Origin of the sequence: Fundicoccus sp. Sow4_F4, from assembly GCF_052116145.1 — a bacterium.
In the GTDB taxonomy this organism is placed as follows: domain Bacteria; phylum Bacillota; class Bacilli; order Lactobacillales; family Aerococcaceae; genus Fundicoccus.
The window spans coordinates 1-44259 of the sequence record NZ_JBQKLQ010000012.1; the positions used below are offsets into that span (position 1 = coordinate 1).

General features: G+C 39.5%; 39 protein-coding genes and 1 pseudogene. 14 read left to right on the forward strand and 26 right to left on the reverse strand.

All coding sequences use genetic code 11. The features are described from left to right. Positions 1-1345: 1345 nt before the first annotated feature. From tuf to ACTQ5J_RS12920, 11 genes are all read right to left on the reverse strand, one after another. Entirely contained in the window at positions 1346-2539 is a 1194-nt protein-coding gene (gene tuf / locus ACTQ5J_RS12870) for an elongation factor Tu (RefSeq protein WP_441753560.1), read from the reverse strand. A 153-nt stretch (positions 2540-2692) separates the two neighbouring features. Then, positions 2693-4783, reverse strand: a complete 2091-nt coding sequence (fusA, locus tag ACTQ5J_RS12875) for an elongation factor G (RefSeq protein ID WP_441753562.1) — start codon at positions 4781-4783, stop codon at positions 2693-2695. Positions 4784-4872: 89 nt separating this feature from the next. Next, positions 4873-5343 (reverse strand): 30S ribosomal protein S7, encoded by a 471-nt coding sequence (rpsG, locus tag ACTQ5J_RS12880; protein WP_441753563.1) that lies wholly within the window; start codon positions 5341-5343, stop codon positions 4873-4875. A gap of 64 nt (positions 5344-5407) precedes the next feature. Further along, complete coding sequence (gene rpsL, locus ACTQ5J_RS12885; RefSeq protein ID WP_441753565.1) at positions 5408-5821, reverse strand: 30S ribosomal protein S12; 414 nt, start codon at positions 5819-5821, stop codon at positions 5408-5410. Between the two features lie 301 nt (positions 5822-6122). Further along, positions 6123-6407, reverse strand: a complete 285-nt coding sequence (locus tag ACTQ5J_RS12890; RefSeq protein WP_441753567.1) for a GNAT family N-acetyltransferase — start codon at positions 6405-6407, stop codon at positions 6123-6125. A gap of 92 nt (positions 6408-6499) precedes the next feature. Further along, entirely contained in the window at positions 6500-8011 is a 1512-nt protein-coding gene (lysS, locus tag ACTQ5J_RS12895) for a lysine--tRNA ligase (RefSeq protein WP_441753569.1), read from the reverse strand. Between the two features lie 119 nt (positions 8012-8130). After that, positions 8131-9018: an Hsp33 family molecular chaperone HslO gene (gene hslO / locus ACTQ5J_RS12900; protein WP_441753571.1), complete on the reverse strand. Its 888-nt coding sequence runs from the start codon at positions 9016-9018 to the stop codon at positions 8131-8133. A gap of 161 nt (positions 9019-9179) precedes the next feature. Continuing rightward, on the reverse strand, positions 9180-11231 hold the full coding sequence (ftsH, locus tag ACTQ5J_RS12905) for an ATP-dependent zinc metalloprotease FtsH (protein WP_441753573.1): 2052 nt from the start codon (positions 11229-11231) through the stop codon (positions 9180-9182). Between the two features lie 69 nt (positions 11232-11300). Beyond that, positions 11301-11855, reverse strand: a complete 555-nt coding sequence (gene hpt, locus ACTQ5J_RS12910; RefSeq protein ID WP_441753575.1) for a hypoxanthine phosphoribosyltransferase — start codon at positions 11853-11855, stop codon at positions 11301-11303. Between the two features lie 64 nt (positions 11856-11919). Next, on the reverse strand, positions 11920-13380 hold the full coding sequence (tilS, locus tag ACTQ5J_RS12915; RefSeq protein ID WP_441753576.1) for a tRNA lysidine(34) synthetase TilS: 1461 nt from the start codon (positions 13378-13380) through the stop codon (positions 11920-11922). 45 nt (positions 13381-13425) lie between these two features. Continuing rightward, positions 13426-15765, reverse strand: coding sequence for an ABC transporter ATP-binding protein/permease (locus tag ACTQ5J_RS12920; protein WP_441753578.1), 2340 nt, complete (start codon positions 15763-15765; stop codon positions 13426-13428). 201 nt (positions 15766-15966) lie between these two features. Here ACTQ5J_RS12920 and ACTQ5J_RS12925 point away from each other — a divergent pair, with 201 nt between their 5' ends. Both ACTQ5J_RS12925 and ACTQ5J_RS12930 read left to right on the forward strand, forming a co-directional pair. After that, the gene (locus ACTQ5J_RS12925) at positions 15967-16638 is read left to right on the forward strand and encodes a response regulator transcription factor (RefSeq protein ID WP_441753579.1); all 672 of its coding nucleotides are present in this window, start codon (positions 15967-15969) and stop codon (positions 16636-16638) included. Further along, on the forward strand, positions 16638-17681 hold the full coding sequence (locus ACTQ5J_RS12930) for a sensor histidine kinase (RefSeq protein ID WP_441753580.1): 1044 nt from the start codon (positions 16638-16640) through the stop codon (positions 17679-17681). The genes ACTQ5J_RS12925 and ACTQ5J_RS12930 overlap by 1 nt, the downstream gene beginning before the upstream one ends. Positions 17682-18179: 498 nt before the next feature. Here the strand turns inward: ACTQ5J_RS12930 and ACTQ5J_RS12935 are convergent, their stop codons facing one another. The 6 genes from ACTQ5J_RS12935 to pth form a co-directional block, all read right to left on the reverse strand. Further along, a complete protein-coding gene (locus ACTQ5J_RS12935) occupies positions 18180-19595 on the reverse strand; it encodes an N-acetylmuramoyl-L-alanine amidase (RefSeq protein WP_441753581.1) in 1416 nt (471 codons plus the stop codon). Between the two features lie 347 nt (positions 19596-19942). Beyond that, positions 19943-20461, reverse strand: a complete 519-nt coding sequence (locus tag ACTQ5J_RS12940) for a S1 domain-containing RNA-binding protein (RefSeq protein WP_441753583.1) — start codon at positions 20459-20461, stop codon at positions 19943-19945. Positions 20462-20561: 100 nt separating this feature from the next. Next, positions 20562-21059, reverse strand: a complete 498-nt coding sequence (locus tag ACTQ5J_RS12945) for an FtsB family cell division protein (protein WP_441753585.1) — start codon at positions 21057-21059, stop codon at positions 20562-20564. A 176-nt stretch (positions 21060-21235) separates the two neighbouring features. Beyond that, on the reverse strand, positions 21236-21520 hold the full coding sequence (locus ACTQ5J_RS12950) for an RNA-binding S4 domain-containing protein (protein WP_441753587.1): 285 nt from the start codon (positions 21518-21520) through the stop codon (positions 21236-21238). After that, positions 21520-25083 (reverse strand): transcription-repair coupling factor, encoded by a 3564-nt coding sequence (mfd, locus tag ACTQ5J_RS12955; protein ID WP_441753588.1) that lies wholly within the window; start codon positions 25081-25083, stop codon positions 21520-21522. The genes ACTQ5J_RS12950 and mfd overlap by 1 nt, the downstream gene beginning before the upstream one ends. Before the next feature lie 102 nt (positions 25084-25185). Further along, entirely contained in the window at positions 25186-25755 is a 570-nt protein-coding gene (gene pth / locus ACTQ5J_RS12960) for an aminoacyl-tRNA hydrolase (RefSeq protein ID WP_441753590.1), read from the reverse strand. Positions 25756-25923: 168 nt separating this feature from the next. Between pth and ACTQ5J_RS12965 the strand changes: the two genes are divergently transcribed. Beyond that, a complete protein-coding gene (locus ACTQ5J_RS12965; protein WP_441753592.1) occupies positions 25924-26892 on the forward strand; it encodes an L-lactate dehydrogenase in 969 nt (322 codons plus the stop codon). A gap of 178 nt (positions 26893-27070) precedes the next feature. Here the strand turns inward: ACTQ5J_RS12965 and ACTQ5J_RS12970 are convergent, their stop codons facing one another. The 4 genes from ACTQ5J_RS12970 to ACTQ5J_RS12985 all read right to left on the reverse strand — a co-directional run bounded on the left by ACTQ5J_RS12970 (position 27071) and on the right by ACTQ5J_RS12985 (position 29680). After that, complete coding sequence (locus ACTQ5J_RS12970) at positions 27071-27304, reverse strand: Veg family protein (RefSeq protein ID WP_441753594.1); 234 nt, start codon at positions 27302-27304, stop codon at positions 27071-27073. A gap of 102 nt (positions 27305-27406) precedes the next feature. Next, the gene (gene rsmA / locus ACTQ5J_RS12975) at positions 27407-28288 is read right to left on the reverse strand and encodes a 16S rRNA (adenine(1518)-N(6)/adenine(1519)-N(6))-dimethyltransferase RsmA (RefSeq protein WP_441753596.1); all 882 of its coding nucleotides are present in this window, start codon (positions 28286-28288) and stop codon (positions 27407-27409) included. Continuing rightward, entirely contained in the window at positions 28275-28886 is a 612-nt protein-coding gene (rnmV, locus tag ACTQ5J_RS12980) for a ribonuclease M5 (RefSeq protein ID WP_441753598.1), read from the reverse strand. Before rnmV ends, rsmA begins: the two co-directional genes overlap by 14 nt. Positions 28887-28900: 14 nt before the next feature. Next, on the reverse strand, positions 28901-29680 hold the full coding sequence (locus ACTQ5J_RS12985; protein ID WP_441753600.1) for a TatD family hydrolase: 780 nt from the start codon (positions 29678-29680) through the stop codon (positions 28901-28903). 287 nt (positions 29681-29967) lie between these two features. Between ACTQ5J_RS12985 and ACTQ5J_RS12990 the strand changes: the two genes are divergently transcribed. After that, the gene (locus ACTQ5J_RS12990; RefSeq protein WP_441753601.1) at positions 29968-30735 is read left to right on the forward strand and encodes a superoxide dismutase family protein; all 768 of its coding nucleotides are present in this window, start codon (positions 29968-29970) and stop codon (positions 30733-30735) included. 157 nt (positions 30736-30892) lie between these two features. On the opposite strand, the gene ACTQ5J_RS12995 is transcribed toward ACTQ5J_RS12990, so the two are convergent. Together ACTQ5J_RS12995 and ACTQ5J_RS13000 are read right to left on the reverse strand one after the other, a co-directional pair. Next, on the reverse strand, positions 30893-31138 hold the full coding sequence (locus tag ACTQ5J_RS12995) for a MazG-like family protein (protein WP_441753619.1): 246 nt from the start codon (positions 31136-31138) through the stop codon (positions 30893-30895). A 108-nt stretch (positions 31139-31246) separates the two neighbouring features. Beyond that, positions 31247-31540: pseudogene (locus tag ACTQ5J_RS13000) on the reverse strand (nucleotide pyrophosphohydrolase); the annotation flags it as partial. Between the two features lie 262 nt (positions 31541-31802). Between ACTQ5J_RS13000 and ACTQ5J_RS13005 the strand changes: the two are divergent. The 7 genes from ACTQ5J_RS13005 to ACTQ5J_RS13035 all read left to right on the forward strand — a co-directional run bounded on the left by ACTQ5J_RS13005 (position 31803) and on the right by ACTQ5J_RS13035 (position 37623). Then, positions 31803-32264, forward strand: a complete 462-nt coding sequence (locus ACTQ5J_RS13005) for a hypothetical protein (RefSeq protein ID WP_441753603.1) — start codon at positions 31803-31805, stop codon at positions 32262-32264. 749 nt (positions 32265-33013) lie between these two features. After that, positions 33014-33937, forward strand: coding sequence for a phosphate/phosphite/phosphonate ABC transporter substrate-binding protein (locus ACTQ5J_RS13010; RefSeq protein WP_441753621.1), 924 nt, complete (start codon positions 33014-33016; stop codon positions 33935-33937). 94 nt (positions 33938-34031) lie between these two features. After that, positions 34032-34880, forward strand: a complete 849-nt coding sequence (gene phnC / locus ACTQ5J_RS13015; protein ID WP_441753604.1) for a phosphonate ABC transporter ATP-binding protein — start codon at positions 34032-34034, stop codon at positions 34878-34880. 20 nt (positions 34881-34900) lie between these two features. Then, positions 34901-35680, forward strand: a complete 780-nt coding sequence (gene phnE / locus ACTQ5J_RS13020; RefSeq protein WP_441753623.1) for a phosphonate ABC transporter, permease protein PhnE — start codon at positions 34901-34903, stop codon at positions 35678-35680. Then, positions 35680-36456 carry a phosphonate ABC transporter, permease protein PhnE gene (gene phnE, locus ACTQ5J_RS13025; RefSeq protein WP_441753606.1) on the forward strand — a complete coding sequence of 259 codons (777 nt, stop codon included), beginning with the start codon at positions 35680-35682 and terminating at the stop codon, positions 36454-36456. The genes phnE (ACTQ5J_RS13020) and phnE (ACTQ5J_RS13025) overlap by 1 nt, the downstream gene beginning before the upstream one ends. Positions 36457-36469: 13 nt before the next feature. After that, a complete protein-coding gene (locus ACTQ5J_RS13030; protein WP_441753608.1) occupies positions 36470-37249 on the forward strand; it encodes a metallophosphoesterase in 780 nt (259 codons plus the stop codon). Next, positions 37243-37623 carry a hypothetical protein gene (locus ACTQ5J_RS13035; RefSeq protein ID WP_441753609.1) on the forward strand — a complete coding sequence of 127 codons (381 nt, stop codon included), beginning with the start codon at positions 37243-37245 and terminating at the stop codon, positions 37621-37623. The genes ACTQ5J_RS13030 and ACTQ5J_RS13035 overlap by 7 nt, the downstream gene beginning before the upstream one ends. 262 nt (positions 37624-37885) lie before the next feature. Here the strand turns inward: ACTQ5J_RS13035 and metG are convergent, their stop codons facing one another. After that, on the reverse strand, positions 37886-39934 hold the full coding sequence (gene metG, locus ACTQ5J_RS13040) for a methionine--tRNA ligase (RefSeq protein ID WP_441753611.1): 2049 nt from the start codon (positions 39932-39934) through the stop codon (positions 37886-37888). A 325-nt stretch (positions 39935-40259) separates the two neighbouring features. Between metG and ACTQ5J_RS13045 the strand changes: the two genes are divergently transcribed. Beyond that, positions 40260-41270, forward strand: coding sequence for an ornithine cyclodeaminase family protein (locus ACTQ5J_RS13045; RefSeq protein ID WP_441753613.1), 1011 nt, complete (start codon positions 40260-40262; stop codon positions 41268-41270). A gap of 70 nt (positions 41271-41340) precedes the next feature. Here the strand turns inward: ACTQ5J_RS13045 and ACTQ5J_RS13050 are convergent, their stop codons facing one another. Next, positions 41341-42543: an MFS transporter gene (locus ACTQ5J_RS13050; protein WP_441753615.1), complete on the reverse strand. Its 1203-nt coding sequence runs from the start codon at positions 42541-42543 to the stop codon at positions 41341-41343. Between the two features lie 112 nt (positions 42544-42655). Here ACTQ5J_RS13050 and ACTQ5J_RS13055 point away from each other — a divergent pair, with 112 nt between their 5' ends. After that, entirely contained in the window at positions 42656-43081 is a 426-nt protein-coding gene (locus ACTQ5J_RS13055; protein WP_441753616.1) for a cupin domain-containing protein, read from the forward strand. 49 nt (positions 43082-43130) lie between these two features. Next, positions 43131-43325 (forward strand): helix-turn-helix transcriptional regulator, encoded by a 195-nt coding sequence (locus ACTQ5J_RS13060; RefSeq protein WP_441753625.1) that lies wholly within the window; start codon positions 43131-43133, stop codon positions 43323-43325. A 195-nt stretch (positions 43326-43520) separates the two neighbouring features. Here ACTQ5J_RS13060 and ACTQ5J_RS13065 read toward each other — a convergent pair. Continuing rightward, on the reverse strand, positions 43521-44259 hold a 739-nt coding region (locus tag ACTQ5J_RS13065; RefSeq protein WP_441753617.1), incomplete at its 5' end, for a C40 family peptidase.

Here is a 44259-nt window from a genome sequence, read left to right on the forward strand (position 1 = left end):
ATCAGCCGTAGCCAATAAACTCTTACACATCTTGGTGTTTATCTTTGTTTAGTTTTCAATGAGCTTTGTGTCAGTTGCGAATGTTTTGTTTCGCTGTGACAACTTTTATATTGTATCACGTTTCGATTAGGCTTGTCAACCACATTTCAAAAGATTATTTAAATTCTTTTTCTGTGACTGGATGGCTGTGAAGCGCATCGCCTTAACGGAACTTTTATATAATACCATGATTCTCTGTCGCTTGTCAACCACTTAATTAAATTTCTTTTAAGTTATTTACAGAAAGGTTTTGTTCTTGTAAAGACTTCTTTACGTTTTGTACGACCTCTTAACGACAAGAACTAATATACCATGGTTTCAAACATTCTGTCAACAACTTTTTCAAATTTCTTTGAAATATTATGACACTTCTATTTCTTGTTTTATCGACAGTTTTAAAAGCCTTTTAAATCAACAATACTACTCTCAAACATGGATGCTGAATTAATGGATTATTCTACTACCGATTCAGTTCTAAGTTAGTTTTGAATTTAATTATTTCTCTTTAACTTTACGAATTCAGATTTTCATTTTAAACATGGCAATAAAATTTATAGATCCGTTCAATTTTATTTAATTTAGTGATTTTTATTTACCAAAGAAAGAGTTTCGCATTTATACTATAAACCTTTGGGTCTTTTAATTACCTGCCTCAATGATAAAGTTTATTCTTTTATCTAATACTATGGTTTTAATATCCATTTAATATAACTTTACTCCTTTGTATTTTCTTATTCTTTTTTTTTAAGAATTCTTTATTAGTTACTAGCTATACACACATCAATAGACATTTATTTCTATCATGCGTTTACTTTATTATTAATACCGTCAGTCATTCATGATCATTAAAATTATATCCAAGTTATCAAGTCTTACTTTCACACAAGGCACGTTAACACGTTTGTAGTCCAAAGTAATATTTACACATCTACAAAGAGCTGTTACTAAATTCTTGTGACAGAGTTATTCCTTTTTTTAGCAGAGCGTTTACATCATCTCTTCTATAGAAAGAACAATTAACTGCTTCTACAGAACACTCTCTTAAACTCAAACTGCTTATTTTTGATTGAGTTTTCATAAATGACTTAGAATAGAGGCGCCATTCCATTTTGAGCTATTCTTGAAGCATTTATACGCTCATCTCTTTAGGTCTAGTTCTCTTTCAGTGGCAGCAGTTATCATTTAACCCCTTTTCCAAGTGTTACACCACTGCCTAAGCCATATTAATCATTTACACCTGTAGATTCTTCTATAAATAGCAAAAAAACGCCCCAAAAGGGGCGTTATATTTGTAGAGTATATTGGATTAAGCGTTGATTTTTGAAACAACACCAGCACCAACAGTACGTCCACCTTCACGGATTGAGAATTTAGTTCCATCTTCAATCGCGATTGGGTGAATTAATTCTACTGTCATTGCTACGTTATCACCAGGCATAACCATTTCAGTTCCTTCTGGTAATTCTACAACACCTGTAACGTCTGTTGTACGGAAGTAGAATTGAGGACGGTAGTTAGTAAAGAATGGAGTATGACGTCCACCCTCTTCTTTTGATAATACATAAACTTCAGCTTCGAATTTAGTATGAGGTGTGATTGTACCAGGTTTAGCTAATACTTGACCACGTTGGATTTGATCACGTGTAACACCACGTAATAATGCACCAATGTTGTCTCCAGCTTCAGCGTAGTCTAATAACTTACGGAACATTTCTACACCTGTAACAATTGTTTTGCTAGTAGCTTCAGCGATACCAACGATATCAACTTCGTCACCAACTTTAACTTGTCCACGCTCAACACGTCCTGTAGCTACAGTTCCACGACCTGTAATTGAGAATACGTCCTCAATTGGCATCATGAATGGCTTGTCAGTTTGACGTTCTGGTTCTGGAATGTAAGTATCTACAGCTTCCATTAATTCTAAAATTTTAGCTTCGTATTCTTCTACGCCTTCTAAAGCTTTTAGAGCTGAACCAGCGATTACTGGAATGTCGTCACCAGGATAGTCGTATTCTGTTAATAAGTCACGAACTTCCATTTCAACTAATTCTAATAATTCTTCGTCGTCAACCATATCTACTTTGTTTAAGAACACTACGAAGTAAGGAACACCTACTTGACGTGATAATAAGATATGCTCACGAGTTTGTGGCATTGGACCATCAGCTGATGATACTACTAAGATCGCGCCGTCCATTTGAGCAGCACCTGTGATCATGTTTTTAACGTAGTCCGCGTGACCTGGACAGTCCACGTGTGCGTAGTGACGGTTAGCTGTTTCATATTCGATATGAGAAGTGTTGATCGTGATTCCACGCTCTTTCTCTTCTGGTGCGTTATCGATTTCTGCATATGATTGTGCCGCTTGGCCACCAAAGCCTTGTTTAGCTAATACAGTTGCGATTGCAGCTGATAAAGTTGTTTTACCGTGGTCAACGTGTCCTAAAGTACCAATGTTAACGTGCGGTTTTGAACGGTCAAATTTTTCTTTTCCCATTTTAGTTATATCCTCCTAAGATTTAAATTCTTCTGTTATAGATTTAAAAGTAAACCTATCAAATTAATTATACCGAGTTACTAAACTAATTTCAATCCTTAGCTTACCAACTCGGTAAAAGTGAAGCTTGTGCTTTTAGCTTGATGCTAAAAATTAAGCGTCTGTTTTACCACCGTATTGTTTGATGATATCTTCAGCGATTGATTTTGGCACATCTTCATAGTGATCAAATTGCATTGAGAAAGTTCCGCGTCCTTGAGTAGATGAACGCAATGTTGTTGCGTATCCAAACATTTCTGATAACGGAATTAATGACTTAACAATTTGTGCGTTACCACGTGCTTGCGTACCTTCGATACGTCCACGACGTGAGCTAACGTGTCCCATAACATCTCCTAAATATTCTTCAGGAACTGTTACTTCTACAGCCATCATTGGCTCTAAGATAGTTGGGTTAGCTTTTTTAGCAGCGTTACGTAAAGCTAGTGATGCAGCAACCTTGAAGGCTGTCTCAGATGAATCGACATCGTGATATGATCCATCAAACAATCTAGCTTTAATGTCTACTAATGGGAATCCAGCTAATACACCATTTGCTAAAGAGTCTTTTAGACCTGCTTCAACTGCTGGGATGTATTCACGAGGAACCACACCACCGACAATAGCGTTTTCGAATTCGAAGCCTTTTCCTTCTTCGTTTGGTGAGAACTCAATCCAAACGTGTCCGTATTGACCTTTACCACCAGATTGACGAACGAATTTACCTTCAGCTTCAGTTGACGCACGGAATGTTTCACGGTATGAAACTTGTGGTGCACCTACAGTAGCAGAAACTTTAAATTCACGTTTTAAACGGTCAACGATGATATCTAAGTGTAATTCACCCATACCAGCGATGATTGTTTGTCCAGTTTCGTGATCAGTTGATGCACGGAAAGTTGGATCTTCTTCTGCAAGTTTTTGTAATGCAATACCCATTTTATCTTGGTCAGCTTTTGAATCTGGTTCAATAGCGACTTCAATAACTGGTTCTGGGAATTCCATTGACTCTAAGATTACAGAATCTTTTTCGTCACATAAAGTATCACCAGTTGTCGTGTTTTTCAAACCTACAGCTGCAGCGATATCACCAGAGAATACTTCTGGAATCTCTTTACGAGAGTTCGCATGCATTTGTAAGATACGTCCAACACGTTCACGGTTATCTTTAGTTGCGTTTTTAATGTATGATCCAGCTTTTAAAGTACCAGAATATACACGGAAGAACGTTAAACGTCCTACGAATGGGTCAGTCATCACTTTAAATGCTAAAGCCGAGAACGGCTCGTTATCATCAGCGTGACGTTCGATTGCTTCACCAGTAGATGCATCGATACCTTTAATAGATTCGATATCAGTAGGTGCTGGTAAGTAATCGACAACTCCGTTTAATAGAAGTTGAACACCTTTGTTTTTGAATGAAGATCCACAGAATACTGGGAACATTTCTACAGCTAAAGTCGCTTTACGGATTCCAGCAGTCAGTGTTTCAGCATCTACTTCTTCACCTTCAAGGTAAGCCATCATAATGTCTTCATCAGTATCCGCTACTGCTTCAACTAATTTCATACGCCATTCTTCAGCTAACTCTTGCATGTCTTCAGGGATTGAAATTTCTTCAATATCTGTCCCTTCGTCATTGTTATATTTGTAAGCTTTCATTTCAACTAAGTCAATGATACCGTTGAATTGATCTTCAGCACCGATTGGTAATTGAACTGGGTGAGCATTTGCTTGTAAACGTTCGTGTAATGTACCAACTGAGTACAAGAAGTTCGCACCGACTTTATCCATCTTGTTAATGAAAACAATACGAGGTACACCATAAGTAGTTGCTTGACGCCAAACTGTTTCAGTTTGTGGTTCAACACCAGACTGAGCGTCAAGTAATGTTACCGCACCGTCAAGTACACGTAATGAACGTTCTACTTCTACAGTAAAGTCCACGTGACCTGGTGTATCGATGATGTTTACGCGGTGGTTATCCCATTCTGCAGTTGTTGCTGCTGATGTGATTGTAATCCCACGTTCTTGTTCTTGTTCCATCCAGTCCATTTGTGACGCACCTTCGTGAGTTTCACCAATTTTATGGATACGACCTGTATAATATAAGATACGTTCTGTTGTCGTTGTCTTACCAGCGTCGATATGGGCCATGATACCGATATTACGAGTTTTCTCAAGAGAAAATTCTCTTTTTGCCATCTATGTTTCCCCTCTTTCATATAGTGAATAGATGTTTAGCAACGATATATGTCAGCTGGTCAAACCAACTGACATAACCATTATAAATCTTACCAACGGTAATGAGCAAATGCTTTGTTAGCTTCTGCCATTTTATGCATATCTTCACGTTTCTTAACAGATGCTCCAGTGTTGTTAGCAGCATCCATAATTTCGCGAGCTAAACGAGTTTCCATTGTTTTTTCTCCACGAAGACGTGAGTAGCTTACTAACCAACGAGTAGCTAGTGTAGTACGACGCTCTGGACGAACTTCAACAGGAACTTGGTAGTTAGAACCCCCTACACGGCGAGCTTTAACTTCTAATAGTGGCATAATGTTTTCAATTGCTTGTTCAAAGACTTCAATTGGTTCGTTACCAGTTTGTTCTTTGATAATGTCAAATGCTGAATATAAAATCGTAGCAGCTTTACCACGTTTACCATCAACCATTAAACGGTTAATTGTACGTGTTACTAACTTCGAATTGTAAAGTGGATCTGGCAAAACTTCACGTTTTGTTACGGGACCTTTACGAGGCATTCAAATTCCTCCTTTCATGTTTATAATAGAATTATTTATTTTATATAATATATTGAACCTGAGCTTAAGCTTTAGGTTTCTTAGTACCGTATTTAGAACGGCTTTGTTTACGTTCGTTAACTCCAGCTGTATCTAAAGCACCACGTACGATATGGTAACGTACCCCTGGTAAGTCTTTCACACGTCCACCACGAATTAAAACAACACTATGTTCTTGTAGGTTGTGTCCAATTCCTGGGATATATGCAGTTACTTCCATTAAGTTCGATAAACGAACACGTGCATATTTACGTAAAGCAGAGTTAGGTTTTTTAGGTGTCATAGTTCCCACACGAGTACATACCCCACGTTTTTGTGGAGACATTGTGTTTGTTTGGGCTCTCTTGAAGCTGTTATAACCTTTGTTTAAAGCTGGTGAATTCGATTTAGTCAATTTTGACTTACGCGGTTTGTTCACTAGTTGGTTAATAGTAGGCATTAAATGTCCTCCTCCCTTGTATTCAATCTTAGTCCACACATCCAAGTGTGTCATTTTTGTATAAAATCCAACCGCGATGCATAAGCATCACGATTCTGGGTGAGTCTATAGCAGTCAGCACGACTGTGAAACAGGAATCTGTCAATAAAAAACACCTTAGTCATAATAGCACGCACTTTTGCTAACGTCAACCTTTGATAATGCATTTTATGAATTCTAATTAAATTATCATTTATCCCCATAAAATTAAAGGAGATAGCTACAAAACATCGCCATCTCCTCAGTATTATTTGTTTGCGTCTTATGCGTCCGCGTTGATATGATCAAATTTTTCTGGTTCTTCTTCAAATTTTTTCACAACGTAAGAACAGCTCGCTTTAATTTTCTTGCCTTGTGCTTCCATCTCTTCGACTAAGCGATCTAATAACTTACCTGCAGCTCCTTGGCCGCGTAAAGCTGGAGACACAAAAGTGTGATCAGCAACAACTACCTTTGGATCATCTGTTAAACTAAATGTTATTTCAGCTAACTTTTCACCATTCGCGTCACGATGGACAAACGCATTGTTTTCTCTAATTAATTCCACGTTATCTCCTCCTTATAATACATACGACACTTCATAAAGAGTATAACATAGATGATATCTATTCAAAAAAAATATGATTGAACGCACTTATTCTAGTGATTACGCATTGTTGGGAATAATAAAACATCACGAATTGATTGAGAGTCTGTTAACAACATAACCAATCGGTCAATTCCAATACCTAGTCCACCTGTTGGCGGCAATCCATATTCTAAAGCCTCAATAAAGTCTTCGTCTAATGGATGTGCTTCATCGTTTCCTGCATCTTTTTCACTTAACTGCGCTTCGAAACGTTCACGTTGATCAATCGGATCTGTCAACTCTGTAAATGCGTTCGCATACTCATGACCTACAATAAATAATTCGAATCGGTCAGTAAAGCGAGGGTCTTGGTCATTTTTACGTGCTAATGGAGAAATTTCAACTGGATGTCCATAAACAAACGTTGGTTGAACAATTGAATCTTCACATTTTTCTTCAAAGAAATTATTAATCACATGACCTACAGTGTTATCGTGAGGATTTAAGTAAACACCATGGTCTTTGGCTAATGCTTTAGCTATTTCAAAGTCCATTTCTGGCCAGAAATCTACACCAGTTTCTTCTTTAATAATGTCTACCATGTGAACACGACGCCATGGAGAACCTAAATCCACAACTTTATCAGCATAATTAACTTGACTTGTGCCTAATGCTCTTTCAGCTACAGTACGGATCATTTCTTCAATTAAATCCATAACGTCTGTATACACCGAGTAAGCAGTATAGGCTTCTAACATCGTAAATTCTGGGTTATGCGTTGTATCAATCCCTTCATTACGGAAGACACGGCCAATTTCATAAACTTTTTCCATGCCACCTACTACTAATCGTTTTAAGTGTAGCTCTAAAGCGATTCGCATATAAAGCTCCATATCTAGAGCATTATGATGGGTAATGAAAGGACGAGCAGATGCGCCACCTGCTAAGTTATGCAAAGTAGGGGTTTCTACTTCTAAATACCCTTTATCATCTAAAAACTTACGGATTTCACGGATGATTTTCGAACGATTGACAAAACGATCAAAACTTTCACCGTTACTGATCAAATCTAAGTAACGTTGACGGTAACGTTGCTCAACATTCGTTAGACCATGATATTTATCCGGTAATGGGCGCAATGCTTTGGTCAATGGTTTGAAGTCACTTGCCCAAATTGAAAGTTCTCCAGTATTTGTTTTGAACAATTTACCTGTCATTCCAACGATATCGCCTAAGTCAGCGGTTGTCCACCAACTATATTGTTCTTCGCCAATGCCATCTTTACGAACATACAGTTGAATACGGCCCTTCATATCTTGAATGTGAGCAAAGCCGGCTTTGCCTTTACCTCGTTTTGATACGATACGTCCCGCTACCGAAACGATAATTGGCTCTGCCGCTTCTAACTCCGCCTTATCCATCGAGTCATACTCAGCAAGCAAATCAGCTGACAAATGGCTTTTTTCAAAGCCAATGTCGAATGGGTTTATATTGGCCTCAGCCATCGCTTGCATCTTCTCGCGACGCACGATCAACTGATCATTTAGTTCTTGTTCAGTTTCATGTTGATGATTATCTGTCATCCATTTCACTCCTCACTTAATCTTTACACATTGCATATTTTAACTGAAAACATCATAAAAGTCATTGAAAGAAAGAATTTATCTCCAGACTTCAATTGTTTACTCTATCTACCTTAAAATTAGTCAGCGATCTCTTTATCCACTAAGATCGCTTCTAGATCTTCTTCAGAAAATTGATAATGGTTATTACAATAGTGACATACCGTTTCAGCACCATGATCCTCGATAATCATCTCTTCAATTTCCTTACGGCCAATTAACTTTAATCCTTCAGTAAAACGTTCTTTACTACATGAACATAAAAATTTAACATCTTGGTAGGCAAGTATTTCTGAATTATTCTCTCCTACTAGGAGATCTAATAATGATTCAATGCTTTCGGCTTCTTCTAATTTATCAGAAAAACGCCCAAGTGATCCGATACGCTCTTCAATAGCAGTAATCGTTTCTTCTGTTGCACCTGGCATTACTTGAATCATAAAACCGCCTGCTGCAGCTACCGATTCATCGGGATTTACTAACACACTTAAACCAATCGCTGATGGCGTTTGCTCAGAGACTGCCATATAGTAGGTAAAATCTTCTGCTAACTCACCACTAATTAAAGGCACTTGTCCTGAAAAGGGTTCGCTATCGCCGATGTATTTACGAACAATCAATGAACCTGGCAAGCCAACAGCAGCAGCTACGTCTAGTTTACCTTGATCATTTAATTCTAAAGCAACTTCTGGATTGGTTACATAACCACGAACATGACCATACGCATCACCATCTGTCACAACGCGACCAACCGGCCCTTCCCCAATAATTTCAACACTTAAACGATCTGTCCCTTTTAAGTTTGCTGATAGTAACGCAGTCGCCGCTAATGTACGACCTAAGACAGCCGTTGCTGTATGCCAAGTTTGATGTCTTTCGCGTGCTTCGTTCACTGTTTTAGTTGCATCTAATACAAATACTCTTACTTGACCATCATAGGCTAATGCTTTTAATAATTGATCTGTCATTTTATATACTCTCCTTTAACATTCCAAAGTCTTATATATCTTACTCAAAAACTCCTTTGATTGAAAGACTACAGTCTCAATCAAGGATATATTTAGCAAAATAAAATCGAACAACATCTAAGCAAATTACTCAGCTTGGATGTAGTTCGATTTAAAATATCTTATGCTTGTGAATCAGAATCGCTTTCAGTCAATCCTTCTGACTCTTCACGTTTGGCTAGCTCTTCATCCGTTGATTTCTCTAATGCTTCTTCAAAAGTATCAGCTTTTTCAACTGGTTCATCAACTTTTTCTACGTCAGTCGGCATTTGGCCTGTTTCAAATAAAGCTTTGATTTGGCGTTTGTCCAACGTTTCGATTTCTAATAATTTTTCAGCAATGATTTCTAGCTGGTCACGATGTTGATTGATAATGTCATGTGCTTCTGTATGAGCTTTCTCAATGATTTTACGAACTTCCTTATCAATTTCATAAGCAACCTGTTCTGAATAAGCTGGACGTTGTCCATAATCACGTCCAATAAACACCTTGCCGTTACCTTCGTATTGGATTGGCCCAAGTAAGTCAGACATTCCATATTCAGTTACCATGCTACGTGCAATTTGAGTTGCTTGTTGGAAGTCATTACTTGCCCCAGTAGACTGAGAACCAAAGACTATTTCTTCCGCCACTCGCCCACCAAGTAAACCAACGATTTGCTCGTATAGCTCTACTTTAGTGACGATAAAACTATCTTCTCTAGGAAGCATAATCGCATAACCACCGGCACGACCACGAGGAACGATTGTCACTTTATGGACGATTCGAGCATCACTCAAGACCATTCCTACTACTGTATGACCAGCCTCATGGAAAGCAATCGTACGACGCTGCTTAACAGAGATAACCGAGTCCCTTTTAGCAGGTCCTGCTATCACACGGTCATGCGCTTCATCAACGTCCTCAGCCGTAATAAATTTACGATCAAAACGAGCAGCAATCAATGCAGACTCATTTAATAAGTTTTCTAAGTCAGCACCAGAAAAGCCTGGTGTTTGTTGAGCAATGACTTTCAAGTCCACATCTGGCCCAAATTTCTTATTACGTGCATGTACATGCAAGATAGCTTCACGGCCTTTAACATCTGGATTACCGACTAAAATTTGACGGTCAAATCGACCTGGTCTTAATAAGGCCGGATCTAAGACATCTGAACGGTTCGTTGCTGCAATGACAATAACACCTTCATTACCTTCGAAACCATCCATTTCAACTAGTAACTGGTTTAACGTTTGCTCACGTTCATCGTGACCTCCGCCCATTCCAGCTCCACGTTGGCGACCTACTGCATCAATCTCATCGATAAAGATAATAGCTGGTGCACTTTTCTTGGCATTTTCAAATAAATCACGCACACGACTTGCACCGACCCCGACGAACATTTCAACGAACTCAGAACCTGAGATACTATAAAATGGTACACCGGCTTCCCCAGCAACAGCTTTTGCAAGTAATGTTTTACCAGTTCCTGGAGGTCCCTCTAGGAGAACACCTGCTGGAATTCTAGCTCCGAGTGCTGTAAAGCGTTTCGGGTCTTTTAAGAATTCAACCACTTCAACTAATTCTTGCTTCTCTTCTTCAGCTCCAGCCACGTCTTCAAAGCGGACTTTAACTTTTTGTTTCGAAACATCTTTTGATTTCGATTTACCAAAGTTCATCACACCTTTACCACCGCCGCCACCACCTTGCTGCATCATTGAATACATCAAGAAGAAAGCTGGTATCATTAAAATTAAGAAAGGTAAGAAACTCAACCACAAGCCTGTGCTTGATTCTGGAACAGTATCCATTTTAGTTTCAGTTTGTAGCGCTAATTGGGTCACGCGCTCAAGTGTCGCATCATTGCCTAATACTTCAGTTTCAAAACGACGTTCTGTATCTGAACTTTGGAAAATTTGCACTAAATTCTCTTCTTCTTCATTCACCGTTGTTGATGAATCATACGTCCCTTTAATATGATAGACTCCCGAACCAATTTGAACTTCAAATTCATTGAAGGCCCCTTGTTCTAACTCTGTCATAAATTCAGATGATGATATTTCTTTAGTTTGATTATTTAAACCGAAATCTCCTGAAATCATTTGGAAAATTCCTGCAATTGCAAGAAATGCAAGTATATAGAAGAGCGTTCCTCTGAATACATTGCGATTACGATTCGGATTTGGATTTTGCATTAGATATATCTCCTCCTTATCTGTGTATTATATATCTTATTAATCATACCATAATTTGAATAATTTTTGCTACTCTTCTGGTTCAGTATAAATCTCTGGTTTTAATACACCAATGTAAGGTAAATTACGGTATTTTTGTTTATAGTCTAAGCCGTACCCAACAACGAATGCATTAGGTACTTCTATTCCAACGAAATCTGGCACTAAATCTGGAATGATTCGGCGTTCTGGTTTATCTAATAAAGTAACAACTTTAACCGATTTCGCTTTACGATAACGTAATAATTCAACTAAATAGTTTAATGTACGTCCTGTATCGATGATATCTTCCACGATTAAAAAGTCGCGTCCTTCAACACGCGTATCCAAGTCTTTGACAATTTTTACTTCTCCTGAAGAAACAAACCCTTCTCCATAACTGGACACGTCCATAAAGTCGATTTCCAAATAGCAGTCCATTTCACGAATGATATCCGCCATAAACAATGCTGCTCCACGCAGTATTCCAACGACAACAACTTCTTTATCTTGGTACTCTTGTGTTAATTGTTGTCCCAGTCTTTTGATAGCTACTTGTAGCTCCTCTTCTGAAACAAGAACTTCTTCAATGTCATTTTCTAGCATTCAGCTTCTCCTTTAAATCAACCTAGTAGTGTTGTAACAAGTTGCATTGTAACATATTAATCCTTTATTTTCTTACTTTTCTGCATAAAAAGATATGTGTAATTGTATCAGTTTGCTGAGGTTGATACAATCCAGAATACTTTAATGGAATCAACCAAACGATTTGATGGTCTTTTGTACATAATAGCCACATCGCATCTCGTTGATTAGCGGGTATTTTGTTATCAATCATCACGCGTGAAATTTTCTTATGAAAAGAAGGTTGTCCATTCTGAATAACAAGCATCTCATCCCCATCTTGACGATGTCTTAAGTAGAAGTTCGATACATCTGTTCCGGTTAAATCTAGGGCCAATATATGCTCTGCTTCGTTTTTCATACGCATCGTGACTTGATCTGCCTCAAAAACAGCTAATTCCTCATCTTCCGACAAACGATACCACTTATTGACTTCTTCAAGCTGAATTTCACTCTTTTTAGGTATTGAAGCAATAAAATCATGTGGTTGGATATGCACAAAATCGTATTGGCGAATAGCAAGCCAACCTGCACCCAACATAACTTCTGCATTAGGTTCTGTCTCATTCATAAGCAATTGATAAACCTGATCCAACATCGCCTTATTATAGTTGGGCACATCTTCTACTAAGCGTTCTTCAAAGAAAACCGATAAATAAGTTTTCAATTTATATGAGCTGAGGGCCCGAAGTGCCGGTACATATAATATCCAATGACCTTGTTCCGTCCTCATGAGTAACTCTGGCTCTATGGCTAAGTAATCATGAAAATGTGTTAAATAACTTGCTTGATACTGCTCTTGCAAGGCTAACATATTATTAAGAAATCTCGGGTTTTCATTTTCAAACAGCGGCACGATTTGATGTCTAATGCGATTACGTAAAAACTTATGACTATCATTTGTCGCATCTTCAATAAATTCAACTTGCTGCTCCTGCGCATAGTCGTATAATTCTTGTTTCGGTATAGAAATCAACGGTCTCATAATATTGGTTAGAACAGCATGTCGGTGTTGATCCGTTAGAATCCGTCGATAATTTGCTGGTATCCCTCGACTGCCCTTGATCGATGTGCCTCTTAAGAGTCGCATCAAAAATGTTTCGACCGTATCATTTAAATGATGAGCCGTCATCAAGGCGTCAGCTTCACTTCCTTTTAATACATCGGCAAAAAACTGATAACGCGCATCCCTTGCTGCAGCTTCCACGTTTGCGTCTGCCGGATGATCCCAAGTACCTACAAAGTAAGTAAAACCATGTTGTTCTGCATACTGCTTAACCAAAGCTTGCTCAGTTGCATGAATCTCCGGTGAGCGCAGTTGATGATTAAAGTGAGCAACGATAATTTCTTTCGTTCTATATTCTTGGAGCTTAACTAACTCACTCATAATATGCAGTAAAACCATGGAGTCTACACCGCCAGAGACGGCTAGAACAATTTTCCGTGAGGTTCCCCATTCGGACCATGACTCAAGTTGTTGTTTGACCTGTCTAAGTAAAGCCTCCATCATAAATTCTCCTAAACTAACTATTTAATAGGCATATTATACCGTTTAATCCGCTCTTAATGCTATAGCGGCATCTTTTTTTGCAGCCATTCTTGCCGGAATGTGTCCACCCAGAACTGTTAAGAGTGTTGAACTCACAATTAATAGAAGTCCGTGAACCGGATCAAGACGTGCAACGTCTTTCAAGCCAGAGAAGTTTTCTAATAGCATATTGATTGGAATCGTTGCCAGATAAGCAATTGAAACACCTAATACACCAGAGGCAATCCCAAGAATAAAGGTTTCCGCATCAAACACTCGTGTAATATCCTTTTTACGCGCCCCTAAAGCTTTCAAGACACCAATTTCTTTCGTACGTTCTAATACGGAGGTATAGGTAATGATACCAATCATAATCATACTCGTTACAAGCGAAATACCTGCAAAGGCTACGAGTACATACGTTGTTGCATCCATTAAACCACCTGTTAATTCCGTCATCGTTCCAGCTAAATCAGAGTAAATAATTCTATCTTCGGTTGACTTACCTTCGTTATAAGCGTCTAAGTAGGTAATGATTTCATCTTTGGTTTCATAGTTTTTTGGATAAATTTGCACACTTGTTGGAATCGCATTACCACCAAGAACGCTCAATAACATTTCACGGCTATGGCCATCTATTGTTTCACCACTTAGACTATTAACGTCACTTGCTTCTTGGGCGACAACAATTGCGGATTGACGATTTTGGTCAATAAATTCTGCTAATAAATCTTCTGAGTAAGCAATTCCTGGCGCAAGAATCGCCATTTTTGCATCGGCTTTCGCTCTGACAATCCCATTGATCCTTAACTCTTGATTATCACTTGCTTTATAGATAGTCGCTAAGTCTTGATTTGGAATAAAGTGACCCGTTGGTAATTCAGTATAAAAATCATCATTATTGACTAAAGTCACTGTCGTGCCGAGGAGTTCTTCAAAATCTAATTCCTCTTCTGGATCGATAGACAAGCCAAGATTACGTAATGCATTGTAGTTCGTTTGGTTGTTACTATCTACTACCAATACAACATCGTGCGCAGTCGTTGGAAACTCTCCTGCCAACAAATCATAATTATCAACTAACACGGGACTGTTGCCTTCAACATCAGTTGGAATAACGGGTGTTGAAACACCTAACAAAGATGTCATGTCGGCTGCATTCGGTAAGCCTGTTTCTGTTTGAGGGGCATTCGAAAAGACTACTGATTGAACCTCACCGTCTACCTCACGAAGAAGATTTAATTTAAGGGGACGATTAAAGCCCACTGCTTGAATCAAGTTGGGATCAATCTCATTGATGTAATCTACATAAGCTTCATCAAGAGGATTAATGTGTTGAACTTGATCTTGAATATGTTCTTTAGCAATCAATAGTTGCGTATCAGGGTAATCACCATCTGTCGTTCCTAATGGACTTTCAACATTCGTCGGTTGAGTAGAGGCCACTCGTGACATTGAAATTGGAAAAGCTGATACTGTTTCTGCTTGAGTGGAGTCGATTTGATGTTGAAAACCTGTTGATAAGGACAGAACAATCGCAATACTTATGATACCAATACTTGAAGCGAAGGCTGTTAAGAATGTTCGGCCTTTTTTCGTTCGGAGGTTATTAAATGATAAATTTAAAGCCGTCAAGAAACTCATTTGAGTTTTCTTTAATTGAAAACGATTATCTTTATCTGCTTCTTCATATGGTTTCGAGTCCGTGATTACTTTACCATCTGACAAGCGCACGATTCGACTGGCATATTCACGAGCCAATTCCGGATTATGCGTCACCATAATGACAAGTTTTTCTTCAGATAGTTCTTTGATTAAGTCCATAATTTGGACACTGGTCTCAGTATCCAAGGCTCCAGTCGGCTCATCACATAATAAGATGTCCGGGTCGTTAGCTAACGCTCGTGCGATGGCCACTCGTTGCATTTGTCCCCCTGATAATTGATTGGGTTTTTTATTCAAATGATCCTTCAAACCAACACGTTCGAGTGCATCGACTGCCCTTTGATGTTTTTCATCCTTTGAGACACCACTTAAGGTCATGCCCAATTTCACATTGTCTAAGATCCCTAAGTGACTGATTAAATTGTAGCTTTGGAAAACAAAGCCAATAGAGTTATTTCGATAAGCATCCCATTCAGAATCTTTAAAAGCTTTTGTTGATTGACCATTAATGACAAGGTCTCCGCTATCATAATTGTCTAGTCCACCGATGACATTTAATAAGGTTGTTTTACCAGAGCCACTTGTTCCTAAAATTGCTACAAATTCTTTTTGACGAAACCCGATTGTTACATCGTCTAAGGCTTTAGTGACTGTTTCACCTACTGTATAATATTTTTTTACGTTTTTTAATTCTAACATGTTGCACCTCTTCATTTTACGTTCGATTTATTTCAGATTCCACTACAAAATACACAGTGTGATTTCCGTTCATATTCTGTGAATATAATTTACCTGTTTTAGTGTATAGTATATATATTAAGTCACTGTGAACAAATGGTTTTTTATTAACAATCAATTCATAATCGCTTGCTAATATAAACCAAACAAGGAGGAGTCAGTATGAATAAAATTCTTATCATCGAAGATAATGACAATTTAGCTCGCATTTATAAATCAATGCTCACCAAAAATTATTTCGATGTCTTCATTACATCAGATGGACAGCAAGCCCTAGATTTACTCGAAAGAATCCATGTCGATTTAATCATTAGCGATGTGATGATGCCTAATATGGACGGTTTTGAGTTTGCAGCCTTGATGCGCGATACTGGATTTGACGTTCCTATTCTGATGATTACTGCGCGTGATTCACTGGACGATAAGAAACGTGGCTTCAAAATTGGCGTTGACGATTACATGGTCAAGCCGATCGACCTTGATGAAATGGTCTTAAGAGTGGAGGCTCTGCTACGTCGGGCAAAGATTGCACACACCAAACAATTGAAAGTAAAGCAGACGACGCTCGACCAGATGAGTTACACGATTGCTTATCTCGATCAACAGTTAACGCTACCTCAAAAAGAATTCCAATTATTATATAAACTGCTTTCCTACCCAGACAAAATATTTACACGCCAACAATTGATGGATGAAATTTGGGGCTTAGATTCCGATACCGACGAGAGAACCATCGATGTACACATCAAACGTTTACGTGATCGTTTCGACAATAATACTGATTTCGAAATCGTGACCGTTCGCGGTCTTGGCTATAAAGCGGTCGTGAGCTAATGAAAAACATAGTCTATGGTAAAATGCGCTTCCACTTTGCAATTATAACATGCATTGCAACTTTTATTTCTTTGACGATTTTTACCACTGTATTGTTTGTATTGAATAGTTATTTTCAGTGGAATTTAGCCTTAAGTGGTCGTTTTTATATTCTAGTTTTCTTAATTATTATGAGTGGCATGATTTCGGCTTTGATCACGACTTATGTTGGGCTCCAAATTATTCAACCTATCGAAACCTTGCGTGATAATATGACGAAAGTTTCTGGGGGTAATTTTTCAATTCAGTTAGACACACAACACAAGATTGATGAAGTGAGTCAGCTATTCAATGATTTTAATTTAATGGTTCATGAACTCGACGGGATTAATGCTTTACAAAACGATTTTGTCTCTACCGTCTCCCACGAATTTAAAACACCTTTAGCTGCCATTCAAGGTTATGCTCAGCTTTTACAAGATCCTGACTTAGACCCTGATACACAAAAAGATTTAACGTCTCGTCTAATTGCTGCTACTCAACAATTAACACAGTTAACGGATAATATTCTGAAACTAACCAAAATTGAGCATCAAGGAATCAGTATTGAGCGCAAACCGATTCGTTTAGACGAACAAATCCGACAGGCGATTCTTTATTTGCAACCCCGTTGGGAAGAAAAAGGGATTACATTCAATATCATGCTAGAACGCTTAAGTTTTATCGGTAATGAAGAGTTGCTTCAACAAGTGTGGACCAATATTATCGATAATGCGATTAAGTATAATCGCACTAATGGAGAAATTACTATATCACAGCAGCCCTCTCCAGACGGTCGTGTGCAAATTTTCATTGCAGATACAGGTGTTGGGATGTCGAACGATACACTCAATAAAGCGTTCGATAAATTTTACCAAGCCGATAGTAGCCGCTTAAACTCTGGTAATGGATTAGGCTTATCATTGGTTAAACAAATTCTTCATTTGCATAAGGCTGAGATTCACTATACGAGTCAACTAGGTGAAGGGACAACCGCTAGAATTACCTTACCTGCTGATAAGTAAAGGAACTTTTACTGATGACATTTTTTTGATCTCCACCCCACTTTTGATGGGATGGAGATTTTTTTAGGTGATGATGCCTTTCAGGCGGGAATCACCCCCTTGGTTCTAGCAGGAAATTCTAGCGGCACTTTACCTATCCCATTGAAACTCTCCTAACATATAAACAAGCGCTAACCTGTGGTACTCCATTTGCTTCGTCTGGTTAACGATAAAATTAGAGGACTTAGCGCATTGAATAAAGCCTGTAATTCCTTACGGTTTTATTACTTTGAGTGAACGTTTTATTTTTAACAGGTCGACTAGACCCGCGAGTTAAACACTAAAATATACAAGCTAGATATGGGGGGATTAAAGCGATTATCTTCCTATATTTAGACGCGCTTCCAAATAAGCACCTTAAACTTAGAAGCCCTTATAAGACAAAAAAAGTGCCAAAGAGACAAATCACACAGTCTCTTTGACACGATAAAATTAACCACTCAGTAAATCCACGTTCCATTACTCACTTGTCGTAAAATAATTTTCTAAGCCTTTAGTAATCGATTTCGCGATACTCTTTTGATACTCATGACTAAAAATCACTTCTACATCATAATAATTACTAATATAACCGAGCTCCAATAGGATACTCGGTCGAGTATTCTCACGCAGAACATGATAATTCCCAAACATTATACCGAGATTTTCTAATTCTTGGTTATCCAATTCTTGATTCACAGCTTCCGCTAGAGTCTTGTCTGTTTGATGATAATAATAAGTGCTTGTACCAGACCAATAAGAATCTTCTGAACCATCAATATGTAAGCTAATAAATAAATCGACTTCATTCACATTACTGGCTTCAGTTCGTTCGATCAATTCCACATAATGATCTTCGTCACGTGTCATTAAAACGGTAGCCCCTTTAGCTTCCAATTGTTTCTTTATTTCCAAGGCTAATTCCAAAGTAGCCACCTTCTCCTCAGCCATACTATCCCAACTGAGTGCTCCCGTATCTACACCACCATGTCCTGGATCCAACATAATTGACGCTTTAGACAACTGTGAGATAATGGGGCCTTCAAGTCTCCCTACAGAAAATGTGTTCACAGCCACTCGATCGGAATCTACATAACCACGTTCACCCTCTGAACTTTCAATCAAATAGAAATCATCATCTTTGTGCTTTGCTAGCTCACCAACTAAGGAGAACACCTCACCAGGCATGGCACGATAAAGAACTTGGGAATAAGTTGACTCTTCTTCATATAATGGCTCATTAGCAAATTGGATGGTCACTTCTGGTTCAACCTCTAAACGTGCAGCAGCAATCGCTTCCGGATCATACGCACGCAACTTTTCAAACCTGTATGCTTCATTATGAGCTAATGCTCTTTCTTCTGGCACTAAATTCACTAATCGTGTGGGAATATAACCTTTTGTTTCCAACTCAGTTGAATCTTCATCAGTTAGTTCTTCTGAAGTGAGCTGCACACTCAACCAACCTTCGGCCTCTTGACTAACCAATAAATAGCTTCCTGCCACAATTGTCGTAACTAAAGGGCCAGATTCCTCTCTTTCACCATAGACTGGTGTGTCAATTAGTAATTGAGCCGCAATAGCTTGATCATTTATTAGCGTCCTATTATCTAAAAACCAAATGGGTAACCAGCCCTCTTGTTGATTTTCAGTACGTACTCGCGCCCAACCATTCCGTTCTTCTAGCAGTCTTACTTTAGTACTGCTCGTCAATTCACCTATACTTTCAGCTAATGTATCCGGTGAGTTTCTTAAAACCACTTGTTCGCGTTCAATGGTCACCTGCTGTTTCGGCCAGTAACTAACAGCTACCACCAAAGCGAGCAAGACGACACAAACACCGATGACAATCGGTACGATTTTAAATTGAGGTTGTTTCCTTTTTTTTCTAAACATATTTATAATTCTCCCCACAAACAGAGTTCCCTGTGTGTATATTCTTCTCGCACCTCGAACGTTCCGTTCGCTTTAACTACCCAAACCAAAGTTCCTGAGCTTATAAACAACCACAAGCCCTCTCTATTTTCCATCATCAGTTTGACATTGTTCGGTGTCGCATCATTCACAACCATCCGATGAATAGTGGATGCCCCTAACTATTTATATATCTTACTATTTAATTCTCTTATCGCCAACTACATTCGACAAAATGACCGTACTATTAGATAAAATACCAAAACAAAATGCGCTTAAGCATGAGATTTTCTCAGGCACTAAGCGCATCGATTAAATATTCAAATTAATTAGCTACGACGACCGCCACGTCCGCCACGTTTTCCTTCCGTATTGCGTCTTAATGACGACAAACGATCTTCACTATCTTTCAGGAATCCACTCATTAGCGAGTCAAAATCTCCCTCTTTTTTAGGTGAGTTATTTTGATTTGGCGTGTATGATGAACGAGATGGAGCAGCACTGCTTTTATTGAATCTTGGTGCTTGATCAGATTGCGGTTGTTTATTATACTTACGATCATTCTCTTTATTAAAGGCAGGTTTTGGTCTACCAGTTGTTTCTGGTTTAGCTTGCTCGTTAGCTTGACGTAACGATAAACTAATTTTACCATCAGCTGCAATCGTTAATACCTTTACTTCGACTTCCTGACCTACAGTTAATACAGTGTTGATGTCTTTAATGTACGAATCTGAAATTTCACTAATATGAATTAACCCTGTTTTATTATCAGGCAATGAAACAAATGCTCCAAAATGTGTAATCCCAGTGACTTTACCCGCAACTTTTTGACCTACTTCAAATGACATAAAAAATATGTTCCTCCTAAAATATTATACGGTTGTCAAACCGTTACGCTGATTACCAGCATTAAAACCAAATTAAACTAACCAATCGACTGGCACTTATTTATTCAGAGCCATCATCATCTACAGCTGGATCAGTGACCGACTTATTCTGAAACAAGTCAGTATCCGCTTGCGAATCTGCATCGCCTAAATCAAAAATAATTTCTCCAGGTTTTGCATAATAATAATCGCGTCGTGCAATTTCAGCTAAATATTCAGGGTCTTGCAATCTCAAGTACTCTTGTTGAACTGCCCGATTCTGTTGAACTGTTTGGTTATGCGCCTGCTGAGTTTGTTCGAAATTTCGTGCAACCTCAGTCGAATGGGACATCGTACGAAGCAAAGGAATACCTGCAAGCGCTAAGGCTGCAGCTCCTATAAATGCTAGTGCGATTTTGCGTCCCTTTTTAGGAGGTGACGGTTTGCTTTCAATAGGTTCAGCCATGCCTCGAAATTGCGGCTCTTGCACGCGATTACTAGGTCTTGCTCGATCACTTCTAAGTTGCTGAAATTCGAGCACTTTCCGTTCTGGAGTCTTAGACTCAACACGATAATTCATCCCACCCCTCCTTTACACTTATCGAGTTTACCATTAATTCAGGTACATTTCCATGTTATTGGACAAAATACTAGCCAAACTTAAGTAAGTCTAACTGAAACATAATATTTCGATAAAGTACAGCATGTTTCTCATACGAAAAAAGAAACTACTCAAGTTGAGTAGCTTCCAGTGAATTAATCATAAGGTGTGAAAGTGTTCGTGTCTTGCACACGTTCTTCAGACACAATGTTATACATACGTGCTGCGTCTTCTTTTTTCGTTGTATCAAGGATACGTACGATGTCAGCTACTAAAGTGCGGTTACCATAACGAATCGTTAATTGATCGCCTTCTTTCACCGTTGAACTAGATTTAGCCGTGATACCATTAATATCAATTCGACCTTGATCAGCCACTTCTTTGGCAACGCTACGACGCTTGATTAAACGTGATACTTTCAAAAATTTATCTAATCTCATTAAACTTCCTCCTTCTCTTGAAATCCCTCTTCTGTTTGCGTTTCTGGCGCCACAATTTCACTCGTATTAACAGTGAACTTGCGAACCATATCCAACCACTGATAACTTGGTTTCCCTTGAACAAGTAAAGAAACTTTCAGCTGTGTCCCTTCCATGCCGATTTCAGCACGCAACTTAATATCCTGCAAGGCTTCAAACACATTTGGCCCTTTCAGAATATCACTCGCGATTGGATTAAAGAATAGATGCACCCATTGACCTTGTTGCTTAATTAGGTTGACTCCTGACAGCAGTCCATAATGCTTAATCAAGGCAATATCTAATAAGTCAGCAACTTCGCTAGGAAATTCGCCAAAACGGTCAATCAACTGATCTTGTAAATTACGGTATTCTTCTTCGGAATCGATTTGTTGAATCGATTTATAGACAGATATTTTCTGTAACTCATCAGGAATGTAAGTACTTGGGATATAAGCATCCAACCCAATGTCCCATTCCATTTGTTGCGAGCTAGATTTACTTACGGGTGCTTTCCCACGTTTAATATCGACCGCCTCTTTCAACATTTGCGAGTACATATCAAAACCAACTGAGTCGATAAAGCCAGACTGCTGTTTCCCTAAAAGATTACCAGCTCCTCGAATGGATAAGTCACGCATCGCGATTTTAAAACCAGAACCGAGTTCTGTAAATTCGCGAATCGCTTGGAGACGCTTCTCACTTACTTCACTTAGTTGCTTGAACGGTTCATACATTAAGTAAGCATAGGCGATTCGGTTAGTACGTCCCACTCGCCCTCTTAATTGATACAGTGTTGATAGCCCCATGTGATCGGCATTATCAATAAACATCGTATTGGCGTTAGGAATATCCACACCCGTTTCGATAATCGTCGTGGTCACCAAGACATCATACTCACCTTGAATAAAATCGACTAAGACTGTTTCCAATTCCACTTCAGACATTTGCCCATGCGCCACTGCCACTCGTGCCTCAGGCACAAGTTGACTAATTTCATCCGCTCGTTGGAAAATAGTCGCTACGCGGTTGTGCAAGTAAAATACTTGGCCGCCTCGGGCTAATTCTCTTTCGATACCAGACATTACTGCCCCTTCATTTCTTTCCATCACATACGTTTGGACAGGATAACGGTTGCTAGGAGGCGTTTCAATTAAGGAAAGATCTCGCACTCCAATCATCGACATGTGTAAGGTTCTTGGAATGGGTGTCGCCGTTAAAGTCAAGACATCCACTTCCGATTTCAGTTGCTTCAAACGTTCTTTATGCTTCACTCCGAAACGTTGTTCTTCGTCGACAATTAATAAGCCTAAATCTTGGAATTCAATATCTTTAGACAACACACGGTGCGTTCCAACCACAATATTAACGGCGCCGTTTTTTAGTCCTTCTAACGTTTCATTCTGTTTCGACCTGGTCACGAATCGGCTTAGTAAGCCAATTTCAACAGGATACTCTGCAAAACGTTCGATTAAGGAATTATAATGTTGCTGGGCAAGGATTGTCGTAGGAACTAGGAATGCCACTTGCTTACCGTCCATTACAGCTTTAAAAATTGCTCGCATCGCAACTTCTGTTTTACCGTAACCGACGTCTCCGACAAGTAAACGGTCCATCGGCCGACTTTTCTCCATGTCTTTTTTTATTTCCATTGTACTACGTAATTGATCATCTGTTTCGACATAAGAAAAGGCATTCTCAAAATCTGTTTGTTCAGGTGTATCCTTGCCGAAAGCATAACCGACTTCTTGTTCTCGCTTGGCATATAGAGCAATCAGTTCATCGGCAATGTCTTCAATTTTAGCAGCAACTTTTTGCTTCGTTTTCGCCCAGTCCGACCCACCCAATTTATGGACTTTGGGTGTTTTCGATTCAGAGGCGACGTACTTTTGAATCATGTCAATTTGATCAACCGGAATTAATACACGCGCATTATTCTGATATTCAATTGCTAGTAAATCTCGGTGAACACCATTGATTTCAATTGTATCTAAACCGGTATATTGACCAATCCCGTGATTAGCATGCACGACATAATCACCAATATTTAATTCACTATAACTTTTAATTCGTTCCGCGTTCGAAAGATGTTGTTTTTTTATTTTTCGTTTTTTAACTTGGTTAAAGAGTTCTTTTTCAGTTAATACCACCCACTTGGCTAAAGGGAGTTCAAAACCACTCGACAAGCTACCAATGACAATGTTCACGACTGCGCTTTGAACTTCATCACCGTGTTGTATGATACTTGGTCTAATATTATACTCTTCGAACAGCTCAAGTGTTTTATCGGCTTGTTTTTGACTGCTGACCAAGACTTGAATGGTAGCTTTTTGTTTAAACCAGTGGTCTACTTCCGTTTTAATCAAAGGCATTTGGTTAAAAAACGGATTCATACTACGGTATTGAAAAGAATGAACCGCCTCAAATGTTAAGTTGCCTAAACCTTTTTGCAAGGTGACAAAATGCACACGAGGCAATTGAGTATGCTTCAATAAGTCAAAGGCACTCAAGTGAACAGTCAGCTTAGGTGGTAATTGACCTTTACTAACTTCTTGTTCTAACCAATACATGTCGTCATTCGTTGATTGTATTTCTGTTTGATTTATTTTCCCAAAATCATTAATCACAATGAGACAATTGGGGTTCAAGTAATCGATAAGTGACGTTCCTTGAGGGTCATAAAATTCCAAGTATGCTGACGAAAACATCAATGCTTCACCAGAGTTAAGCATTTCAAGTTGCTGTTGCATGCCTCTTTGGATAATTGTCACTAGGGTGTCATCTTCGATTTTTTCAATTACTTTGGCCGTATGCTTTTCAATTGCCTGACTAATGCTTTGTTGTTCCGTGATGCTAAAGAGGATATCTTTTGCAGGAATCAGGTCAAAGCTTTCTAAGTTTCGAATGGAGGTTTGTGTTTCGGCATCGAAATAGCGAATGGAATCCAATTCAATGTCAAAGAAATCCAACCGAACGGGATAATCACTGTTCAGTGGATAAAAGTCAACAATGCTTCCACGCACGCTATATTCTCCTGGAGTTTGCACCATTGGTTGGCGTGTATAACCGAAGTAACTTAATTTTTGTTCTAAGGCCATACGTTCCATTTCATCGCCCAACTCAAGATGGGTCATTTCATAGCGCCATTTATCAACAGGCGTTAGGCGTTTACGGATGCCTGCAACGGGCGATAGAATAATACAATCCTCACCACGTGATAAGGTATTGAGGACTTCGACCCGACGTGCCATATTGTCCATTGAAGCGTAGGAATATTCCAAAGCCAGTGATTCTTCAGCTGGGAATTGTAGAATTTTCACGCCAGGCAATAACTGAACTAAATCATCATAAAGTTGCGTCAGTTGGATTACGCTCGGTTCAACAATTAGTAATTGTTGAGGGCGCTGATGGTATAGCTGAGCTATCATCACCGAACGAGCACTAGCATCAAGTCCTGTGACTAGATGAGGCAACCCTTTAAGAGAAGCACTATTTATTTGTTTAATGGCGGGTTGAAATGCTGGTGTAAATAACTTCGATAGCATAATTGATAAACTCCTTATTTCTAATATGGGCTGTTACAAAGCCTTAATGGCGTCATAACAAACTCAAGGGAGGAGCTCAGCTAACTGACCCCCTCTAATGTATTATTTCCTTTGGTTATATGTGTTCATAATTTTCAAAAAATCTTTTCCATCTACCCAGTCATCCAGAGCATCTGCCGCTAGTTGACTTGCTTCATTGACTGAGTCCTGCTCTTCTGGTCTGAAAGTGGCGAGTACATGATCGACAACTTTCCAACCTCCCTGAGGTCGTCCTATGCCGACCCGAATACGTTTAAAATCTTGCGCGCCTAGCATTTGGATAATACTCTTTATCCCATTATGTCCACCGGCACTACCATTCTGACGCAAGCGAATCCGTCCAGGCTCCAAGTCTAAATCGTCATAAACAACGACAATATCTTCCATCGCTATGCCATAATAACTCATAAATGGCAGTAGCGCCTCACCCGAAAGGTTCATATAAGTAAAAGGCTTAAGCAAAAGCACTTTGTCTTGCGGATGACGCCAAATTGTATAATCCGCTTTAAATTTTTGGTCCATCATCGTCAAACCATGACGTGCCATCAAGGTATCAATCACATGAAATCCGATATTATGACGTGTGCCATCATAACGATTGCCTGGATTTCCTAAGCCAATAATTAATTTCACGCTTCCATCACCGTAACTTCCTTTTTCATTTCGTTGCCTATTATAACACAAACAACCTTCCCAAAGCCAAAATAGCACTCCAAATATAGAGCGGGAAAACTTTCGCAATTAGCTTAATATTTGTTATAATAAATTCATTACAATTCAAATATAAGGGAGTTACACAGAATGAATCACACACAAAGTTTTTCAAAACACAAAATAATTCTTGTAGGCGACGGCGCAGTTGGTTCTAGTTTCGCATACTCATTAGTAACGCAAAGTGTCGGCCGTGAATTAGGCATCATCGATGTCAATCACGATAAAGCAGAAGGTGATGCTTTAGACTTATCTAATGCTGTTCCATTCTATTCACCCAAATACATTTATGCCGCCGAATACGCTGACTGTGTCGATGCGGATGTTGTGGTTTTATGTGCGGGCGCTGCGCAAAAACCTGGCGAAACACGTCTTGATCTGGTTCATAAAAACTTGAAGATTTATCAAGACATCGTGGGTCAAATAGTAGCCTCAGGCTTTGATGGTATTTTCTTAGTGGCTGCTAACCCCGTGGATATCTTAACTTATGCCACTTGGAAATTTAGTGGTTTCCCGGCTGAACGCGTCATTGGTTCAGGAACATCCTTAGATACTTCACGTTTACGCCAAGAAGTAGCGACTTTAGTTGGGGTCGATGCACGTAACGTTCATGGTTATATTCTAGGTGAACATGGCGATACAGAATTCCCAGTCTGGTCTCACGCGAATATTGGGGGTCTACAGATTAATGAGTGGTTAAAGATCGACGATAGCACCACTGAAGAAGCCTTAGATAAAGTTTTCATCAAGGTACGTGACGCAGCCTATGAAATCATTTCGCGTAAGGGAGCTACTTATTACGGTATAGCCTCTGCCTTGACTCGTATTTGTCAGGCCATTTTTGAAGATCAAAAAGCCATTCTTCCTTTATCTGTTTACCTTGATGGTCAATTTGGCCAAGAAGATGTCTTTATCGGAGCACCAGCGATTATTGGCCGTCAAGGAATTGAGCGAATTATTGAGATTCCATTGAATGAGCTTGAAACAAAACAAATGAATCACTCTGCTTCTACACTGAAACAAGTGATTCAAGAGGGCTTCGCCCGCTTAGACAGCTAAGCTTTAAGAAAGGTACGTTATGTAGAATAGCCCTTGAGCGAATAGTGTATTCGCTTAAGGGTTATTTCTTTAGGTAGAGTTTTAGGTTTGATACAAGCTCCTCTTAAAAAAATGCAAAAAAAAACTAACATTCTGTGCAGACAGAATCTTAGTTATTTTTACTATATATAAATGATATCTATACGAATTCTAACTCAACCGAGTTAGTTAATACATCTTGATAACTAAAAGACACGCGACCGATTTTATTATGATCTTGATCTAGATCCACAATAAACACAGAACGGTAAGTTTCTTTTAAAATCCCCTTGCGTTCTTTCTTCTTCTTGCGACCCATCTGTACCGTAACAATAATCTCTTCTCCAACCTTGTCATCAAGCAATGATTTAATTTCTATTAAATCTTTTGGCATGGTATCACCTCACCTAATATTATACCATACCTTTTCAAAACAATCAATCTTATCATAGACAATGGACAGGTGCAAGTGTTAAACACCATTTCTTACGATATTTTAATACAAAATTGAAAACGCTTCATACAATTGTGCAAACTCGATAATTGTTAGTGATTCCGCACGACGAGAACCATCCAGTCCTACTTGATCCATTATCGCACGAACATCGTCCGCTGATACTTCGTCTGAAGTAAATGCTGCCTTTAAGTTATTCCAGATTGTTTTACGTCTCTGTTTAAAACACGCTTGAACAAATTTTTGAAAGCGATGAGTGTCATCCACTGTCACTAAAGCTTCTTCACGGCGTGTGAGCTTCAGAACAGCTGAATCTACGTTTGGTTTAGGAATAAACACTGTCTTAGGAACGATAAAAGCTGTTTCAGCTTCCATATCATTTTGAATAGCAATCGTCAAGGAGTTATAAGCTTTCGTGCCAACTGAGGCCGTCATTCGTTCAGCAACCTCTTTTTGCATCATCATAATTAAACTTTGGAAAGGCAGGTCACTTGCTAATAAATTCATGATAATAGGTGTCGTAATATAATAAGGTAAGTTTGCGACCACTACTAGACGTTTAACATGATGTAACCATTCGTAATCCTCACTTGCAAAGTCGACGCTTAGAATATCTTGATGTATCACACGCACATTGTCATAAGGCGCTAATGTTTTGGATAATATCTTGACAAAGCGTTGGTCAATCTCAAAGGCCAACACTTCTTTAGCGTGAATCGCTAAGTATTCTGTCAAGGCACCAATTCCTGGTCCAATTTCGATAACAGTGGTTGTTTCATCGACCTCGCCTGCTTCGATCATTTTTTCTAACATATGTGGTTCGACAAGAAAGTTTTGACCTAAGCTCTTTTTCATTTTAATGCCATATTGTTGCATGATTTCAATCGTACGCGACGGTGTCGCAATCATTTTATTCGTTTCCATCCTGACCCTCCTTTGCGTCTAAGCGCTCTGCTTCTTTTAAATATTCTGTTAATTCACTTAAGGTTACTTGGTAAAGTGCTAATTGCTTTTGTAGTTGCTTACCATTTAGATGACCTAAATGAAAATGCTTAGCTACTTTAGCACGACGACTGGCAGCTTCGGGGTGTCCAATCAATTGTAATCGAACTAAATCCGCAAGGGGAATCCGTTCAACAGCATCGGTTAAAGCCAAGTCTGCTACAGCCGCAATTGCTGTTCGAATGGCTTCTGGTGTCGCATGTTCCACACCTAAACTAGCACCTACTTTATTGCCCCGTGAGTCTTCAGGCGACAAATGAGCTTGCTTAGCTTCAGGAATGGCTTCACTAATTATGCGGCGCAAACGTAAACCTTGAAAATCTGGATCCGTAAAGATAATAATTCCGAATTGCTCGGCCGCTTGCTTGATTCGCAAACGCGTCGATTTATTCAAAGCCGAGCCCCCTGTTTCAATTATTTTGACTTCTGGTCCAAAGGTCTCAATTAATCGGGCGGTATCATCGCGACCTTCCACAATGATGACTTGCGTTGGTATTTTGTTAATATATTTATCTGTCATGGTCACTCAATCTTTCATTCATTTGGTCGCCAACGAAAAAGTTCAAAAGCATTGTTCGTCGTTAAAGCCGCGATTTCTTCTAAGGAGACATTACGCACTTGCGCTAGATGTTCTGCAACATAGCGGACATAAGCGGGTTCGTTACGTTTACCTCGTTTAGGAACGGGTGCTAGGTATGGGGCATCAGTTTCTACCAGCAATAATTCACTAGGGACAATTGCTGCTGCTTCTCTAACTTCAATCGACTTTTTAAAAGTCAGTACGCCACTGAAACTGATATGCATGCCTAAATCAATAAAGCCTTTAGCCTCTTCCGCCGTTCCACCAAAGCTGTGCATAATCCCTCCAGCGTCCGGTACACCCGTTTCTTTCAAGATTCGGTAAACATCTTCCGTCGCGTCGCGGTTGTGAATCGTAATCGGTAAATTATGTTCTTTGGCAATTGCAATTTGACGTTTAAATACGTCAGCTTGAGTCGAGCGTGGCGCGCTATCCCAGTAATAGTCCAAACCAATTTCACCGAGCATATACACATTTGGTAATTCCAACCAATGTTCCAAACGACGCTCAAAATCCGGCGTATAATTACTCGCTTCAGTCGGATGGCAGCCAACAACACTAATAATATTTTTATAAGTCTCACTAATAGCTAAAGACCGTTCGATTGTCTGTTCATCAAAACCCACGACTGCCATGTAATGAACGTCTTGCTCAGCGGCTTCTTGAACCAACTTCCCAACCTCATCAACAAATTGATCTGCATTCAAATGCGTGTGTGTATCGAAAATTTTCAATTAAAAAACCCCTTTACTTACTTCTTTCATTATACACTATGTGGGCAACTCAATAATCATACCATAATTAGGTGCTCTCTCACATGTAAGTTGAGCGTCCTTTAAACATTCTTAAGTTTATCATACTGACGCCACTCAATGCTATTCGAATAGGCTTTCACTGTTTGGCTATTAACTGTCACATTCTAGAGACACTATTGTAAAGGTCAAGAAGGTGCATATCGTGTGACATCGAAAAAGGACCGTGATAGGATACATTTATTAAGTACAAGAGAGGGAGTTACACTATGAATAAACTTAAAAAGTTATTAACATTGTCAAGTGCAGGGTTACTATTAAGCACCTTCAATCCTTCAACCTTAAATATTTTTGCTCAGGATGATTCTGATACACAAGAAACATCGGAAACAATTGAAACAGAAACAAATGAGTCAAATGAGTCAACTGAAGCAACGGATGATAAAGAATACGACTTTGAAGTCGAAACTAAGGTCATCAATGCAGATGAAGAAGAAATTGGAACAGCTACTTTCAAACAAGATACAGATGGTGTCGTAACATTAGAATTGAAATTAGAAGGACTCGAAGCAGGCGAATACGGTATGCACATTCACACGGTTGGTTTAGCAACAGCCCCAACGTTTGAAGATGCCGGGGGCCATTTTAACCCCGAAGAGGTTGAACACGGAACTGAATCTGAAACCGGGCCACATGCTGGAGACTTACCAAATTTAGTCGTTGGCGAAGAGGGTACCGTTGAAGAAACGATTGAAATTCCAAACGTTTCACTAGATCCAGAAGGAGAAAATACTTTAAACTCTACAGATGGGACAACATTGATTATTCACGAAGGAACAGACGACTACACCACGCAACCTACTGGTGATGCGGGGGATCGTCAAGCAGCCGCTGTCATCTTTGCCCCATTAGAGGATAGTGAATTTTACGCAGAAGACTCATCTGACGCTTCAAGTGAAGACGCAAATGATGCGACGGACGATACATCGGACGACGCTAATGCAGATGACGCTTCAAGCGACGAAGACAGCGAATAATATATTTCGATAGCTAGTAGCTTGCAATAAAATTTAATGCTTGTATACCTCAAAATAAAAAACTAGACGCTCATTTCAGCTAATAGCTGATAAAGTGTCTAGTTTTTTTGCTGACTTGTAGCTTTTAGCAAGCCCTCACGCATAAGGGTCAATGACTCTACAGTAATTCGTCGTACTTTTTATTACTATCACGACTCTTATGAACCGGATATTTAAGATTGTTCTTCTCAAGTTTATTCGTTATCAAGTCATTCACTTCTAAGTTTAATGACTGAGCCAAGACATAACTATAAATAATGACATCAGCCAACTCATCCTGTAATTCGTCCATTGCCTCTTCATCGGCTAAGACTTCTGACGACTCACGCCACTGGAAAACTTCCAACAACTCAGCTGCTTCCACCGCAATCGCAATTGCGACATCTTTGGCATTGTCCCATAAGGCCCAATTACGCGCTGCACGATAAGCGACAATTTTATCTTCTAAAGACAAATCTGCCGAAATTTCTGATGCATTCGGTTTAGCTGGATACTTTTCAGTATTTCTTTGTAATTTACGGTCCACCAAATAGTCAATATCCAATGCCAAATTACCAGCTAACATGTGTCCATAAATTAACACATCTGCTAATTCATCTTTAATCGCCTCAATATCTGAAACCCCTTCTTCCGCCTCTTTCCACTGGAATATTTCCAACAGTTCTGAGGACTCCAAAGTTATCGACAAGGCCAAATCTTTTTCATTATGAAATTGACGCCAATGACGCGCGTCACGAAACTGATTTACTTTTTCAATATTGTTCATGTTATCCACTCTTTTCGTAAGTTTACAAAAAAATCATTATCTATAGTATACCACATATTGACAGAAAAACGTTAAAAACAAGCCTCCAACAAGAGTAATATTGACAACAAAATATTAACACTAAGGCTGTGCTGTCACACTAATAATTACCACTTACTCCTAACAAATCACACCATGTTATAATCCATACAATGAATAGGAGTGCTTTGCCATTCCATACAGCTTTCCCAAACAAAAAAATTTTATTTAAGGAGCCAATGACATGCAAGGTCTAAAACAACACATTTTCCATTACAATCGTCCCCAAGATAGCAAGGTCAGGCTAATATCAGCAGGAATTTGTATTCTCATCATTAACCTCGTCGGATTCTTATCAGGTAATTACAGCATCAACGCCGTCGCCTCTTTAGGTGTCTTTACTTTTTTACACTACACACCAACCGAAGACGACCGCATCATAAAACGCCTCATGTTTGTCGGACTCATTCTTTTTATTAGTTATGTCCTTGGTTTACTTTCAACCGTTTATATTCTGATGGGACCACTCATCATTGGATTGATTGCTTTCGTTAGTCGCCTGCTGTTTAGACTTTTTAAGCTTGATAAACCAGGGGATTTGTTTATCATCCTTTGTGTGGCAGCTGGGGCATCTAATCCAGTTCAATCAGAAGAAGTCGCCCAGCTGAGTTTGTATTTTTTTCCGGTGTCACCCTGTCTATCTTGATGGGCTACCTCTCTTTAAAAATCGAACAAACACCGAAGCAGTCAACTAGCTTCCAGCTTAACTTGCTCGAACGCATTCGCCAAGGCCCCCGCTCGATTATTGATAGCTTCAGTTTTCGATTACTCTATTTATTGCTAGTTACATTAATCTCGCGGTCGGCTTAGATCAGAAAAGTTGGCTGATTGTATCAACAGCCGACATTTTCGAAGAATGATCGGGACAACTTTAGGGCTCGTTACAGCTACTTTATTGATGTTGGTGCCCATGACCATTGAAGTCAAAATCATCCTCGTTGTGATTATCTGAGTAGTGGTTGAATATTTTATGCCACGCAATTAGTCAATCGGTATCTTTTTCGTCACCAACATGATTTTGTTACAAATGACGCTAACCAATCCTGACATCTGGCCCAGCCTGATTCATTCACGATTTTTTGGAATGTTAATTGGTAGTTTAATTGGTGTCATCTCGGCCTTCATTCAATTCAAACTCTTTGATTTTTACAGCCAAACCTTAATTAATGAAAGAACATACGATTCCAATAAATTCTAACCACCTTTCAGGAATAGAACGATTAGCCAAAAGTTGATTTTCTACTGTCAGATAATGTGTCTATTCCACTCGTGGTGTCTTGACAACAGCGACTTTCCGAACGTTTCTTGTATTATTTATAATTTAAAACAAACTTTACACTATTTTTACAATAGTTAGCGAATACTGAAGACAAATATCATTTTGAAGGAGATTGAATAATGTTTAAATCAATCAAAGCTTTACTTTTAGGCAGTTTAGTTCTAGGCACGATGCTCAATACAGTTGCTTTTGGTCAAGTCGTTACGGCACAAGACGAGGAAGCACTGGAAGTTCAATTTGTTCCTACTAGCAACGATGGTTCAATGGAGGCACGCGCTTTGCCGCTGGCTGAATATTTATCAGAAGCTTTAGGTCGCGAAGTGAATGTAACACTAGCTACAGACTATACAACAATTGTTCAAGCCATGGCTTCGGGCCAAGTTGATTTAGGTATTATGCCACCGGCTGCTTACGTACAAGCGCGCGATTTAGATTCTGCTAAAGCGATTCTGACATCTGTTTTAGGTAAATTTGATGACGAAACTGGTTTGCCAGTGGCAGGCGAAACTACCGGCGCTTTCCAAGGTGAAATTTTAGTCAAAGCGGATAGCGATATGCAAGAACTATCTGATTTAATTGGCAAAAAAATCGCAACCTTAAGTCCTAACTCTGCTTCAGGATACATTTATCCAGTGGCTGAAATGATTAATGCAGGGATCGATATCAATAAAGATGTGACTTTAACGACAGTTAACGATATTCCAAGTGAGATTACCGCTGTTTTAAATGGTCAACAGGATGCTGCGTTTGTATTTGAAGGCGCTCGTGTAGTGTTCGCAGGTGCTTTCCCAGATAATGACTTAATGAAAGAGTTACGTGTGCTTTATTTAACGGAAGGTGAAATTCCTAACGACGCGATTGCGGTTCAACCAGATATGGATGAAGATTTGCAAGAAGCGATTAAAGAAGCATTCTTAACAATGGGCGACACAGAAGAAGGCTTAGAAATCATGTCTCTTTGGAGCCACTTAGGTTACACAGAGGTTGACGAAGCAATTTATGACCAAATTAAAGAATACACTGAGATTGCCGCTCAATAAATAATTTTTGATTAGTCCAACAGATAGTCAACTTTCAGTAGCGATTCGCATACAGAAAGTTGGCTATTTTTTTGGCTAACTGGGAGGAAAAAATATGATAGAACTCAATAATGTCACGAAGATTTTCCCAAACGGGGTCACTGGTTTAAAAAACATCAATTTAACGATTCACAAGGGGGAATTTGTGTGTATTATCGGCCTTAGTGGTGCTGGTAAGAGTACTTTATTACGCAGTTTAAACCGTTTAAATGATGTCTCAGAAGGTGAAGTCAAAATTGCGGGTGAGTCAATTACCAATGCTAACGCTCGTCAGTTGCGTCGTATGCGTCGCAATATCGGGATGATTTTCCAACAATTTAACTTAGTTCGAAAAAACACCGTTCAAAAGAATGTCATTTCTGGGCGTTTAGGTTACTACTCTAATTGGCAAACTTTATTAGGTCTCTTTTCAAAAGAAGATTATGCTAGAACTGAGACAGCTCTGGAAAAAGTGGGCTTGGCTGACAAGTTGAAGGACCGTAGTGATTCCTTGAGTGGTGGGCAACAACAAAGAGTCTCAATCGCTCGAACGATTGTCCAAGAAGCTGATCTTATTTTAGCGGATGAGCCTGTATCAGCCTTAGATCCGGTAACTTCTGAAACAGTCATGAATGACTTCAAACGCTTGAACGAAGAAAACGAACGCACAATTGTCATCAATATTCACTCGGTTGATTTAGCTCGCCGCTATGCATCACGAATTATCGGCATGCGCGCTGGCGAAATTGTCTTTGATGGTCCGGCTTATGCAGCAACCGATGAAAAATTAAATGAAATATACGGTAAAGCAATTTTCGAAAATGAAGCACAGGCTAATTTAAAGGCCTTGGAAGTCAAAATCGAAACAGATTTACGCCAAGAACATGTAAATGACGACTCGACTAATGTATCGACTGAGGGTTAAGTAGGAAGGATGGGTTAATGATGAAACATAAAGATACAATCTATGACAATCTTCTTAAACAATTCGGCGGCACTCTATTGATAGTGCTTTTATTTCTGATGGCTGGTAGCTTAATTAATGCCGATTGGTCAGAAGTCGCAGATAATCGCAGACAAGCCGCTATGTTCTTAGAAGGTTTCTTGAAACCTGAATGGTCTTATATTGACAGACTGATTGAACCAATGATTGAAACCATTTTAATGTCAGTGTCTGGTACCTTTTTAGGTGTGGTATTTGCGATTCCGGCTGCGTTTCTAGGAACCAATTTGGTAACACGCAATCCAATCATCACCTTTGTTTTCCGGACTTACTTTAGTTTATTTCGCACGATCCCTAACTTGTTACTGGCCGCATTGTTGGTGGCAATTATTGGAATTGGTGAGTTAACCGGGGTGTTAACGATAGCCATCTTTACTTTCGGCATGGTTTCACAATTAATTTTCTCGACGATTGAAACGATTGATATTGGTCCACTTGAAGCGGATGAATCAATTGGCGCTACACGTTTTCAAATGGCAGTTAATGCTGTCTGGCCACAAGTCGCTCACAGCGTCTTCGCCTATGCCTTATATGCTTTCGAGGTAAACATTCGTGCGTCGGCTGTCTTAGGTTATGTCGGTGCTGGCGGGATTGGCGTGATGCTAAATACCGCTTTAAGCTTCATGCAGTTTGGCCGTGTAAGTTTAATTATTTTAATTATCTTATTACTAGTTTTCCTTACGAGTTGGATTAGCGAATATATTAGACGGGAGGTTATCTAATGAAGTCGAATAAATTGATTAATCGAAGTTTACTGTTTGTCTTGGTCGCCCTCACCTTCTATGCCTTTTTAACGCTTGATTACTCTAACCTCGTTAATTTACAGTTCAGCAATATTTGGCATATTGTCACCAGCCTATTGCAACCTGATTTTAGTTACGTCTATGATGGCACAAGCGAAGACTTAGTACATTTAATGTTCCAAACAGTCGTGATTGCTTTTTACGGTACAATTATTGGCTCGATTCTATCGATTCCATTTATTTTACTAAGTGCCAAATCGACATGGGGACGTCTGACTTTGATTCCTTTAGGGATGCGAGGTTTATTAAACTTAATGCGTTCCGTTCCAGCTTTGATTTATGCAATTTTATTTGTACGCGTTGTAGGTCCAGGTCCTTTTGCGGGTGCCTTGGCTTTAGGTGTACAATTAGTCGGTATGCTGGGAAAATTAGTCAGTGAGGAACTCGACCGCATTGATGAAACTCCAATTGAGTCGATGCGAGCAGTCGGTGCCAGTTCCAGTCAAATTTTCCAATACGCACGCTTACCACAAGTCTTACCCATTGCCGCGTCGCATGTGCTCAATCATTTTGAAATCAACGTGCGTAGTGCGACCACCTTAGGCTTGGTTGGTGCTGGCGGGATTGGTGCACCCATTATTTTTGCTTTACAACAAAGAAATTGGGCCCGTGTCAGTATCATTTTACTCGCGATTATTTTGGTCGTTGTTGTAATTGATTTGATGAGTAGTAAAATTCGCCAGAAGTTATTATAGAAAGGGTGCTTTTATGACGCAGATTTCCATCGCTGCCACAACAGATGTTCATGGCTTTTTAGATGAAGGCCTGGCAATCATACCAACTGTATTAGAAGTCGTGACTGCTGATCTTTTAATGGATAATGGCGATTTTTTCGTCGGTAGCCCCTTTGCAGCCTACAGCTATGACCAAAAGATGATTAGTCCGCTAGTCACCGTTGCTAATGATTTAGCTTATGATGTGATGATTCCAGGAAATCATGATCTGGATTTCGGCTTAGCTTGGCTACAAAGACAAGTAAGTGAGTTGAAAGCAGATTATATTTGCGCGAATTTAAAGGATATTAGTGGGACCCCTATTTTTCCAGCCTATACGATTAAATCGGTCAAAGGTGTAAAAGTAGCCATCATCGGTTTGATGACCGCCGCTTTTAACCAGTTATGTTCCCGCAAAGTCGCAGAAGAAGTTGTCGTCGAAAATCCTTTTGTGGCGTTGCAAGATGTATTGGAGCACTTGAATAATGAAGAGTCTTACGATTTAGTGATTGTGAGCTACCACGGCGGCTTAACCAACGATCCTGAAACAGGTGCCACTTGGTTTTACCCCTCAATGGAGGACCAAGCCTATCAACTGATGGAAGCTTTTCCTGAAATCAATAGCTTAATTTGTGGCCACCAACACTTTACCAATACTGGAATCCACCTCACCAAACCGCCTTCTTACAAGTTGGAACACGCGCACATTATTTTGGTTTACAACGCTTTAAAGTTTACGAGGATCACACAGAAATTATTGAGAATCGCTTGTTAAATTTGCGAAATCAAGCAATTGACTATCCCTTGGGACCAGAGCGTACAATTTACCAGTCTTGGCTTCAACAAAATGTGACGCTGTCAAACATTCAGTCTTGGATTGAACATCGTTACCCAGCCGATGGTTACTTGTTGGATTTCAGTGCCCGGACACTGGGTGAATTCAGCGCCGAACTGAGCGCACCTTTCCCCTTAAGCTACTATTACTTGCCGGGCAAGGAAATCCCTTCTGTATCTGACCAGGTCCTGGCCTTTGACCCTGACCATTTTTATTCAATCGTGGCGATTACAGGCCGCCTGCCTCAAACGCGTCTGCGTGAGGGCGTCTTGCTACCACTGTTCGACGAAATCATTAAACATACGGCCTATTAAAAGAAAACCAGGTCTTCCTTGAAGGATAACCTGGTTTTTTATCTATTCATAAATGAGTCCTTAAGTCACTCGCTTGTTTAGTGACTCGTGATTTCTATTCTAATCTGACCACTAAAACTAGCCAGACTGATAGATTGACTGAGTCTACGAGTCAACATGTATACATTCAAACAGCCCACAACCAAGTACATTCCACAATAAACCCAAAAACAGCCTGACGAGTTTGACGCTCGTCAGGCTGTAAGTCTGTTGTGTTATTCACTTAACCTAGTAATGCACCGTTTTCAGCGTCATCCGGAGCAAAGATAAGCGATAAGTCGCCATCGCTTTCTGCAGACAGAATCATCCCTTGGCTAATATGACCCATCATTTTACGCGGCTTCAAGTTCGCTACAACCGTTAGTTTGCGACCAATCAACGCTTCATGATCTGGGTAGTATTTCGCAATTCCTGATAAAATTTGACGGTGCCCTTTGTCGCCGGCATCTAAGCGGAAACGCAGCAATTTATTTGAGCCTTCCACGGGTTGAACATCGATCACTTCAGCAACTTTCATTTCAAGCTTGATGAAATCATCAAATTCAATCGCTGGTGTTTCGTAGTGTACAAGTTCAACTTCCGCTGGATTCCAATTAGGATCGTTCACAGTTGGTTCACCACCATCAGCAGTCTCGTCATTATTATCAACCGCCATCAAATCGTGAATGTAGGTGACTTCAACATCAGTATCTAGACGTGGGAAGATTGGCACACCTTTTTTAATGACTACTTGGCCTGCTTCAATCTGTCCCCAGGCCAAGCTTTCCAAGCTACGGTCTAACTCATTAGCCAAACCTAACTGCTCGAAAATCTGAGCTGGAGCGCTCGTCATAAACGGACGTAATAAATGGCCAGCTAGACGCAATACTTCAGCTAAATGATTCATCACAGATTTCAATTGTGGATGAGTTGCTTCATCTTTAATCAATACCCAAGGCGACGTCTCATCAATATACTTATTCGCACGCGAGACAATGTTCATCACATGATCTAACGCTTGGTTGAAAGATAAAGCATCCATTGACGCGTGGAAGGCTTCAATTTCAGTCAATACATATTCTTCAAACACACTATCAAATTCAGTCGCCGTTACACCTTCTGCAGCTACTGGAATTTGACCATCGAAGTATTTATTCATCATCGCAACCGTACGATTTAATAAATTTCCTAAATCATTTGCTAATTCAAAGTTAATCCGGTTAACGAAACTCTCTGGCGTAAAGACCGTATCATTTCCTTGACTCATTTCACGTAGTAGGTAGAAACGTGTCGCATCTAAACCATAACGCTCAATTAATTGTTCTGGATAAATGACGTTACCTTTAGATTTAGACATCTTGCCGTCTTTCATTAACATCCAACCATGCGCAAAAATCTTTTTAGGTAATGGTAAACCTAAAGCCATTAACATTGTTGGCCAATAAATCATATGGAAACGTGATATATCTTTCCCAATCACATGCACATCTGCAGGCCAGTATTTATTGAATAAAGTCTCGTCATCGCTACCGTAGCCTAAAGCCGTGATATAGTTAATTAAAGCATCAATCCATACATAAACCACATGTTTAGGATCAGACTGAACCGGAATTCCCCAAGTAAAAGTCGTTCTTGAAACAGCTAAATCTTCCAAGCCAGGCTTGATAAAATTATTGATCATTTCCGTTTTACGAAAGGCTGGTACTAGGAAGTCCTCATGCGCTTCGTAATATTCCACTAAACGATCCGCATATTTACTCATACGGAAAAAATAAGATTCCTCTTTAACCAATTCAACATTATGTCCACTTGGTGCTTTACCACCAACGACATTACCAGCCGCATCTTTGTAGACCTCAATTAATTGACTTTCAGTAAAGAATTCCTCATCACTAATTGAGTACCAACCTTGATACTCTCCTAGGTAAATGTCGCCTTGCGCTAATAATTGCTCGAAAGCTTTTTGAGTAGACGCTATATGATAATCATCTGTTGTACGGATAAAGTAGTCGTTAGAAATATCTAAAGACTTCCATAAAGCTTTAATTGAATCTGCCATGCCATCCACATATTCTTTTGGACTTATATCAAGTTCATTTGCCTTGGCTTCAATTTTCTGACCATGTTCATCAGTACCTGTTAAAAAGAATACATCATAACCCATCAGTCGTTTGTAACGCGACATCGCATCGCAAGCTAAAGTAGAATAAGCATTCCCAATGTGGAGCTTGCCACTTGGGTAATAAATAGGCGTTGTTATATAAAAAGTTGGTTTGTTCGATTGTTCGGTCACGAATGAGTGCCCCTTTCAAATTAAGTAATCATAACTGGGTTCAATTATAACACAGAACACACCCCTGTGGACAAAATAGGGCCATAGATTGTCTAGTGAATGACAATATTTACCACTTCCATCGCCTTTCTATCAAACTTAATTAGCAATTCACAAAGAAATCGTTTAAACTAATAATATGAATACTATTTATATAGTAATTATGCTCAATAATCCCGGCTGAAAAACTCACCTAAACAGCTTTAATTCATATTTTGTAAAGGGTGTTGTATTTTTAATTAGCCAAATATAGACTGAGCAATTAACTGATACTGGGAGGAAAAATATGACAAGATTACTAAACGAAAAGATGATTAGAGAATTGCTGACAATTAAAGAAATCAACGAAATCGTCGATCGAACTTTCAAAGATTTCGGTGACGATAAAGTGATTAATCCACCAAAAGTCAATTTAGATTTAGGTGAAACAGGAAATTATCCTTATTATGAAGGCTTCATGAACGCGATGCCTGCTTATATCGGTGGGACTTCAGATATTGCTGGTTTGAAATGGGTAGGTGGCTTTGCTGGTGAAAGAAAGAAAGCTGACTTACCTTATATTACTGCAATGATTTTGTTAGTGAATCCACAAGTAGGTAATTTCGAGGCTGTTCTTGAAGGTTCATATATTTCGAATATGCGTACAGGGTCGCAAACTGCTGTTGCTTTGAAATATTTACATCCTAAAAAAGAAATCACCATTGGTATGTATGGCGCCGGCCTTCAAGCCAGAACGCAAATCCAAACAATATCTGAATGGTTCGACATTACTCGTTTAGTAGTCTGGAATCACCGCCGTGTAACGGCAGAGTCATTTGCCCAAGAGATGAAGCAATATGTAACTGGCGAGATTATTGTTGCTGACCCTGCTAAACCGGAGGAAGCAGCCAATAACGATGCCTTAATTACAGTGACTCCGGCTCAAGAACCCTTCTTAACTAAAGAGATGGTCAAGCCTGGTACCATTGTCTTTCCAATGGGCTCTTTCCAAGAAGTTAGCGATGATTTGATTTTAGCAGCAGATAAAATTATCGTCGACCATGCAGAACAAGCCTTGCACCGCGGCGCGCTAAAAAGCTTAAATAGTGATGGTATAATCACTGAAGAAAACATCACAACTACGATTGGCGAATTAGCTGTTGGCAAAGCAAGCGTTGGCGACCTTTCAAATGGGATCACCTTGTGTATTCCTATTGGTACGGGCGCTTTAGATGTGGCTGTCGCCGCTCGAGCTTATGAAAAAGCGGTTGAACAAGGAATTGGTGAAAGCTTTATTTTCTTCGACAATTCATTTTAAACATTAAAAAGAGAGTGTCATTCAGCCTTATATATAACAGCTGAATGGCACTCTTTTCTTTCCTTTATCATCACGTTCTCACTAGTAAGGAACGAACTTGTTGACGGTAACGATAAATAAAACTGAAGGTTACTAATAAAATTGGGAAAACCGTCGCTACAATGAAACCATACTTTAAATTCTCACTAAACAGGCCTGCAACGCCTCCAACGATACTTGGCCCAACTGCACAACCGATATCTCCCGCCAAGGCTAAGATAGCAAATAAGGCTGTTCCTCCTTTGGGAATGCTTTGGGCAGCGATACTGAAAACTCCCGGCCATAAAATACCAACTGACAAGCCACAGATTGCACTACCGACCAGAGACAATACCGGATTAGGTGCAAATACTACCAATAAATAAGAGGCAATACATAGAACGCCGCTTCCCGTAATAAAACTTAACAAATCAATCCGCTCACTATATTTCGCATAGAATACACGAGCAAGCCCCATTAAAATTGCGAACATTGTAGGGCCTAATAAATCACCCACTGTTTTAGAAATTCCCAAGCCACTCTCAGCAAATGCTGACGACCACTGCGCCATCGCTTGCTCTGATGCTCCAGCCGAAATCATTAACACAATGAAAATCCAAAAAGTCTTCATTGAAAATAAGGCTTTGACTGTCATCGAGTCACCCTCTTGCGTTAACATCGCAATCGGAACTTGCGAATAGTAAAAAGCATTCCCTATAACAAACAATGCCCAAATACCGGCTAAGATATTCCATGACTGTGAGCCAAATACATGTAAGAATAATGTTGAGAAAACAACCACTAGGACCATCCCCCAGCAGTAAAAGGAATGTAATAAACTCATTGACGAGGCTTTATTTCCTGTAGGCGCCGCTTCGACAATCGGACTAATTAGGACTTCAATTAACCCACCTCCAACCGCATAGGTCATCACTGCTGCTAATAAAGCTAAAAACTTATGATTAGTCAGTAAGGGGAAAACACCCAAGCCCAGAATACCAACTGCCGCAAAAATATGGGCCGCCACAATACAAATTTTGTAGCCAATTCGGTCAACAAAATTGATGGCTAACATATCCACAACTAATTGTGTTAAAAAGTTAATAGTAATTAGTAAAGTCATCTGTTCTAAAGGTATATTAAAAGAATCTCGGAAAATTAAAAATAATAGCGGTGCAAAATTATTGATGATTGCTTGCGTCACATAGCCCAAATAACTCGCTCGTAACGTATCTTGATAAGTAAATTGTTTCATTCACTTAAGTCCTTTCACTTTTTCTAACTAACGGTATAATAATAACTTTAACTATCATAATATCATCATAATAAAGTCTGTTCTAGCTTTTTATGATCTAGGTATCATCAGTTTGCATTGGCACCCTGAAGTCGAAATGGCTTATGTTTTCCAAGGAACAGTCAAATGGAAACTCAATCAAGAGACCGTCATTCTTAACTCAGGTAGAGGGGGATTTATCAATGCACAAGTTTTACATAGCGCTGAACCGGTTAACTCCAAGCATGCCCATATGATTTCCATTGTCTTTGACCCAACAGTCGTGGCCACCAAAAGCAACTTAGTCTTCCACCGTTACATACAACCGATTTTTCAGAATAGCTCTTTAAATTATCTAGTTTTGACAGAAGACACCGCCTGGCAACTCGTCGCCTTAGATGCCATCAGTAAAATACATTATTATTCTGAATACGAGCCTATCGCTTTCGAGCTAACGTTTATCCATGATGTAAATCCACCAACACTTCGCAGAAGTAATTACTTTACAAAGTCTAGCTGATGTCGCAAACATTAGCGCTAGTGAATGTCAGCGCTATTTCACCCATTTTATATCCCTTACCCCAATTCAATATTTGATACACTATCGTTTAGAAGTAGCAGCTAAATATTTATGCGAACGCTCTTATAATATCTCGGATATTGAATTAACATGCGGCTTCGAAAGCCATAGCTACTTTAGTAAACAATTCAAAGAAACATACGGTCTTTCCCCTACTGCATACCGTAAACAAATTATAGCCTAAAACTTGTTGCTTAAACTCATACTAACAGACAGACGATTGTGGTCTGTCTGTTAGCATGAGTATCGCTTATCTATACGGACACTCAATCTTATTAGTTGGATGAGTCCAGTTAGCCTAGTTGCGGATTTAATTATTTCGGCTAATTTTATATATAAAAAAGACAGATCACGAGGACCTGTCTTGTTATTTATATAATTAGTTAACTCTTAATGCAAAGCTTGGCATAAAGTAAGAGCTAATGCTGTTGTACTCTAAGGGTGTTCCTGGTTGAGAAGCGTGAATGTAGTCTCCGTTACCCGTTGCGATCGCTACGTGGTAAGTGCTTCCTGGTGAACCCCAGAAATATAAGTCTCCAGCTTGGGCTGATGAAACATCCATTTTTGTTCCTGAATGTTCTTGCGCGCCAGTCCAACCACCGATATCAACGCCGTAAGTTTCTTTAAATACATATTGAACGAAACCTGAACAGTCGAAACCACTTGGTGATTTTCCACCCCATACATAAGGTGTTCCTAAGTATTGAGAGGCATTATCAAGTAATGTTGATGCGTTAGCTGCTGACTCTTCAGCTTTTTCAGCTGCGTCTGCTGCTGCTTGAGCTAAGCGATCTGCTTCTGCCTTAGCCGCTTCTGCTGCGATTCTGTCTGCTTCTGCTTGGGCTGCTTCTTCTGCTGCGATTCTGTCCGCTTCTGCTTGAGCCGCTTCTTCTGCTGCAGTGTTATCTTCGACTACCGGCACTTCAACTTCAGGTACTTCTACAACTGGAGTTTCTTCTACCGGCACTTCAACTTCAGGTACTTCTACAACTGGAGTTTCTTCTACCGGCACTTCAACTTCAGGTACTTCTACGACTGGAGTTTCTTCTACTGGCACTTCAACTTCAGGTACTTCTACGACTGGAGTTTCTTCTACTGGCACTTCAACTTCAGGTACT

Excerpts from the sequence above, each read along its gene's own strand:
- tilS (WP_441753576.1), bottom strand. The coding sequence starts at position 13,380 with ATGGAGGCTTTACTTAGACAGGTCAAACAACAACTTGAGTCATGGTCC.
- ACTQ5J_RS12925 (WP_441753579.1), top strand. The coding sequence starts at position 15,967 with ATGAATAAAATTCTTATCATCGAAGATAATGACAATTTAGCTCGCATT.
- rsmA (WP_441753596.1), bottom strand. The coding sequence starts at position 28,288 with ATGGAAACGAATAAAATGATTGCGACACCGTCGCGTACGATTGAAATC.
- mfd (WP_441753588.1), bottom strand. The coding sequence starts at position 25,083 with ATGCTATCGAAGTTATTTACACCAGCATTTCAACCCGCCATTAAACAA.
- tuf (WP_441753560.1), bottom strand. The coding sequence starts at position 2,539 with ATGGGAAAAGAAAAATTTGACCGTTCAAAACCGCACGTTAACATTGGT.
- rpsG (WP_441753563.1), bottom strand. The coding sequence starts at position 5,343 with ATGCCTCGTAAAGGTCCCGTAACAAAACGTGAAGTTTTGCCAGATCCA.
- ACTQ5J_RS12935 (WP_441753581.1), bottom strand. The coding sequence starts at position 19,595 with ATGTTTAGAAAAAAAAGGAAACAACCTCAATTTAAAATCGTACCGATT.
- ACTQ5J_RS12920 (WP_441753578.1), bottom strand. The coding sequence starts at position 15,765 with ATGTTAGAATTAAAAAACGTAAAAAAATATTATACAGTAGGTGAAACA.
- ACTQ5J_RS12970 (WP_441753594.1), bottom strand. The coding sequence starts at position 27,304 with ATGCCAAAAGATTTAATAGAAATTAAATCATTGCTTGATGACAAGGTT.
- ACTQ5J_RS13050 (WP_441753615.1), bottom strand. The coding sequence starts at position 42,543 with ATGAAACAATTTACTTATCAAGATACGTTACGAGCGAGTTATTTGGGC.
- ACTQ5J_RS12945 (WP_441753585.1), bottom strand. The coding sequence starts at position 21,059 with ATGAATTATCGTGTTGAGTCTAAGACTCCAGAACGGAAAGTGCTCGAA.
- ACTQ5J_RS13030 (WP_441753608.1), top strand. The coding sequence starts at position 36,470 with ATGACGCAGATTTCCATCGCTGCCACAACAGATGTTCATGGCTTTTTA.
- ACTQ5J_RS12965 (WP_441753592.1), top strand. The coding sequence starts at position 25,924 with ATGAATCACACACAAAGTTTTTCAAAACACAAAATAATTCTTGTAGGC.
- phnE (WP_441753623.1), top strand. The coding sequence starts at position 34,901 with ATGAAACATAAAGATACAATCTATGACAATCTTCTTAAACAATTCGGC.
- lysS (WP_441753569.1), bottom strand. The coding sequence starts at position 8,011 with ATGACAGATAATCATCAACATGAAACTGAACAAGAACTAAATGATCAG.
- hslO (WP_441753571.1), bottom strand. The coding sequence starts at position 9,018 with ATGACAGATCAATTATTAAAAGCATTAGCCTATGATGGTCAAGTAAGA.
- phnE (WP_441753606.1), top strand. The coding sequence starts at position 35,680 with ATGAAGTCGAATAAATTGATTAATCGAAGTTTACTGTTTGTCTTGGTC.
- phnC (WP_441753604.1), top strand. The coding sequence starts at position 34,032 with ATGATAGAACTCAATAATGTCACGAAGATTTTCCCAAACGGGGTCACT.
- ACTQ5J_RS12940 (WP_441753583.1), bottom strand. The coding sequence starts at position 20,461 with ATGTCATTTGAAGTAGGTCAAAAAGTTGCGGGTAAAGTCACTGGGATT.
- ACTQ5J_RS13045 (WP_441753613.1), top strand. The coding sequence starts at position 40,260 with ATGACAAGATTACTAAACGAAAAGATGATTAGAGAATTGCTGACAATT.
- ACTQ5J_RS12950 (WP_441753587.1), bottom strand. The coding sequence starts at position 21,520 with ATGAGATTAGATAAATTTTTGAAAGTATCACGTTTAATCAAGCGTCGT.
- rnmV (WP_441753598.1), bottom strand. The coding sequence starts at position 28,886 with ATGACAGATAAATATATTAACAAAATACCAACGCAAGTCATCATTGTG.
- ACTQ5J_RS12990 (WP_441753601.1), top strand. The coding sequence starts at position 29,968 with ATGAATAAACTTAAAAAGTTATTAACATTGTCAAGTGCAGGGTTACTA.
- fusA (WP_441753562.1), bottom strand. The coding sequence starts at position 4,783 with ATGGCAAAAAGAGAATTTTCTCTTGAGAAAACTCGTAATATCGGTATC.
- ftsH (WP_441753573.1), bottom strand. The coding sequence starts at position 11,231 with ATGCAAAATCCAAATCCGAATCGTAATCGCAATGTATTCAGAGGAACG.
- ACTQ5J_RS12930 (WP_441753580.1), top strand. The coding sequence starts at position 16,638 with ATGAAAAACATAGTCTATGGTAAAATGCGCTTCCACTTTGCAATTATA.
- rpsL (WP_441753565.1), bottom strand. The coding sequence starts at position 5,821 with ATGCCTACTATTAACCAACTAGTGAACAAACCGCGTAAGTCAAAATTG.
- ACTQ5J_RS13005 (WP_441753603.1), top strand. The coding sequence starts at position 31,803 with ATGCAAGGTCTAAAACAACACATTTTCCATTACAATCGTCCCCAAGAT.
- hpt (WP_441753575.1), bottom strand. The coding sequence starts at position 11,855 with ATGCTAGAAAATGACATTGAAGAAGTTCTTGTTTCAGAAGAGGAGCTA.